This window comes from Pseudomonas sivasensis, assembly GCF_013778505.1.
In the GTDB taxonomy this organism is placed as follows: domain Bacteria; phylum Pseudomonadota; class Gammaproteobacteria; order Pseudomonadales; family Pseudomonadaceae; genus Aquipseudomonas; species Aquipseudomonas sivasensis.
In genome coordinates this window covers 113,370-169,383 of record NZ_JAAOWU010000001.1, presented here as the reverse complement: position 1 = coordinate 169,383, position 56,014 = coordinate 113,370, and the positions used below count along the sequence as shown (strand labels likewise).

Sequence of the window (56,014 nt, the reverse complement as noted above, 5' to 3'; positions counted from 1 at the left end):
AAACGGTGGGCGCGGCCTACATCGGCGGTCCATACGGACGACGCCAAGCCGTAGTCCGAATCATTGGCCCAGCCCACCACCTGTGCTTCGTCGGTGAACTTAGTCACCGACACCACTGGCCCAAACACCTCGCGGCGCACGATTTCATCGTCCTGCTGTGCATCGGCCAATACCGTCGGCTCAAAGAAGAACCCATTGCCGTCCACCGCCTTGCCACCGGTGATCAGGCGGATATGCGGCTGTGCCACCGCACGCTCGACAAACCCCGCGACACGGTCGCGGTGCTGTGCGGTGATCAGCGGGCCCAGTTCGGTGGCCGGGTCATCCTGCAAGCCGTATTTGATGCTGGCGACCGCCGCGCCGAGCTTCTCGACAAATGCGTCGTAGATATCCGCTTGGGCGTAAATGCGGCACGCGGCCGTGCAGTCCTGGCCGGCGTTATAGAAGCCAAAGGTGCGAATGCCTTCCACGGCGGCATCGATGTCCGCGTCGTTGAAGATGATCACCGGCGCTTTGCCGCCCAACTCCATGTGCATGCGCTTCACGCTGTCAGCGGTGCTGGAAATGATATTCGCGCCGGTGGCGATGGAGCCGGTCAGCGACACCATGCGCACTTTCGGGTGGTTCACCAGTGGGCTGCCCACGGTCGGCCCACGACCGAACACCAGGTTGAGTACGCCGGCCGGGAAAATCTCCGACGCCAGTTCAACCATGCGCAACGCGGTCAGCGGGGTTTGCTCCGACGGCTTGAGCACCACGGTATTACCGGCGGCCAGGGCCGGGGCGATTTTCCAGGCGACCATCATCAGCGGGTAGTTCCACGGCGCGATGGAGGCGATCACGCCCACCGGGTCGCGGCGGATCATCGAGGTGTGGCCCGGCAGGTATTCACCGCCGGCCGAGCCGCTCATGCAACGGCTGGCGCCGGCGAAGAAGCGGAACACATCGGCAATCGCCGGGATCTCGTCGTTCAGCGCAGCGCTGTAGGGCTTGCCGCAGTTGTCCGATTCCAGCTTTGCCAGCTCTTCGCCGTGGGCTTCGATCGCGTCGGCCAGTTTCAGCAGCAGCAGCGAGCGGTCCTTCGGTGCGGTTTGCGACCAACTTTCGAACGCCGCATCGGCTGCGCGCACAGCGGCGTCGACCTGGGCTTCGCTGGCTTCCTTGATTTCTACCAGTACGCGGCCGAGGGCTGGGTTGAATACGGCTTGAGCCGGGCCTTCGCCTTCGATCAGTTGGCCGTTGATCAGTAATTTGGTTTGCATGGTTCAGCTCTCCACAAACTATTGTTATTTCCTTGAAGCAACCGACTCTAAATGTGGGAGGGGGCTTGCCCCCGATGACAGTCTTTCAGTCACATCATCTACAACTGACCCACCGCTATCGGGAGCAAGCCCCCACCCACATTTGAGCTCGGTGCCTTCAATAAAAAAGTTATTTACCGCCACTCCCGGCCACGCTTTCACCACCGCGGGTCAGGTAATAGGCACCGAGAATCGGGAACATCGTCACCAGCATCACCAGCATCGCCACCACGTTGGTCACCGGCACATCCCTCGGGCGACTCAATTGGTTGAGCAACCACAGCGGCAAGGTGCGCTCGTGGCCGGCGGTGAAGGTGGTGACGATGATTTCGTCGAACGACAGCGCAAAGGCGAGCATGCCGCCGGCCAGCAGCGCCGAGCCCAGGTTGGGCATGATGATGTAGCGGAAGGTCTGCCAGCCGTCGGCGCCCAGGTCCATCGAGGCTTCGATCAGGCTGTGGGACGTGCGGCGCAAACGGGCGATGACGTTGTTGTAGACGATCACCACGCAGAAGGTCGCGTGGCCGACGATGATGGTGAACATCCCGGGCTCAATGCCCAACGTCTTGAACGTCGCCAGTAACGCGATACCGGTGATGATCCCCGGCAGCGCAATCGGCAGGATCAGCATCAGCGACACGCCTTGCTTGCCAAAGAATTCACGGCGATACAGCGCCGCCGAGGCCAATGTGCCGAGCACCATGGCGATCAGGGTGGCGATGGCGGCGATCTGCAGCGACAGCTTGATCGACTCCAGCACGTCCGGCCGGGCGAACGCCACGCTGAACCACTTCAACGTGAAGCCCTGTGGCGGAAAGCTGAACGCAGCTTCTTCGGTATTGAAGGCGTAGAGAAAGATGATCAGGATCGGGAAGTGTAAAAACACCAGGCCGCCCCAGGCTGCGATCTTTAGTCCCAGCGAAGATTTCTCAGAGTGCATCGAAGGCCCCCAGGCGTTTGACGATGGACAGGTAAACCGCAATCAGCACGATGGGCACCAGGGTGAACGCCGCTGCCATGGGCATGTTGCCGATGGCGCCTTGCTGCGCGTAGACCATGCCACCGACGAAGTAGCCCGGCGGGCCCACCAGTTGCGGCACGATGAAATCGCCCAGGGTCAGCGAGAAGGTGAAGATCGACCCGGCGGCAATCCCCGGAATCGACAGTGGCAGAATCACTTGCATAAAGGTCTGGCGCGGCTTGGCGCCCAGATCCGCCGAGGCTTGCAGCAACGACGGCGGCAAACGCTCCAGCGATGCCTGGATCGGCAGGATCATGAACGGCAGCCAGATATAGACGAACACCATGAACCGCCCCAGGTGTGAGGTGCTCAAGGTGCTGCCGCCCACACCGGGAATACCCAGCACGAACTGCAACACCGGCTCCAGGCCCAGGTGCTGCACGAACCACTGCGCCACGCCGCCCTTGGCCAGCAGCAGGGTCCAGGCGTAGGCCTTGACGATGTAGCTGGCCCACATCGGCATCATCACTGCGATGTAAAAGAATGCCTTGGTCTTGCCCGTGGTGTAGCGCGCCATGTAGTAGGCAATCGGGAAGGCCACGATGGCGCTGGCAATCGACACCACAATCGCCATGCTCAAGGTGCGAAGGATGATGTCGAAGTTCGACGGCTGGAACAGTGCGGCGAAGTTGGCCAGGGTCAGGTCCGGCGTGACCGCCATGGTGAAGTCGTCGAAGGTGTAGAAGCCTTGCCACAGCAAGGTCAGCAACGAGCCGAGGTAAATCGCGCCGAACCAGATCAGCGGCGGTATCAACAGCATCGCCAGATACAGGTTGGGCTTGCGGTACAGCAGGTTGGAAAACCTGCGCATCGGTGGTTGGGAGAGGGCCAGGCTCATGTCACACCTCGCCTGCAATGTCGGTCAGCGGTGTCATGGCTTCCCGCGCCCAGCGCGCGGTAATGGTCTGGCCGACCTGATGGCCGCTGCTGATATCCAGCCACTGGTTGTTGGCCTGGCTGATGTTCAACGCTTGGCCGTTTTCCAGTTTCAGCTCATAGCGGGTGGCGCTGCCCTGGTACTGGATGTCATGCAGCAGGCCGCTGACTTCCACTTCGCCGGCACCCCGTGGGCCGTCGGCAAACCGCACGTGTTCCGGGCGGATCGAAAATGGCTGCGCGCTGCCGCTGAGGCGCTGGGCCAGCTCGCCGCGAATCACGTTGGAGGTGCCGACGAATTCGGCGACGAATGAGGTAGCCGGTTTCATGTACAGGTTGCGCGGGGTGTCGACTTGTTCGATGCGGCCTTTGTTGAACACTGCCACGCGGTCGGACATCGACAACGCTTCGGTTTGATCGTGGGTCACGAAAATAAAGGTGATGCCCAACTGGCGTTGCAGCTTCTTCAGCTCGCTTTGCATCTGTTCGCGCAGCTTGAGGTCAAGGGCGCCCAAGGGTTCATCGAGCAGCAACACGCGGGGGCGATTGACCAGTGCGCGTGCCAGTGCCACACGCTGGCGCTGACCACCTGAAAGTTGCACCGGCTTACGGTCGCCGTAACCACCGAGGGCGACCATGCCCAAGGCTTCTTCGGCGCGGTTCAGGCGTTCGGCCTTGCCCACGCCTTTGACCTTGAGACCGTAGGCCACGTTGTCGCGCACATTCATATGGGGGAACAGTGCGTAATCCTGGAACACGGTGTTTACGTCACGCTGATACGGCGGCAAGCCGGCGGCTTCCTCGCCATGAATGCGGATCGAGCCAGCGCTCGGTTGCTCGAAACCGGCGATCAGGCGCAGGCAAGTGGTCTTGCCCGAGCCGGAAGGGCCGAGCATGGAAAAGAACTCGCCGTCCTGGATATCGATGGAAACCCGGTCGACGGCTTTCACTTCGCCGAACTGACGGGAAACGTGGGTGAATTGGACTGCAAGCGTCATGGTGCGGTGCTCCAAAAAGGCGCGGGTCGTCGCAGCGGCCCGGCCTGGACTTCTGAAAAAACAAAACATCTATTGAGTGCGGTCAATGTGGGAGGAGGCTTGCTCCCGATGACGGTGTGTCAGGCAACACAGGTTTGTCTGATGTACCGCTATCGTGAGCAAGCCCCCTCCCACAGGGGACCTAGGTCGTTTGGAAGGCCTTACCTGCCGCCCATGATCGCGATGTAATCCTGGGTCCAGCGGCTGTACGGTACGAACTTGCCGCCCTCAGCCTGTGGGGTTTTCCAGAAGGCGATCTTGTCGAACTGGTCGAACCCGTTGGTCTTGCAACCCTCGGCGCCGAGCAGTTCGCTTTCCTTACAAGCCGCAGGCACCGCTGGCAGCGAACCGAACCAGGCGGCGACATCGCCCTGGACCTTCGGCTGCAGCGACCAGTCCATCCACTTGTAGGCGCAGTTCGGGTGCTTGGCCTCGCTGTGCAACATGGTGGTGTCGGCCCAGCCGGTGGCGCCTTCTTTCGGAATGGTCGAGGCAATTGGCTGCTTTTCATTGACCAGCCCGTTGACCTGATACGGCCAGGCGCTGGAGGCCACCACGCCTTCGTTCTTGAAGTCACTCATTTGCACGGTGGTGTCGTGCCAGTAGCGGTGGATCAACGGTTGCTGGGCGCGCAACAGATCGAGCACGGCTTTGTACTGGGTTTCGGTCAGTTCGTATGGGCTCTGGATGCCCAGTTCCGGCTGAGTCGATTTGAGATACAGCGCTGCATCGGCGATGTAGATCGGGCCGTCATAGGCCTGCACGCGGCCTTTGTTCGGCTTGCCGTCCGGCAGGTTCTGGGCGTTGAACAGCACATCCCAGCTGGTGGGCGCGGTCTTGAACACGTTGGTGTTGTACATCAGCACATTCGGGCCCCATTGGTACGGGGTGCCGTAGGTCTGCTGGCCGACCACGTACCACGGCGCGTCTTTAAGGCGTGGGTCGATGTTTTTCCAGTTTGGGATCAGCGAGGTGTTGATCGGCTGCACACGCTTGCCGACGATCAACCGCAGCGACGCATCGCCCGACGCGGTGACCAGGTCATACCCGCCCTTGGCCATCAGGCTGACCATTTCGTCAGAAGTGGCGGCGGTTTTCACATTGACCTTGCAGCCGGTTTCCTTCTCGAAACCAGTGACCCAGTCGTAGGCCTTGTCGCTTTCGCCACGTTCGATATAGCCGGGCCAGGCGACGATATCCAGCTGGCCTTCGCCAGCGCCAATCGCCTTGAGCGGTTCGGCGGCCTGAATGCTGGCGCTGGCCAGCAGCGCGGTGGTCAAGGCACTGAGCAGTGCGGTCTTGTGCGCGGACATGGGGGTTCCCTCTTCTTTAATTATGGTCGGGGCAGTTGTGTGCAACCTGTGACGCAAAAGCTTAGTTGTTGTTTTAAAGATGTTGGCCGTGGCGGGCCATGATGTGGCGCACCACGCTGTAGTCCTGTAGCGAATCACTGGACAGATCTTTCCCATACCCCGAGCGCTTCAAGCCGCCGTGGGGCATTTCGCTGACCAGCATGAAATGGCTGTTGATCCAAGTGCAGCCGTATTGCAGGCGTGCGGCTACCTGCATGGCCTTGTCCAGATTCTGGGTCCACACAGAGGAGGCCAGTCCGTATTCGGAGTCATTGGCCCAGTCCACCGCCTGTTCCAGCTCATCGAAGCGGGTCACGGTGACCACTGGACCAAACACTTCGCGCTGCACAATTTCATCGCTCTGTTTACAGCCGGCGAGCAAGGTTGGCTGGTAATAGAAGCCCGCGCCGGAGTGCACGGCGGCGCCCGTGACCCGCTCGATATGCGGCTGGCCGAGGGCACGCTCGACAAAACTGGCCACGCGGTCGCGCTGGCGCGTACTGATCAGCGGGCCGAGTTCGTTGTCGGCGTCACGTTTGTCGGCAAAGCGCAGGCTGCTGACCGCCGCACCGAGGTCGGCGACCAATTTGTCGTGAATACCCGACTGGGCGTAGATGCGGCATGCGGCGGTGCAGTCCTGACCGGCGTTGTAATAACCGTAGGCGCGCACACCCTCGACCACGGCCTGCAGGTCGGCATCGTTACACACGATTACCGGCGCTTTGCCGCCCAATTCCAGGTGCGTGCGTTTGAGCGTCTTGGACGCGGCTTGCAGGATTTTCTGCCCGGTGACGATATCGCCGGTCAGGGAAACCATGCGCACTTTCGGGTGGCTGACCAGATGACTGCCCACACCTTCACCGCCGCCACAGAGAATGTTGATGACCCCGCGTGGTAACAAATCCTTCAGCACAGGGGCGAGCGCGAGGATCGACAGCGGCGTATGTTCCGACGGCTTGAACACCAAGGTATTACCGGCAGCCAGCGCCGGTGCGATCTTCCAGGCGGCCATCATCAACGGGTAGTTCCACGGTGCGATGGAGGCGACGACGCCAATTGGATCGCGCCGCACCATGCTGGTGTAGCCCGGCAGGTATTCGCCGCTCAGTTGCCCTGTCTGGCAGCGCACGGCCCCGGCGAAGAAGCGGAACACGTCGACGGTGGCGCTCAAGTCATCCTGACGTGCCAGGTGCAACGGCTTGCCGCAGTTCAGGGATTCCAGGCGGGCCAGGTAATCGGCTTGTTTTTCGATGGCATCAGCGATGCCCAGAAGAATGTTTGAACGCTGTTGCGGCGTGGTCCGCGACCAGCTGGCAAATGCGCGGTGGGCCGCGAGGATGGCTGATTCGACCTGCTCGGTGCTGGCTTCAGCAATTTGGGTAAGCACTTCACCGGTGGCCGGGTTGATGATCGGCTCGGCGAATCCCTGGCCCTGGACCAGTTCGCCGTCGATCAGCAACGCAGTAAGCAGCGGGGTGGGCGCGCCGGACATTTTTCGCGATCTCTTTTCTTGTGTGGTCATGGGCGTTCTCTTACAAGGCGCCGGACCTTCTCTTATGGATGAACTGAGAGTAGAGGTCAGGCGCGAGGTCAACAAATACTAAATACTGAATGCAGCATTCGATTAAATAGATGGCTTGCGTGGGTGCGGCTGTTCCCGGGCCACGGTGAGGAACGGGTCTACCAGCGCGGGACGCGCGGTGCCTCGGCGCCACGCCAGGCCCACATCGAGGGTCTGGCTGAGGTCGGCGATCGGCCGTGCCTCGATGATGTCGCCCTCCAGGGACCATGGGCGGTAGGTCATGTCTGGCTGAATCGACACGCCTAATCCTGCCGCCACCAGGCTACGCACTGCCTCCGTCGATGCTGTACGCAGCGTGACGCGGGGTTGCAGGCCTGCGCTGGTCCAAAGGCGCTGGGCGTTTTGGCCCATTTCATCGACATTCAGCTGGATCAACGGCTCGCGCGCGACATCGGCCAGGTTGATGCTGTCGTGCTCCAGCAGCGGGTGCTGCGCCGGCAGCCACAGGCGATGGGGCGAGTGGGTCAGGACTTCTGTCTGAAGGGCGTGGCGGTCTTCGAGGTTGGAGAGGATCAGCACGCCGACGTCGATTTCGCCGCTCACCAGCAAATGCTCGATATAGGGGCGTTCGTCCTCCATCACGCGGATTTCCACATTGGGGTAGGCGCGCTGGAAGCGGGTGAGCAGGTCGGCGAGGTAGTAGCCGGCCACCAGGCTGGTCACGCCGATGATCAATTGCCCGGCCACTTGGTCGGTGCTTTGTTGCAGGCTGCGCTTGGCGTTGTCGACGGTGGCGAGGATCAAGTGCGCCTGGCGCAGGAACTGGTGGCCCTGGTGGGTGAGGGTCATGCCCTTGGCGTGGCGGTTGAACAGGTTTACCCCGATTTCCTGCTCCAATTGCTGGATCGCCAGGGTCAGGGTCGACTGGGAAATAAACGCGGTCTGCGCGGCGGCGGAGATCGAGCCGGTCTCGGCCACGGCGATAAAGTGCCGGATTTGACGCAAGGTCATCATGCTGGAATTACCAGTGGGGTGTTTTTATAGATTTGTCCGAGTGTATATCGGTTTTAGCGAACGGCAGTGGCGTTACATCTGGAAGCACTCTTGATCGGGGCTTTTTGGCACTTAGTTTTACGCTGGGGGCCTATTGGTCCTATGAACCCAAGTGTCTGGAGGCTACGAATGAATACCCGTGGATTGCTCGATCAGTTGCTCAAGTCCGGCCAGGACATGCTGCAAAACAAGGCTGGCGGCCAACGCAAGCAGGACGACAAAGGCGCCTTGGGCGGACTGCTTGGCGGCGGAGGGTTGGGCAGCCTGCTTGGCGGTGCCGGTGGCGGCGCGCTGGCAGCCGGTGCCATGGGCTTGTTGATGGGCAACAAGAAGGCGCGCAAATTCGGCGGCAAAGCCCTGACCTACGGCGGGCTGGCCGCATTGGGCGTCATTGCCTACAAGGCCTACGGCAACTGGCAGGCCAATCAAGCCAATGCGCCCAAGGGCGAGCCGCAGACCATCGACCGCCTGCCACCGGCCCAAGTCGAGCAGCACAGCCAAGGCATTCTCAAGGCGCTGGTTGCAGCAGCCAAGGCCGACGGCCATGTGGATGAGCGCGAGCGAGAGCTGATCGAGGGGGAGTTCACCAAACTGGATAACGACCGCGAGCTGCAAAGCTGGCTGCACGCCGAGCTGAACAAGCCTCTGGACCCGGCCGATGTCGCCCGCGCGGCAAGCACCCCGGAAATGGCTGCCGAAATGTATATCGCCAGCGTGATGCTGGTCGACGAAGAAAACTTCATGGAAAAGGCCTATCTGGACGAATTGGCCCGCCAACTGAAACTGGAGCCTGGCTTGAAGCTGGAGCTGGAAAAGCAGGTGCGTCAAGCTACCCTCTGAGCATCTCTGTATAGATAAAGCACCCTGGCTGGCTGAATGCCCCAGGGTGTTTTTGCATTCCATGAGCGCTGCATCAAAACCCATTGATTAATGAGGCCTTCTGCTCAGCTATACTCCCCTCCATTTGAATGGCCCTTCGAGGAATTACTGTGAAGAACTGGACCTTGCGCCAACGCATCCTGGCAAGTTTTGCGGTCATTATCGCCATCATGCTGTTAATGGTTGTGGTCTCCTACTCACGGTTGCTGAAGATCGAAACCAGTCAGGAAGCCGTCCGCGACGATGCGGTACCGGGGGTTTATCTCAGTTCTATGATCCGCAGCGCGTGGGTCGACAGTTACCTTCAGACCATCGACATCATTGGTCTGCGTGAGGATAAAACCTTCACCAATACCGACAAGGCCGACTACAAGGCCTTCGAAGCGCGTATTGAGCAACAGATGGCCAATTACGAAAAAACCGTGCGCAGCCAGGCTGATCGCATGGAGTTCGATAACTTCAAAGCCGCACACATCAATTACAACAAGGTCCTTGAGCAGTTGCTGGACCGCGTCCAGAACAACGACCTGCCCGCTGCACGCGAGTTGCTTGAAGAGCAACTGACGCCGATCTGGATCGAAGGTCGCATGAAGCTCAATGACATTATTACGGAGAACAAAAACGTCTCTGATCGCGCCACCGCGGCGATTGACGATGCCGTTCTGTCGGCCAAGATCAGCATGGGCGTGTCGCTGATCATCGCCATCCTCGCCGCCGGCCTGTGCGGCCTGCTGCTGATGCGCGCGATCATGGCGCCGATGCAGCGCATCGTCGAAATCCTCGACACCATGCGCACTGGCGACCTGAGCAAGCGCCTGAATCTGGAGCGCAAGGACGAATTCAACGCGGTAGAAACCGGCTTCAACGACATGATGACCGAGCTCACCGCTCTGGTTTCCCAGGCGCAACGCTCTTCGGTTCAGGTCACCACCTCAGTGACGGAGATTGCGGCGACCTCCAAGCAGCAGCAGGCCACCGCTACCGAAACTGCCGCGACCACCACCGAGATCGGCGCCACTTCGCGGGAAATCGCCGCCACTTCCAAGGATCTGGTGCGCACCATGACCGAAGTCTCCACCGCTGCCGACCAGGCTTCGGTGGCCGCCGGTTCTGGCCAGCAGGGTTTGGCGCGCATGGAAGAGACGATGCACTCGGTGATGGGGGCCGCCGACTTGGTGAATGCCAAGCTGGCGATCCTCAATGAGAAGGCCGGCAACATCAACCAGGTGGTGGTGACCATCGTCAAAGTCGCCGACCAGACCAACCTGTTGTCCCTGAACGCCGCCATCGAAGCGGAAAAAGCCGGTGAATACGGCCGCGGGTTTGCCGTGGTCGCCACCGAAGTGCGTCGTCTCGCCGATCAGACCGCCGTGGCCACTTACGACATCGAGCAGATGGTGCGTGAGATTCAGTCGGCGGTGTCTGCTGGCGTGATGGGCATGGACAAGTTCTCCGAAGAAGTGCGCCGCGGCATGTTCGAAGTGCAGCAAGTGGGCGAGCAACTGTCTCAGATCATCCATCAGGTACAGGCCCTGGCGCCGCGGGTGTTGATGGTCAACGAGGGCATGCAGGCCCAGGCCACCGGCGCCGAGCAGATCAACCACGCGCTGGTGCAGCTGGGTGATGCCAGCAGTCAGACCGTCGAATCCCTGCGCCAAGCCAGCTTTGCCATTGATGAACTGAGCCAGGTTGCGGTGGGTCTGCGCAGCGGCGTGTCGCGTTTCAAAGTGTGATGAGCGACCTCGCGGCTAAACGCGGCGCCGTCCCGGCAGCGAAAAAGGCGTTGTTCCTGGTGTTTCACATCGGCAGTGAACGTTATGCCCTTAAGGCCACCGAAGTGGCTGAGGTGCTGCCGCGCCTGCCGCTCAAACCCATTGCCCATGCGCCCTCTTGGGTGGCGGGTATCTTTGCTCATCGCGGAGCGTTGGTGCCGGTCATCGACCTGAGTGCGCTGACCTTCGGTACGGCGGCCCAGGCGCGTACCAGCACGCGGTTGGTGTTGGTCAATTACCAGCCGCAACCCTGGGTCGAGTCTCGCCGGTTGGGGCTGATCCTTGAGCAGGCCACCGATACCCTGCGTTGCGATCCTGCGGAATTTCAGCCCTATGGCCTGGAGAACCCCCAGGCGCGCTATTTGGGGCCGGTGCGTGAGGATGCGTTGGGCCTGATGCAATGGATCGGCGTGAATGACGTGCTCACCGATGACGTGCGCGCCCTGTTGTTTTCTGCCGAGCTGAGCGTATGAGCAACGACCCGCGCTTCTTTGCCTTCCTCAAGGAACGTATCGGCCTGGACGTGGCGTCGGTCGGCGAGGCGATTATCGAGCGCGCCGTGCGCCAGCGCAGCCAGGCCGTGCAGGCGCAGACGCCAGGCGAATACTGGCAGCGCCTGCAAAGCTCCCACGACGAGCAGCAAGCACTGATCGAAGCGGTGATCGTTCCCGAGACGTGGTTTTTCCGTTACCCCGAATCCTTTGCGACTTTGGCCCGGTTGGCGATTGCACGCCTGGCCGAGATCAAGCAGATGCGCGCACTGCGCATCCTCAGCCTGCCGTGCTCCACCGGCGAAGAACCCTATTCGATTGCCATGGCCCTGCTCGATGCCGGCCTGGCGCCGCATCAGTTCAAGGTGCTCGGCCTGGACGTCAGCCCGCTGTCGGTGGAGCGTGCGCGGCGCGGGGTGTATGGCAAAAACTCGTTCCGCGGTAGCGATATTGCCTTTCGCGATCGCCACTTCACTGAACACAGCGACGGGTTCCACATCGCCGACCGCGTGCGCGAACAAGTGCGCCTGCAAGTCGGCAACTTACTGGACCCGACGCTGCTGGCGAACGAGGCGAGCTACGATTTCGTGTTTTGCCGCAACCTTTTGATCTATTTCGACCAGCCGACGCAGAAGCAAGTGTTCGATGTGCTCAAGGGCCTGACCCACGTAGACGGCGTACTGTTTATCGGCCCGGCCGAGGGCAGCCTGCTGGGCCGGCATGGCATGCGTTCGATCGGGGTGCCGCAGTCTTTCGCCTTTAGTCGGCACGCCGAACCTAACCTGCCGGCGCCGGTATTCGTGCCGATACCGAGCCCTCAGCGCAGCGCGGCGCCCATCCCCGTCAAGCCAAGGCCGTTCAGTACCGCGAGCGCCCAGGTTGTGCCGATCAAGCCTCCGCCGCCTTCTGACGCGGGTACCTTGCTCAGCCGCATCGCCACCTTGGCCAACGAAGGCAAGAGTGCCGAGGCCCGTGTCGCCTGCGAGCAGTATTTGAACAGCCACCCGCCAGCCGCCCAGGTGTTCTACTGGCTGGGGCTGCTCAGCGATGTGGCCGGCAGCGCCCTGGAGGCTCAGGGGTTTTATCGGAAAGCCTTGTACCTGGAACCTCAGCACCCGCAGGCCTTGATTCACCTGGCCGCGTTGCTCGAATCCCAGGGCGACAGCGCGGGGGCGCGCCGTTTGCAAGCGCGGGCCGCCCGTAGCGAGCGAGCAGACAGTGAGTCCAAACGATGAGTAGCCCCGACGCGCTCGACACCGCCGGCCTGGACCTGACTATGGCCGACACCCAGGCCATCGACGACTGCTGGAACCGGATCGGTATCCATGGCGACAAGTCCTGCCCGCTGCTGGTGGACCATATCCACTGCCGCAACTGTGCGGTGTACTCAGCGGCCGCCACGCGCCTGCTGGATCGCTACGCCCTGCAGCAGGACGACCATCGTCCGGCCGCTGCAGTTGAAGTCGACGAAGAAATCGTCACCCGCTCGTTGCTGATGTTCCGTCTCGGTGAAGAGTGGTTGGGCATCGCCACCCGCTGCCTGGTGGAGGTGGCTCCGTTGCAACCGATTCACTCGCTGCCGCACCAGCGTTCCCGCGCCTTGCTCGGCGTGGCGAACGTGCGGGGGGCGCTGGTGGCGTGCCTGTCTCTGGTGGAGCTGCTCGGCCTGGACAACACCGGTCACGGCGCCAGTGGCGGACGGATCATGCCGCGTATGTTGATCATCGCCGCGCAGGATGGCCCAGTGGTGGTACCGGTGGACGAAGTGGACGGCATCCATGCCATCGATGAGCGCACCTTGAACGCTGCGTCGGCGCCTGGCTCCCAGGCCAGCGCACGCTTCACTCAGGGCGTGTTGCAATGGAAGGGCCGCAGCCTGCGTTGGCTGGATGAGGCGCAATTGTTGTCCGCCGTGACCCGGAGCCTCACATGACCCCCGACCAGATGCGCGACGCCTCGCTGCTGGAACTGTTCAGCCTGGAAGCCGATGCACAGACCCAGGTACTGAGCGCGGGCCTGCTGGCCCTGGAGCGTAACCCGACCCAGGCCGACCAGCTTGAAGCCTGCATGCGCGCGGCCCATTCGCTCAAGGGCGCGGCGCGGATCGTGGGGGTGGATGCGGGTGTCAGCGTGTCCCACGTCATGGAGGATTGCCTGGTCAGCGCCCAGGAAAGTCGCCTGTACCTGCAACCTGAACACATTGACGCCTTGCTGCAAGGCACCGACCTGCTGATGCGCATCGCCACCCCGGGAAACACCGTGGGGCCAGCGGACATCGACGCTTATGTGGCGTTGATGGAGCGCCTGTTGGATCCGTCGCAGCCCACCGCTAAAGCTGCGCCACCGCCTGTCGTGTCCCAGCCTGCACCCGCGCCGGTCATCGAAGAATTGCCGCCGGAGCCCGAGCCCGCTCCCCCTGTTGCCAGCGATCCGCCGCGTCAGGGCAAGCGCATGACCGAAGGCGGCGAGCGCGTGTTGCGCGTGACCGCCGAGCGCTTGAACAGTCTGCTGGATCTGTCGAGCAAATCCCTGGTGGAAACCCAGCGGCTCAAGCCCTATCTGGCCAGCATGCAGCGCCTCAAACGTATTCAAAGCAATAGCGTGCGCGCCCTGGACACACTGGACGGTCATCTCAAGACTCTGGATCTGAACCTCGAAGCCCAGGAAGCCCTTGCTGATACCCGTCGCCTGCTGAGCGAAGCGCAGGCCTTACTGGCGGAAAAAACTGCCGAGCTGGATGAGTTCGGCTGGCAGGCCGGGCAGCGCGCTCAGGTGCTCTACGACACTGCGCTGGCCTGTCGCATGCGTCCGTTTGCCGATGTGCTGGCCGGGCAGGTGCGTATGGTGCGCGACCTCGGCCGCAGCCTCGGCAAGCAGGTGCGCCTGGAGATCGAGGGCGAAAAGACCCAGGTCGACCGTGATGTGCTGGAAAAGCTCGAAGCGCCACTCACCCATCTATTGCGCAATGCCGTCGACCACGGCATCGAAATGCCCGACCAGCGCCTGCTGGCCGGCAAACCCGCCGAAGGCTTGATCCGCCTGCGTGCCTCCCATCAGGCCGGTCTACTGGTGCTGGAACTGAGCGACGACGGCAACGGCGTTGACCTGGAGCGCCTGCGCGGGACCATTGTCGACCGTCATCTGTCGACCCTGGAGACTGTGTTGAACCTGAGCGAAGAGGAACTGCTGACGTTCCTGTTCCTGCCGGGTTTCAGCCTGCGCGACAAGGTTACCGAGGTGTCCGGGCGCGGCGTCGGACTGGATGCGGTGCAGCATATGGTCCGCCAGTTGCGCGGCGCGGTGGTGCTGGAGCAGACGGCGGGGCAGGGCAGTCGTTTTCACTTGGAGGTGCCGCTGACCCTTTCGGTGGTGCGCAGCCTGGTGGTGGAAGTTGGCGAAGAAGCCTATGCGTTCCCGCTGGCGCATATCGAACGTATGTGCGACCTGGCCCCCGACGACATTGTGCAACTCGAAGGCCGCCAGCATTTCTGGCACGAGGGCCGGCATGTTGGCCTGGTCGCCGCCAGCCAGCTGTTACAGCGCCCGCCGGGGCAGACCAATGACGAGACCTTGAAGGTGGTGGTGATCCGCGAGCGCGATGCGGTGTACGGTATCGCCGTGGAACGTTTCATCGGCGAGCGTACCCTGGTGGTGTTGCCGCTGGATGACCGCCTGGGCAAGGTCCAGGATATTTCCGCCGGCGCCTTGCTGGATGACGGCTCGGTGGTGTTGATCGTCGATGTTGAAGACATGCTGCGTTCGGTGGACAAGCTACTCAACACCGGGCGCCTGGAACGCATCGCCCGGCGCAGCCAGCAGGTCACCGAGGCGCCGCGCAAACGCGTACTGGTGGTGGATGACTCGCTCACCGTGCGTGAGTTGCAACGTAAATTGCTGCTTAATCGCGGGTACGAAGTGGCCGTTGCGGTCGACGGTATGGACGGCTGGAACGCCTTACGTTCCGAAGACTTCGACCTGCTGATCACTGACATTGATATGCCTCGCATGGACGGTATTGAATTGGTCACACTCTTGCGCCGTGATACTCGCCTGCAATCGTTGCCGGTGATGGTGGTGTCGTACAAAGACCGTGAAGAGGACCGTCGCCGTGGGTTGGATGCCGGCGCCGATTATTACTTGGCCAAGGCCAGCTTCCACGACGACGCGTTGCTGGACGCCGTCGTGGAGCTGATTGGGGGCGCGCGGTCATGAGGGTTGCGATCGTCAACGACATGCCCCTGGCCGTGGAGGCCTTGCGCCGCGCCTTGAGTTTCGAGCCCTCGCACGAGGTGGTGTGGGTGGCCGGCAATGGTCTGGAGGCAGTGCAGCGCTGCGCTGAGTTGACGCCTGACCTGATCCTGATGGATCTGATCATGCCGGTGATGGACGGCGTGGAGGCCACGCGGCAGATCATGGCCGAGACCCCGTGCGCGATCCTGTTGGTGACCGTCGACCGCCAGGCCAATATGAGCCGGGTGTTCGAAGCCATGGGCCACGGCGCCCTGGATGTGGTAGACACGCCCGCACTCGGCGTAGGCAATCCAAAGGATGCGGCGGCACCGCTGCTGCGCAAAATCCTCAACATCGGCTGGCTGATCGGCCAGCGCGGCAGCCGCGTGCGCACCGAAACCACGTCAGCGCGCACCTCCGGCAAACGCCAGAGTTTGGTGGCTATCGGCTCTTCAGCGGGTGGCCCGGCTGCCCTGGAAATCCTGCTCAAGGGTTTACCCCGTGACTTTCCCGCTGCCATTGTGCTGGTGCAGCATGTGGACCAGGTCTTTGCCGCCGGCATGGCCGAATGGCTCAGCAGTGCTTCCGGGCTGCCGGTGCGCCTGGCCCGCGAAGGCGAACCGCCGCAAAGCGGTGTGGTCTTGCTGGCCGGTACCAATCACCACATTCGTCTATTGAAGAACGGCACGCTAGCCTATACCGCAGAGCCGGTGAACGAGATTTACCGGCCTTCGATCGATGTGTTCTTCGAAAGCGTGGCCAGCCACTGGAATGGTGACGCCGTCGGCGTACTGCTGACCGGCATGGGTCGTGACGGGGCTCAGGGCCTTAAGTTATTGCGTGAACAAGGTTATTTGACCATCGCCCAGGATCAGCAGAGCTCGGCGGTGTATGGCATGCCCAAAGCGGCGGCGGCGATTGATGCCGCTGTTGAAATTCGCCCTCTGGACAGAATTGCGCCCCGATTACTGGAGGTCTTTGCACAATGAACATGACCTTGCGCGATGCTGGCTTGCAGGTAGTAATTCAGGTGACTGCAGATGAATGATTTACAGATCGACGACATCAAGACCGACGAAAATGCCGCCATGGTGTTGCTGGTCGACGACCAGGCCATGATCGGCGAAGCGGTCCGACGCGGCCTGGCCCATGAAGAAAACATCGATTTCCACTTCTGCGCCGATCCGCACCAGGCGATTGCTCAGGCTATCCGCATCAAGCCGACGGTGATCCTGCAGGACTTGGTGATGCCCGGCCTCGATGGCCTGACTCTGGTGCGCGATTACCGCAATCACCCGGCCACGCAGAACATCCCGATCATCGTGCTATCCACCAAGGAAGACCCGCTGATCAAGAGCGCGGCGTTCTCGGCGGGGGCCAACGACTACCTGGTCAAGCTGCCGGACAACATCGAACTGGTGGCACGCATCCGCTATCACTCGCGTTCCTACATGACGCTGCTGCAGCGCGATGCTGCTTACCGCGCGCTGCGGGTCAGCCAGCAACAGTTGCTGGACACCAACCTGGTGCTGCAACGCCTGATGAACTCCGATGGCCTTACCGGGCTGTCCAACCGCCGTCACTTCGACGAATACCTGGAACTGGAATGGCGCCGCGCCATGCGCGACCAGACCCAACTGTCGCTGCTGATGATCGACGTGGACTTTTTCAAGACCTATAACGACAGCTTCGGTCACGTCGAAGGCGACGAAGCCCTGCGCAAAGTTGCCGCCACCATCCGCGATGCCAGCAGTCGCCCTTCGGACCTGCCGGCGCGCTACGGTGGTGAAGAGTTTGCGTTGGTGCTGCCGAACACCTCACCGGGAGGCGCGCGACTGGTGGCCGAAAAGCTGCGCATGGCCGTCGCGGCGTTGAAAATCCCGCATATCGCTCCGGCAGAAGGCTCCAGCCTGACGATCAGCATCGGCCTGTCGACCACCACTCCGCAGCAGGGTACGGATTGTCGGCAGCTGATATTGGCGGCGGACAAGGGCTTGTATACGGCCAAGCACAATGGGCGTAATCAGGTCGGCATCGAGTGAATCGAGGCCGCAACCGATCAACATGTGGGAGGGGGCTTGCCCCCGATAGCGGAGGGTCAGTCACCTGATACACCGCCATCGGGAGCAGGCCCCCTCTCACATTTAACCCAGCGTAGTCTGCCTTTTCGCCAGGCGGGCTGCCGCTCCCCCCCGTTTGCCGTTATACTCGCCGGCTTTCAAAAGTTCGCCAACGAGTGCTGCCCGCCATGGAAATCAACCCGATCCTGAACACCATCAAGGACCTGTCCGAGCGCTCCGAAACTATTCGGGGGTATCTTTGACTACGATCAAAAGCATGAGCGTCTGACCGAAGTCAATCGTGAGCTTGAAGATCCGAGTGTCTGGAACAAACCTGAATACGCCCAAGAGTTGGGCCGCGAGCGCGCTGCGCTGGCGCAGATCGTCGACACCCTCGACGAACTGAACACCGGTCTGGCCGATTGCCGTGACCTGCTGGACATGGCCGTCGAAGAAAACGACGAAGGCGCAGTGGGCGATGTCATCGCCGAGCTGGCCCGTCTAGAGGAAAACCTCGCCAAGCTCGAATTCCGCCGCATGTTCAGCCATGAAATGGACCCGAACAACGCCTACCTGGACATCCAGGCCGGTTCCGGCGGCACCGAAGCCCAGGACTGGGCGAACATCCTGCTGCGCATGTACCTGCGCTGGGCCGACAAACGCGGCTTCGACGCCACCATCATGGAACTGTCGGCCGGTGAAGTGGCTGGCATCAAGGGCGCGACCGTGCACATCAAGGGTGAATACGCCTTTGGCTGGCTGCGTACCGAAATCGGCGTGCACCGCCTGGTGCGCAAGAGCCCGTTCGACTCCGGCAACCGTCGCCACACTTCGTTCTCCGCGGTGTTCGTCTCGCCAGAGATCGACGACAAGGTGGAAATCGAGATCAACCCGGCCGACCTGCGTATCGACACCTACCGTTCCTCCGGTGCCGGTGGTCAGCACGTAAACACCACCGACTCGGCCGTACGTATTACTCACGTACCGACCAACACCGTGGTCAGCTGCCAGAACGAACGTTCCCAGCACGCCAACAAGGACACCGCCATGAAAATGCTGCGGGCCAAGTTGTACGAGCAGGAAATGCAGAAGCGCAACGCCGCTTCCCAGGCGCTGGAAGACACCAAGTCGGATATCGGCTGGGGTCACCAGATCCGTTCGTATGTGCTCGATGCGTCGCGGATCAAGGATCTGCGCACTAACATCGAACGCAGCGACTGCGACAAGGTGCTCGACGGCGATATCGACGAATACCTGGAAGCCAGCCTGAAGTCCGGCTTGTAATAAAGATTGTAGGAGCCGGCTTGCCGGCGATCCCCGGCCGCAGGCCGGGGACAACGAACCTGATGGAAATTTTAAAGACATGAGCGACCAACAACTCGACCCGCAAGCCCTGCAACAGGAAGAAAACTCCCTGATCGCCCTGCGCAAGGAAAAGCTTGCTGCCGAGCGCGCGAAGGGCAATGCCTTCCCCAATGACTTCCGCCGCGAAAACTACTGCGATGCCTTGCAGAAACAGTACGCGGACAAGACCAAGGAAGAGCTGGCAGAGGCTGCGATCCCGGTCAAGGTGGCAGGTCGCATCATGCTCAACCGTGGCTCGTTCATGGTGATCCAGGACATGACCGGTCGCATCCAGGTCTACGTCAACCGCAAGACCTTGCCTGAAGAAACCCTGGCCTCGGTGAAAACCTGGGACATGGGCGACATCATTGCCGCCGAAGGCACCCTGGCCCGTTCCGGCAAGGGCGACCTGTACGTCGAGATGACCAGCGTGCGCCTGCTGACCAAGTCCCTGCGCCCGCTACCGGATAAGCACCACGGCCTGACCGACACCGAGCAGCGCTACCGCCAGCGCTACGTTGACCTGATCGTCAACGAAGACGTGCGCCAGACCTTCCGCGTGCGTTCGCAAGTCATCGCCCACATCCGCAGCTTCCTGATGGCGCGTGACTTCCTTGAAGTCGAAACCCCGATGCTGCAAACCATCCCCGGCGGTGCCGCAGCCAAGCCATTCGAAACCCACCACAACGCCCTGGACCTGGAAATGTTCCTGCGTATCGCGCCGGAGCTGTACCTGAAGCGTCTGGTGGTGGGTGGTTTTGAAAAGGTCTTCGAGATCAACCGCAACTTCCGTAACGAAGGTGTCTCGACCCGTCACAACCCAGAATTCACCATGTTGGAGTTCTACCAGGCCTACGCCGACTACGAAGACAACATGGACCTGACCGAAGAACTGTTCCGCGAACTGGCACAGCTGGTCCTGGGCAGCACCGACGTGCCGTACGGCGACAAGGTGTTCCACTTCGGCGAGCCGTTCGTGCGCCTGTCGGTGTTCGACTCGATCCTCAAGTACAACCCCGAGCTGACCGCTGACGACCTCAACGACATCGACAAAGCCCGCGCCATCGCCAAGAAAGCCGGCGCCAAGGTGCTGGGCTTCGAAGGCCTGGGCAAACTGCAGGTGATGATTTTCGAAGAGCTGGTCGAGCACAAGCTGGAACAGCCGCACTTCATTACCCAGTACCCGTTCGAAGTCTCGCCGCTGGCCCGTCGCAACGATGACAACCCGAACGTCACTGACCGTTTCGAGCTGTTCATTGGTGGCCGCGAAATCGCCAACGCCTACTCCGAGTTGAATGACGCGGAAGACCAGGCCGAGCGCTTCATGGCTCAGGTGGCCGATAAGGACGCCGGTGACGACGAAGCCATGCACTACGACGCAGACTTCGTACGCGCCCTGGAATACGGCATGCCGCCAACCGCCGGTGAAGGTATCGGCATCGACCGACTGGTGATGTTGTTGACCAACTCGCCGTCGATCCGCGATGTGATCTTGTTCCCGCACATGCGGCCGCAAGCGTAACCCTAGCGAAATCCGAAGCCGCCTTTTATAAGGCGGCTTTTTTATGGGGCGTTTTTAAGCGTCAAGCAAACAGCGCCAGGTTTTGATCTATTCAAGGATGTGTGTCGTGAACCGCGTAATCGCACAAGAAGGCGCCGCCGGCATTGCCGCTGCCGTGGCTGAAAGCGTCCAGTACCAGGGCCGTAAGGCCAGTCGTCGGGGCAGCGAGCAACGGCGGCAAGACATTCTCGATGCGGCCATGCGTATTGTGGTGCGTGAGGGCGTACGAGCCGTGCGCCATCGGGCGGTGGCGGCGGAAGCGGGCGTGCCGTTGTCGGCGACCACCTACTACTTCAAAGACATCGATGACCTGCTGACCGACACCTTCGCGCAGTACGTCGAACGCAGCGCTGCCTTCATGGGCAAGCTGTGGGTACGTAACGAAGGCCTGTTGCGCGAGATGGTTGCCTACGGCGATGGCAGTCCGGAGTCACGTTCGCAATTGGCCGATGACATCGCGCGACTGACCGCCGACTATGTGCTGCGCCAACTGACCAACCGTCGCGAACACCTCATGGCCGAACAGGCGTTTCGTCAGGAAGCGCTATTGAACCCGCGCCTGGCCGAACTGGTGCGCTCCCATCAGCAGATTTTATTGCAGGGCACCGGGCAGTTTTTCCAAGTGTTGGGCTCCCGCGAGCCGCAGCAGGACGCCAAGGTGTTGACGGCGATTATCAGTCGGATGGAATATCAGGGCCTGTTGGGCGGCGCAGAGCCTCTGACCGGTGAAGAGATGCTTGAGATCCTCAAGCGTTACATGCATTTGGTGTTGGCCTCGGTCTGACACCGGAGGGTGTCTGATGAAAACCTGGCGTATCGCGCTAATCGCCTTGTCGTTCCTGCTGCTCAGCGGTTGTTTGGTGACCTTCAAGGAGCCGCTGGCAAGCCGTGAAGCGGCGCCGAATGAGTTGCTGGGCCACTGGTCCAGCAAGAATGCCTGGGGTGAGCCGCTCAGCTTACACATCACTCGCGCCGGTGAGCACCGCTACAAAGCCTTGAGCTACCCTAAAGCGGCGCCGGGCCAGCGCGATGAGTACCTGTTTACTGTGTCGCGCCATGGCAATCGGTGGTACCTGTCGGCGCCGTTGCCTACAAAGTTCGGTGGGAATTTTATCCTGGCCGGCTTCGAATTCGACGAAAAGCACGAATTGGTGGTCTACAACCTGGATCTGGAGCAGATCCGCCAAGCCATCGGCCAACAGGCATTGGATGGAGGCACCGTAGAAACCGTCGAAGGCGACGGGGTGTTGGTGGACAGCCCCATGGACCGGGTATTCACCTACCTGGATGACCCGGCCAATGCCGATGTGTTCGTTGAAGCCGCGCGCTATCAGCGTGCGGGCAAATAACGTTTAAAGAAGGAAGCACCCGGTGGACGATTACCAGCAGACGATACGCACCTTGTCCGATCGCATTGTGCTGGCACAGACACCGATTCGCGTCCTCGACGCCGTCAAATGGGACGACACTATTCGCCAGGGATTCCTCAAGGCCAAGGGCAAGGCAATGCCTGCCGTAGACCGCGACTATTACCTGAACCGGCCGCTGTCGTTTGACTCCAGTGCGGTGAAGCTGGAATTCCAGAATATCGAGCGTGACATCACCCGACGCCTCGGCCAGTTCAGCCCGGTGGGGCAGATCATGCGTCGCATGTGCCGCGAGTACCGCATGGTGGTGCGGATGCTCGAAGCGCGCGGCACCGAGGACTTCGGCCTGATTTCCCAAGAGCTGTACGGCGCCGCCTCCGATGCGTTCCACGCCGGCGACCCAACCCTGGCCGACCTGGGCCTGATGCTCTCCGACTACCTGAATAACATCGACGGCCGTGGCGACCTCAAGGACGAAGCCAAGACCCTCACCGCCAAGGACGCCGTCGCCCTGCTGCAAACCCGCCTGAACAAGGTGTTCGGCGAGGCGGAAGAAACCATTCGCGTGTTCGAGTCCGACGGCATCGTTGCGGATGCAGCGGCGGGGGCCGACTACATCAAGATCCGCGCCGATGCGATGTTCAACAATCGCGACGTGCGCGCCCTGGAAGTCCATGAAGGCCTGGTGCACGTCGGCACTACCCTCAACGGCCAGAACCAGCCGATCTGCACTTTCCTGTCCAAAGGCCCGCCGTCTTCCACGGTGACCCAGGAGGGCTTGGCGATTCTGATGGAGATCATCACCTTCGCCTCCTACCCGAGTCGCCTGCGCAAGCTCACCAACCGCACGCGCGCTATTCACATGGTGGAGGAGGGCGCCGATTTCCTGCAGGTGTTCGAATTCTTCCGCGAGCAAGGCTTTGAAATCGCTGAAAGCTATGGCAACGCCAGTCGCGTATTCCGTGGCTCGGTGCCCAATGGACTGCCGTTTACCAAGGATTTGTCCTACCTCAAGGGCTTCATCATGGTCTACAACTACATCCAGTTGGCCGTGCGCAAAGGCAAGCTGGAACAGGTGCCTTTGCTGTTCTGCGGCAAGACCACTCTGGAAGACATGCGTACCCTGCGCCAACTGGTGGACGAAGGCCTGGTGGTGCCGCCCAAGTACCTGCCTGAACAGTTCCGCGACATGAACGCATTGGCGGCGTGGATGTGCTTCTCCAACTTCCTCAACCACTTGAGCCTGGATCGGATCGAGGCGGATTACTCCAATATCCTCTGAAGAAACCGGGTCTAAATGTGGGAGGGCGCAAACCACCTCCCACATTGAATCTTCAACAGACGGTCAATTTCATCTTAATCACGAGGCTTCAACGGATGAGAATCCTCGGCATTCTATGCCTGCTACTCACATTGAACGGTTGCAGCTCCCTGCTGTTCTACCCCGAACCCGGCCTGCCGTTCACGCCCGAAAAAGCGCACTTGCAATACCGCGACGTCACCCTCACCACCGCCGACGGCGTGAAGCTGCACGCGTGGTGGCTGCCGGCCAAGGCTGGCGTGCCCGTCAAAGGCACGGTGCTGCACTTGCACGGCAACGGCGGCAATCTGGCCTGGCACCTGGGTGGCAGTTGGTGGTTGCCGGAGCAGGGCTATCAGGTGCTGCTGGTGGACTATCGCGGATACGGGTTGTCCGAAGGCAAACCGTCCTTGCCGGCGATCTATCAGGATGTGGATGCAGCGTTCAGTTGGATCGACAAAGCCCCCGAAACCCAGGGCCAGCCGCTGATTGTTCTCGGCCAGAGCCTTGGCGGTGCGCTGGCCGTGCATTACCTGGCAGAGCATCCGGAGCGTCAGGCCAGGCTTAAGGCGCTGGTACTGGATGGTGTGCCAGCCAGTTATCGTGACGTAGGACAATTCGCCCTCAGTACCTCCTGGCTAACATGGCCGTTTCAAGTGCCCTTGTCCTGGCTGGTCCCCGACGCCGACAGTGCGATCAACGCCATGCCTCGGCTGACCGGCGTGCCGAAACTGCTGTTCCACAGCCTGGATGACCCGATCGTGCCGCTTTCCAATGGCATCCGTCTGTACCAGGCGGCGCCACCGCCCAGGGTGTTGCAATTGACCCGAGGCGGTCATGTGCAGACCTTTGCCGACAAGACCTGGCAAACCGTGATGCTGCGCTACCTGGATGACCCGCAGCACTTCAACGGCCTACGCCGCCTGGGCGAAATTCCGAACTACCCCATTCCTAAAGTTGACTGATCAGAGAGCCCGCAATGAGCGAAGAACGCAACATGATCCCGCTGATTCTCACCGGCATCGGCACCATCATCGGCACCGTCGGCTGCCTGTGGTACTACGGCTACCTGCACTTCGCCAAGCCGGAAGATGCGTTGTTGCTCAGTGACTTCACCATGCTCAAAACCGTGCCTGGCGAGGACTACAAAATTTCACTAACCCCGGCGGCCCAGGTGGCGCAGTGCGTCGATGGCGTTCTGGTGATGTTCGACACCGAGCAGAAAGGCCTCAGTGGCGTGCTGGTAAACAACAAGAAACAGGCAGTACGTTGTATGGGGCAGGAAACGCCACAACTGCAGCAGTAAGCCCTCTTAGAACCTCACGATTTACCACTCGCCCCCGTAGATCGTGCAGCTGCAGCCCCCGTACTGAACTGAAATATCTGGAACCGTATCGCGCCAGCAACCACTGAATGCGGTATGACTTACACAGATCGGGGCCGAAAACGTGGCGATCACTATTGCTGCAATACGCAACATGCTGGACATGGCGAGGGGGCATGAGTCGTTGCAACGGCTGGATGCTCAGGACCATGAACTCCAGCAAATGATGGACAAGCTGTCACACAATACTTATGGCGCGAAGATAGAGCTGCCCGCTGAGGATACGCATCGAACGGTCCAGTTCGATGAGCCCAAAAAAAACCCACCGTAAGGTGGGTTTTCTTATCCAGCGTTAATCAATCAGTTAGCGACGGAAGAGCGTGGCTTCACTGGTTGGTTATCGTTAGAGATGGTCACTTCAACACGACGGTTCATGGCACGGCCCGATACGCTGCCATTATCGGCAACCGGGTATTCCTTGCCGTAGCCGGTGGTCACGATGCGGCGTGGATCAACGCCCATCTTGATCAGCGCAACCTGAACCGAAGCGGCACGGCGCTCCGAGAGGCTCTGGTTGTAGGCGTCGGCGCCGGTGCTGTCGGTGTAACCCTCAATGATCACTTGGCGATCCGGGTTTTCCTGGAGGAACTGCGCCAGCTTGTTGATGTTTACCAGGCCGCTGGATTTCAGATCGGCCTTGTTGGTAGCAAACAGCACGTCACCAAAGGTCACCAGGGTGCCGCGATCGGTTTGCTTAGCGTTCAGGCTGTCTTGCAGTTGCTTGATCTGAGCGTCACGAGCGTCGAGCAGGGCGCGGGCGCGTTCGTCACCAGCATTTTTCAGCTTGGCCTCGGACTCGCGCAGCGCGATGGTGTCTTTAGCCACTTCAACGCGCTGATTGGTCAGGTAGGCCAGTTGGTCGACTTTCTTCTGGTCTTCCTTGTCGCGATAGGCTTTGTCAGCCTTGTCCAGCCAGTCCTGAGCGTCCTTGGTTTCCAGAGCCGCTACTTTGGTGGCGTTCGGGTTGGCCTGCAGGGCCGAGAAGTTGGTCCGTGCATTTTCCAGGTTCGCGTTTGGCGGGGTGGAGCAAGCCGCCAGTGCAACGCTCATCGCCAGCAGGGCAGGGATCATCAATTGTTTACGCATAGTCATGTCGTCCTTTCAATTCGATATCGGGTGCAATGCAATCAGGGGCAGCAGCTTATTTCTGCTGGATAGCAGCCGGGCGCATGCCTTCCTGACGCAGCTCCTGAACAGCTTTCTGGGAGTCCTTCACAGCCTGGTCGGCTTTGGCGGCCTGGGCTTTGCGCTCTGCAACGCGAGCGTCCCACTCGGCTTGCTCGGACAGGCGACGGGCTTCGTCGTAGTTCTTGTCATGCATGGCGATTTCGGCTTGCTTGAGCTTGTCCTGGGCCGACTTCATTTCTACGGCCGCGTACTCGGTGCCGCCGGCGCTGACAGCGCTGTTCACCGCGGACTGGGTTACTGCGTATTGCTCAGTCGGAGGGTTGCCGGCGCAGCCCGCCAGAACGAAGCTGGTGCCGATTGCCAGCGCGGCCAATTTAAGCCCGCGCAGGTGGTTAAACGAGGATTTGGCAGTGCTGGTCTTCATCGTCTTCAACTCCATTGGATAACTCCTGAAAAACTTCAAAACCCATCGCAGGTGGTCAGCGGTTGTGGGCCTGGCGGTTAAGCGCGGGGCACCTATTCAAACGGCTGTTCCAAGTGATGGCTTACTGGCTGTGACCGGAGGCTTTTTTGAATAGTTCAGAGAAGATGGCGATTTGCCTAAAAAAATAACTGACTGAACGGTCAGCGTAAAAAAATGGAACTTTTGCTGCGCGCAGAAGTACGCCGGGCCTCTTGGAGGCCCGGAATACAAGGGGTAGATAGACGGGGGTTAGTGCTTGGATTCGTCGACGCTGGTCGACAAGTCATGCAGATAGCGCCGCGACAAGGTGAGAAAACGCGGCGTAGGGCCGACGTCTTCATAAAGCGGATCGCCCTCTTCATCGGTGGCGATGACGTGTTGCCCTTTGATGTAGGGGAAGCTGGCTTCCAGCTCTTCAAGGGCCGCGCCGATCAGCTCACCGAGCAGTTCTTCGGTACTGCGCTTGGGGTACATCTCGGCGATGGCCGCCAACCGTGCGGCGGCCTCTACATCAAGATGGATGGCGTACTCGGTCTTGGTCAAACGACCCTTAGCGTTCTCTTCCCAATGCTGGGCCAGTTCTCGAATTTTCATGGCAACCTCAATAAAGCCCGCGATGGCAGGCGGTGATGAGTGACCAGTCGCTCGCGTGGATAATGCGGCGGCTCACAGTTGAGACTAGCTGCAAGCCGCAAGGTTTAAAGTCTTGTCATAAAACGATGCTGACGGCACTCTGGCAGGCCTGCGCGTCCCGGATTTCTGGCTGGAGATTGGCTGATGAGTGATATCGATGCACGCTTGCGTGAGGATGTTCACCTGCTGGGTGAACTGCTGGGCAACACCATTCGAGAGCAGTATGGCGATGATTTTCTCGACAAGATCGAGCAGATCCGCAAAGGCGCCAAGGCTGACCGCCGGGGTGCCGGTGATGAGCTGAGCACCAGCCTCAACCAGTTGCAGGAGGACGAGCTGCTGCCCGTGGCCCGGGCGTTCAACCAGTTCTTGAACCTCGCCAATATCGCCGAGCAGTACCAGTTGATTCACCGGCGTGACGAGTCGCAGCCGGCACCGTTCGAATCCCGTGTGTTGCCTGAATTGCTGGCGCGTTTGCAAAGCGAAGGCCATAGCAATGAATCCCTGGCCCGCCAGTTGGGGCGCCTGGAGATCGAGTTGGTTCTCACCGCCCACCCCACCGAAGTGGCGCGCCGCACCCTGATCCAGAAATACGATGCCATCGCCGCGCAACTGGCGCTGCAAGATCACCGCGACCTCACCACGGCTGAGCGCGAACAGATCCGCCAACGCCTGCAACGGTTGATCGCCGAAGCCTGGCACACCGAAGAAATCCGCCGCACCCGACCCACTCCGGTGGACGAAGCCAAATGGGGCTTTGCGGTGATTGAGCATTCGCTGTGGCACGCCATCCCCAATTATTTGCGCAAGGCTGACCAGGCCCTGCATGCCGCCACTGGCCTGCGTCTGCCTTTGGAAGCCGCGCCGATTCGTTTTGCGTCGTGGATGGGCGGCGACCGCGACGGCAACCCGAATGTGACCGCGCCGGTCACCCGTGAAGTGTTGCTGCTCGCACGGTGGATGGCCGCTGACTTATACCTGCGCGATATCGACCACTTGGCGTCCGAACTGTCGATGCAAAAGGCCAGCCCGGCGTTGCAGGCCAAGGTTGGCGACAGCGTCGAGCCCTACCGCGCCGTGCTCAAGCAACTGCGCGAACGTCTGCGAGCCACACGCCAATGGGCGCACACCGCATTGAGCAGCAGCACGCCGGCACCGGCCGAGGTGTTGCAGAACAACCGCGACCTGCTGGAACCGCTGGAGCTGTGCTACCAGTCGCTGCATGAGTGCGGTATGGGTGTGATCGCCGACGGTCCGTTGCTTGATTGCCTGCGCCGTGCTGTGACCTTCGGCCTGTTCCTGGTGCGGCTGGATGTGCGCCAGGATTCCAGTCGCCATTCGGCGGCCATGACCGAAATCACCGATTACCTGGGCCTCGGTCGTTACGACGAGTGGGACGAAGACGCACGCATCAGCTTCCTGATGAAGGAATTGGCCAACCGGCGACCGCTGCTGCCGGGCTATTTCAAACCGTCGGCGGACACAGCCGAAGTACTCAACACCTGTAAGGAAGTGGCTGCCGCGTCGGCTGCCTCGTTGGGTTCTTATGTCATCTCCATGGCCGGCGCCGCGTCGGATGTGCTCGCCGTGCAATTGCTGCTTAAAGAGTCGGGCGTACAACGGCCGATGCGCGTGGTGCCGCTGTTCGAAACCCTGGCCGACCTGGATAACGCCGGTCCCGTGATCGAACAGCTGTTGCTGCTGCCGGGCTACCGTGCGCGTTTGCAGGGCCCGCAGGAAGTGATGATCGGCTACTCCGACTCAGCCAAGGACGCCGGCACCACCGCTGCTGCGTGGGCGCAATACCGCGCGCAGGAACGGTTGGTGGATATCTGCCGCGAGCAACAGGTGGAACTGCTGTTGTTCCATGGTCGCGGTGGCACCGTCGGCCGTGGCGGCGGCCCGGCACACGCCGCGATCCTGTCGCAGCCGCCGGGCTCGGTGGCAGGGCGTTTCCGTACCACTGAGCAGGGCGAGATGATCCGCTTCAAGTTCGGCCTGCCGGATATCGCCGAGCAGAACCTCAATCTTTACCTGGCCGCCGTTTTGGAAGCGACGCTGCTGCCACCGCCTCCACCCGAGCCAGCCTGGCGCCACTTGATGGACGAATTGGCCGCCGATGGTGTCAGCGCCTACCGTGCGGTGGTGCGGGAAAATCCGCAGTTCGTTGAATATTTTCGCCAGTCCACCCCCGAGCAGGAGCTCGGCCGTTTGCCGTTGGGCAGTCGTCCAGCCAAGCGCCGTGCTGGTGGTATAGAAAGTCTGCGCGCCATCCCGTGGATCTTCGGGTGGACACAGACTCGGCTGATGCTGCCTGCCTGGCTGGGCTGGGAAGCGGCGTTGAGCAAGGCGTTAGAACGCGGCGAAGGTGAACTGCTGGGGCAGATGCGTGAGCAGTGGCCGTTCTTCCGTACCCGTATCGATATGCTGGAAATGGTCCTGGCCAAGGCGGATGCCGATATCGCGCGTCTCTATGACGAGCGCCTGGTGCAGCCGGATCTGTTGCCATTGGGTGTGCACTTACGCGACCTATTGTCGCAGGCGTGTGACGTGGTGCTTGGCCTGACTGGCCAGTCGCAACTGCTGGCCCACAGCCCTGACACCCTGGAGTTCATTCGCCTGCGCAACACCTACCTTGATCCCTTGCACTTGTTGCAGGCTGAGTTGCTGGCACGTTCGCGCCAGCAGGAAGCGGCGCAGGACAGCCCTCTGGAACAGGCGCTGCTGGTGTCCGTGGCCGGTATTGCCGCCGGGTTGCGCAACACCGGCTGAGGTTTTTTGCGTGTTCTCAAGGGCTTGCAGATAAACCACGACGACCGTCCGGAAAAGGGCGGTCGGCGTTTATAGCGTCGGGTTGCACTCAGGCACACCCTACCTATGGCGCATGCCGGGCGCGGTTCCTGCGACTTTTGGCGGCTTGTGTGGTTAAGGCCTGCTGTGTATCTTGATCAGCCTTTGGCCGTTTGGGCGGCCGGAATCCTATTTTTACGAGCCATACTTCTACGAGATTTGCCCCCACGCGGTGAATCCGAGCGTCATCTCTATATAAAAAATTGAGGAGCACATCGATGCGCGTCATTCTGCTGGGAGCTCCCGGGGCCGGTAAAGGTACTCAGGCAAAGTTCATCACTGAAAAATTCGGCATTCCACAAATCTCCACCGGCGACATGCTGCGTGCGGCCGTCAAGGCTGGCACCGAGCTGGGCCTGATCGCCAAGAGCGTGATGGACAGCGGCGGCCTGGTCTCCGATGACCTGATCATCAACCTGGTCAAGGAACGCATCAGCCAGGAAGACTGCAAGAACGGTTTCCTGTTCGACGGCTTCCCACGCACCATTCCCCAGGCTGAAGCCCTGGTGAAGGCCGGCGTTGAGCTGGATGCTGTGGTCGAGATCGCCGTTGAAGACGAAGAAATCGTCCAGCGCATTGCCGGTCGTCGCGTTCACGAGGGCTCGGGCCGCGTGTACCACGTCGTCTACAACCCGCCGAAGGTTGAAGGCAAGGACGATGTCACCGGTGAAGACCTGGTGCAGCGTAAAGACGACACTGAAGAAACCGTGCGTCATCGCCTGTCGGTCTACCACTCGCAGACCAAGCCATTGGTAGATTTCTACCAGAAGCTGTCCGCTGCCCAGGGCAAGCCGAAGTACAGCCACATCCCTGGCGTTGGCTCGGTAGAAGCCATCACTGCCAAGGTGCTGCAAGCACTGAGCTGATCCTACGATCGGCTCGCTCAACAACGGCCCGCTTGCGGGCCGTTGTTGTTTATACTGGCGCACTTTTTTTCGATTTGGACACCCACACCGATGAGCACCCTGCTGGCCCTGGACACCGCGACTGAAGCTTGCTCCGTTGCCTTGCTGCACGATGGCATCGTTACGAGCCACTACGAGGTGATCCCGCGCCTGCACGCGCAGAAGCTGTTGCCGATGATCAAGCAACTGCTGGAAGAGGCGGGCACCACCCTGGCTGCTGTCGATGCCATCGGTTTTGGCCGTGGTCCGGGGGCGTTTACCGGTGTGCGGATCGCCATTGGCGTAGTCCAGGGCCTGGCATTTGCCCTGGAGCGCCCGGTATTACCGGTCTCCAACCTTGCGGTGCTGGCCCAACGCGCATTGCGTGAGCATGGCGCTTCGCAAGTCGCAGCTGCCATTGATGCGCGGATGGATGAGGTCTATTGGGGGTGCTACCGCGAAACCGCTGGCGAGATGCGTCTGGTGGGCGTGGAAGCTGTGCAGTCACCGGAATCGTCCGTATTGCCGGACGATGCTAGCGGCGACTGGTTTGGTGCTGGCACTGGCTGGGGCTACGGCGAGCGTATCGGCGTTCAACGGGTTGGCCAGGACGCCGCCATGTTGCCTCACGCGGAAGATCTGCTGACCCTGGCGCGCTTCGCGTTTGAGCGTGGCGAGGCGATTCCTGCGGATCAGGCTGCGCCGGTTTATCTACGCGATAAAGTGGCTCAAACCAAAGCCGAACGCGGGATTATTTGACGCCAAAAATGATGGCAATGTGAGGCAAAAGTCGCCAATCGTCAGAATTTGCCACGGGTTTTAAACCTTTTTCAAATTATGTGTTCTAGTTATCACCAGAGCATTTGCGCGCTACGGATTGCGCCACTAAAATGCCATCACCGATACCGAGTTCGCATCGATGCGTATAGACGGCTTTTCCTCACAGTCCTACCCAATCAAACGTAAGCCACGTAAGGCGAACGTCACGGTAGACGAGTCCGTCGAAGACTCACCGGACTTCATCGAAGTCCAGCCCGATGCGCAGTCCAACGCTCAAGCACGAATCAGCGGTCTTCCCGCCCGTCAACAAGACATGGTTTTCCCGCGCTCGATGAGCAAAAGCGTTGCCACTGCCCTGGCCAGCTACCTGACCACCGCCGGCTTTGTCGAATGGGATATGGAAGTGTTGGGCCTCGACATCCACATCTGATGCGCCTGCCTTACTACCTCGGTTGCCCGTCCTGGAGCGAAAACGCCTGGCGCGAGTACCTGTATCCCGCCGATGCACGCTCCAGCGACTACCTTGCCCTCTATTCCCAAGTCTTTAATGCGGTTGAAGGCAATACCACGTTCTACGCCCGCCCTTCGGCCGCCACCGTGCAGCGCTGGGCCGACATCATGCCCGACGATTTTCGTTTCACAGCCAAGTTTCCAGGTGATATCAGCCATGGCGGCGACTTGCGTGAGCAATTGCCAGCGGCAGAAAGCTTTGTCAGTTTGATGAGCCCGCTCGGTGAGCGGGTTTCGCCGTTGTGGCTGCAACTGTCGGCGAGTTTCTCGCCGCAGCGCCTGGCGGAACTGGCCGGTTTTATTGATGGCCTGGAGCGCCCGCTGGCAGTGGAAGTGCGCCACCCGGAGTTCTTCGCCAAGGGCGATGCCGAGCGCATGCTCAACCGTCTGCTGCGCGACCGTGGCGTCGAACGTATCTGCCTCGACCCGCGCGCATTGTTCAGTTGCACGTCCACATCGGCAGCGGTGCTGCATGCCCAATCAAAAAAGCCCAAGGTGCCCACACGCCCGGCCGCGCTGACCCAGTTTCCCCAAGTGCGATTTATCGGCCATCCCGAGCTTGAGGCTAACGACCCGTTCCTGATCCCATGGGTGGAGAAAATTGCCGGCTGGATCGAAGAGGGCCGCACGCCCTATGTGTTCCTGCACACCTCGGATAACCGGCTCGCCGCGCAGCTGGCACTGCGCTTCCACGCCCAGCTGATGGCGCGTCTGCCTGGCTTGCCCGCGTTGCCGACATTGGATCGGCAACCCGAAGTCGAACAACTGGGGTTACTCTAAGGCTCCTTTTTTCGCCAGGATTCAGTCATGGATGCCCAAACCCGACGCGCCGAAACCTTCAAGGCCTTGCATGAGCGCGACCGCGCCTTCGTGATGCCCAATCCTTGGGACGCAGGCTCCGCAGTAATGCTCGCCAGCCTCGGCTTTGAAGCTCTCGCCACGACCAGTGCGGGTTACGCGTTCAGCCTGGGGCGCCCGGATGCGGAAGGGGCGTTGTCCCTGGAAGACACCTTGCTCAATGCCGCCATGATCGCCAAGGCCACCGCACTGCCGGTGGCAGCCGACCTGGAAAACGGCTTCAGTGATACCCCCGAAGGCTGTGCCCAAACCATCCTGCGCGCTGCTGCCAGCGGCATTGTCGGCGGCTCCATCGAAGATGCCACAGGTATCAGCGCCGACCCGATCTACCCCTTTGACCTCTCAGTGGAACGTGTGGAAGCCGCCGTCGCCGCCGCTCGCAGTCTGCCATTCCCCTTCACCCTGACGGCCCGTGCGGAAAACCTCCTGCATGGTCGCCTGGATTTACCTGACACCATTCGCCGTCTGCAGGCCTACGCCGAAGCGGGTGCCGACGTGCTGTATGCGCCGGCCTTGCGCAGCGCCGATGAGGTGTTGGCGGTGGTCAAGGCCGTGGCGCCAAAGCCTGTGAATGTGTTGATGTCCGGTGGGCTGAAACTCAGCGTGGCGCAATTGAGCGCGATGGGAGTGAAGCGCATCAGCGTGGGATCGGCCATGGCGCTGGCGGCTTATGGTGAATTCTACCGGGCGGCCCAGGAAGTCTATGAACTGGGCACGTTCAGCTTTACTGAACGCTCGATGCCCTTCAGCACGGCCAATCAGTTCTTCAAGGGCTAAGCGGTGCGTTTTTTCAAAATATTGGGCGCGTTGCTGCTGCTCGGCGGTGCTGTTGCCGTGGGCGTATGGCGAGGCTGGGTGCCGCTGCCCGCTGAGTGGAACCCGTGGGCACCGCTGGACGTGCGTGCCAGTCCGAACCTGTTGACCCGCTACAAACTGGGTCGCCTGCAGGAGGATCCGGCGTTGTGCGATGAGGTGCTGAAAACGTCCGGTCTGCGTGTCAGTCATCAGGCGGACACGCCCGCAGACGCCGCCTGCCCTTTGCGCAATACCTTGCGCGTGCAGGGCGCAGAAGTGGCATTAAGCAGCAGCTTTCTCGCCAGTTGCCCGTTGGCGGTGGCGTTCGCACTGTTTGAGCGCCACAGCCTGCAACCGGCGGCGCAGGCGGTGTTCGGCCAGGCGGTCACGCGGGTCGATCACCTGGGCAGCTTTGCCTGCCGCAATATCTATGGTCGGGCCGAGGGGCGGCTCAGCCAGCATGCTTCGGCCAATGCCCTGGATATCGCCGGGTTTCGGCTGGCGGATGGACGCAGTATCAGCGTGCTCAAGGATTGGCCGGGGGAGGGCGCCAGCGCACGGTTTTTACGTCAGGTGCGCGATGGTGCCTGTGATGATTTCAACGTGGTGTTGAGCCCGGATTACAACGCCGCGCACCGCAACCATTTCCATCTGGACATGGGGCGTTGGTGGGTGTGTCGCTAAGGCTCAGGCCGCCAGGCGCAGGTTGTTGGCGATCAGTGGGCGTGCCCAGTGGTAGTCGAAGTCCAAGGCCTTTTGTTGGGCCACCAGCTCTTCGATCGGGTACGGCGTGGCGGGCGGCGGCAGCAAGTCCAGTTCGAACTCCGCGATCGGCAGGTGCAGAGGGCGAGGTTGCGGCGCGGGGCTAGGCTCAGGCAGCGGTTGGCCTGCGGTGAGGACGATGGGGCGTACCCAACTGCTTTCGAAGTTCTGTTGGCGCTGCTGGGCGACGATTTCTTCGTCCGGGAACGGAGTTGCAGCCGGAGGCAGCAATTCGGTTTCGAATTCGGCGATCGGCAGGAAAAGTGGCTCAGGCGGAGCGATTTCAGTGTCTTTCACGTCGCACTCACGCTGCGTGAGAATCTGCGACAGCAGGTCGGCGCCTTCGTGGGGTTCTACCGCAGGGTCCACCGGCGCCGGCGCCTGGGCGGCCAGCGCGCCCGGCGTATCGCCGAGCTGCTCGGCCAGCGCTCGGGCGAAGAAGTCTTGCCACACATGACTCACCCCGGCCAGCGCTTGAGTATTGCGCAGGCCGTAGTGGTTATGGGTCGGCAGTACACCGATGGTTAGGGGGAGAATGTCTGACATTTTTCTCGGTCGACGCTCAGCTCTGGCAAAATACCTGACTGTTATTTTTATCGGCCGCTGTTTGCCGATCCTTAATATTTTTGAGCGTAGTGATTCATGAGCGAACAACCAGCGGCCAGCCGCATCCAGGTCGAGGCTTTGGGCGAAGGTTTTAAGGACCGCGCCGAGCAGTGGGCATCTCTGCTTGGCTTGCCTTTACAGCTCGCGGACGCGGACTTTTCCCTGCAAGTTGGCGAGCATGGCCTACAGCTGCAACAGCTAGGTCCTGACGCGCCGGGCCCGGTGCGGGTGGACTTTGTTGAGGGAGGTGCAGCTCATCGTCGACTCTATGGTGGCGGCAGCGGGCAGATGATCGCTAAAGCCGTAGGCATCGCCCAAGGCGTGCGCCCTCGGGTGCTGGACGCCACGGCAGGCCTGGGCAAGGACGCGTTTGTGCTGGCCAGCCTGGGCTGTGAGATGAGCCTGATCGAGCGCCAGCCGTTGATCGGCGCTTTGCTCGAAGACGGCCTGGCGCGTGGTGCAGATGACTTTGAAGTGGCGCCAATCGTGGCGCGCATGAAGCTGCTCAAGGGCAACTCCATCGACGTGATGCTGAACTGGGAAGGCGAGCCGCCCCAGGTGATCTACCTCGACCCAATGTTCCCTCACCGTGAGAAAACCGCCTTGGTGAAGAAGGAAATGCGCCTGTTTCGGCCGCTGGTGGGTGATGATCCGGATGCGCCAGCCTTGTTGGCCGCCGCCCTGGCCCTGGCCAGCCATCGCGTGGTGGTCAAGCGCCCCCGCAAGGCGCCGTGCATCGAGGGACCAAAGCCGAGCCATGCGCTGGACGGCAAGTCCAGCCGGTATGACATCTATCCCAAAAAAGCGCTCAAAGCCTGATGTTCAAGGCCTGTACGCCCGCATAAACAACCCTACTACCTCCTGCACATGGGCTTCGGCGGCGTGTTCACTCAGATGCCCGCCGCAGCCATACAGCAGGCAGAAATTTGCCGTGCCCTTGAGCAGGCAGAAGAAGTGCTCGGCCGCAGTGAAAGGTTTGTCGATGCTCAGGGCACCGCTCTGGTCGATCTTACTGAGCAGGCGCTCCATACCCTGGAGCATGCGCATGGGCCCGGCTTCGAAAAAGATCTTTGAGAGTTTCACGTCCTGATTGCCGGTGGTCATCATCAAACGATGCAGGTTCACCGACTCCTCGCTGTTGATCAGCCGATGAAAACCGCGCGCGATATTCAGCAACACCGTCTCGACTGGCATGCCCTCAGGCAGCTCGAAGTACATCACCGGTAGCTGCTCTTCGCATGTCGCCACCACGGCGGCGGTGAACAAGGTCTCTTTGTCGGTGAAGTGGCTGTAGACGGTCAGTTTCGACACGCCTGCCTCAAGGGCTACGGCATCCATGCTGGTGCTGGCATAACCATTCCCCAAAAACAGAGTTTTCGCTGCCTGAAGAATTGCCTGGCGTTTTGCCATGTCCTTGGGACGCCCGGGGCTATTGGTGTTAACGCGATTGTCGGACATTTTCACCTTTAATACTGGACTGGTGAGTTTGGTATTAATAACATACTGGCCAGTATAATTATTCCTAGCTTCATTTGCGAAAGGTCCTTCAGCATGCGCAGCACTTTCCTGCCCTTTGCGTTGCCTGTCAGCCTGGTCTTAATGTTGGCCGCCTGCGGCCATGAAGAACCGGCCCAGATCACCGTCCGCCCTGCCATGGTGGTGCAACCGCAACCGTCGGCACAGTCGATGGACAGCTACCCCGGAGAAGTGCGGGCTCGCTATGAGCCGGACCTGGCCTTTCGCATCGGTGGCAAAGTCAGCAAACGCCTGGTTGAAGAGGGTGAACGCGTCAAGGCCAACCAACCGTTGGCGGAACTCGACCCCCAGGACGTGCGCCTGCAATTGGAGGCTACCCGCGCCCAAGTCGCCGCTGCCCAAGCTAACCTGAGCCTGGTCCGCGCCGAGCGCGATCGCTATAAGACCCTGATGGACCGTCAGATGGTCAGCCGTTCTCAGTACGACAATTCCGAAAACCTCTACCGATCCGGCGAAGCGCGCCTCAAGCAGATCAAGGCCGAATTCGACGTGGCCAGCAACCAAGCCGGTTACGCCGTGCTCCGTGCCCCGCAGGATGGAGTCGTCGCCAAGCGCGCCGTGGAGGTCGGCCAAGTGGTGTCGGCTGGCCAAACCGTGTTCACCCTGGCCACCGATGGCGAGCGCGAAGTGCTCATTAGCCTGCCCGAACAAGGCTTTGGTCGCTTCAAGATCGGTCAGCCGGTAGCCGTGGAGTTGTGGAGCCAGCCGGACCAGCGTTTTACCGGACGCATCCGTGAACTGTCTCCCGCAGCCGATCCAAAATCGCGCACCTTTGCCGCCCGAGTGGCGTTTACCGGCGGTAAAGTCCCGGCGGAATTGGGCCAAAGCGCTCGCGTATTCATACAGACCGAGGGTGTCGTTCCGCTGTCGGTGCCGCTGTCTGCCCTCAGCGCGGAGAATGGCGCGTCTTACGTCTGGCGTGTGGAAACGGACAATACCCTCAAGCGCGTACCGGTGCGCATTGGCGCCTTCGGCGAAAATACCGTTCCGGTGCTGGAAGGCTTGAAGCCCACCGATTGGGTGGTCGCCGCGGGCGTGCATGTGCTCCACGAGGGCCAGCAAGTGCGCCCGGTGGATCGCTCCAACCGTGTCGTGAATCTGGCGGCCAAGGAGTAGTCCCCGATGGGTTTCAATCTTTCCGAATGGGCGTTGCGTAATCGCCAGATCGTACTGTTCCTGATGATCCTGCTGGCCGTGGTTGGCACCTTGTCCTACACCAAGCTGGGACAAAGTGAAGACCCGCCATTCACCTTCAAAGCCATGGTGATCAAGACCAACTGGCCCGGTGCTACGGCCCAGGAAGTCTCGCGTCAAGTCACCGAGCGCATCGAGAAGAAACTGATGGAAACCGGCGAGTACGAGCGCATTGTCTCGTTCTCGCGCCCTGGCGAGTCCACGGTTACCTTCATTGCCCGCGACTCCATGCACTCGGCGCAGATTCCTGAGCTGTGGTACCAGGTGCGCAAGAAGATCAGCGACATCCGTCAGACCTTGCCGCCGGATATCCAGGGTCCGTTTTTCAATGATGAATTCGGCACCACCTTCGGCAATATCTATGCGCTGACCGGCAACGGTTTCGACTATGCCGTGCTCAAGGATTACGCCGACCGCATCCAGATTCAGCTGCAACGGGTAGCGGATGTGGGCAAGGTGGAATTACTCGGCCTACAGGATGAGAAAATCTGGATCGAGCTGTCCAACCTCAAGCTCGCCACCCTCGGCCTGCCATTGGCAGCGGTTCAGCAGGCGTTGCAGGAACAGAACGCGGTGTCCACGGCCGGCTTCTTTGAAACCCCGAGCGAGCGCGTGCAACTGCGTGTGTCGGGCAACTTCAAGACAGTGGAGGAGATCCGCGACTTTCCGATTCGAGTGGGCGACCGGACCTTTCGTATCGGCGATGTAGCTGACATTCACCGTGGCTTCAACGATCCGCCGGCACCGCGCATGCGTTACATGGGCGCCGATGCAATCGGCCTGGCCGTGGCCATGCGCGACGGCGGCGATATCCTGATATTGGGCAAGGCGCTAGAAGGCGAATTCGCACGTTTGCAGAAGAACCTTCCGGCAGGCATGGAGTTGCGCAAGGTGTCGGACCAACCGGCAGCGGTGAAAACCAGTGTCGGGGAATTTGTGCAGGTGTTGGCTGAGGCATTGGCGATCGTATTGCTGGTGAGCTTCTTCTCTCTCGGCCTACGCACCGGCATGGTGGTGGCCCTGGCGATTCCGTTGGTGCTGGCGATGACCTTCGCCACCATGTATTACCTCGGCATTGGCCTGCACAAGATTTCCCTCGGCGCACTGGTACTCGCCCTCGGTTTGCTGGTGGATGACGCGATCATCGCCGTGGAAATGATGGCAATCAAAATGGAGCAGGGCTACGACCGGCTCAAGGCCGCCAGTTTCGCCTGGACCAGCACCGCCTTCCCGATGCTCACCGGCACGCTGATTACGGCGGCAGGTTTCCTGCCGATTGCCACTGCGCAATCGAGCACCGGCGAATACACCCGTTCGATTTTCCAGGTGGTGACCATCGCGTTGCTGGCCTCGTGGGTCGCCGCGGTGGTGTTCGTGCCATACCTGGGGGAAAAGCTCCTGCCGGACCTGGCGAAAATTCACGCAGCCAAACATGGCGCTGAGGGCCCGGATCCCTACGGAACGCCGTTCTACCAGCGCGTAAGGCGTTTGGTGGAGTGGTGTGTCACTCGACGTAAAACCGTGATCGTACTGACACTGCTGCTGTTTATCGGCTCAGTGGCGCTATTTCGCTTTGTGCCACAGCAGTTCTTTCCGGCCTCGGGGCGCCAGGAACTGATGGTCGACCTGAAACTGGCCGAAGGCGCGTCCCTGAGCAACACTGCCGATCAGGTCAAGCGCCTGGAAGCCTTGCTCAAGGACCATGCCGGCATCGAGAACTACGTGGCTTACGTCGGCACCGGTTCGCCGCGTTTCTACTTGCCGTTGGATCAGCAACTGCCCGCCGCGAGCTTTGCGCAATTTGTGGTGCTGGCCAAAACCATCGAAGAGCGCGAAAGCCTGCGCACCTGGCTGATCGCAACCCTCAACGAACAATTTCCCGACCTGCGTTCGCGCGTCACCCGCCTGGAAAACGGCCCACCCGTGGGTTATCCGGTGCAGTTTCGCGTGACCGGCGAACACATCGAGGAAGTTCGCGCCCTTGCACGGAAAGTTGCCGCCAAGGTTCGCGAAAATACCCACGTGGTCAACGTTCACTTGGACTGGGAAGAGCCGAGCAAAATTGTCTACCTGAACATCGACCAGGACCGCGCCCGCGCCCTTGGTGTGAGCACTGCCAACCTGTCGAAATTCCTGCAGAGTTCACTCACCGGCTCAAGCGTCAGCCAATACCGGGAGGACAACGAATTGATCGAGATCCTCCTGCGCGGCACGGTCCACGAACGCACCGAACTGTCGCTGCTGCCTAGCCTGGCGGTGCCGACCGACAACGGCAAAAGCGTGGCCCTGTCGCAGATCGCCACCCTCGAATACGGATTCGAGGAAGGCATCATCTGGCACCGTAATCGCCTGCCGACGGTCACCGTGCGCGCCGACATCTATGGCAAGGAACAACCGGCGACGCTGGTGCAGCAGATCCTGCCGACCCTCGAAGGCGTGCGGGCCGAACTGCCGGATGGCTACCTGCTGGACGTCGGCGGTACCGTCGAGGACTCCGCCCGCGGGCAGAACTCGGTGAAGGCCGGCGTGCCGCTGTTTATTGTGGTGGTGCTGACCTTGCTGATGCTGCAACTGCGCAGCTTCTCACGCACGGCAATGGTGTTTCTCACGGCGCCGCTGGGTTTGATCGGCGTCACGCTGTTCCTGCTGGTGTTTCGTCAGCCCTTTGGCTTCGTAGCCATGTTAGGGACCATCGCCTTGTCGGGCATGATCATGCGCAACTCGGTGATCTTGGTGGACCAGATCGAGCAAGACATCAAGGCTGGCCTGGCGCCGTGGCAGGCGATTATCGAAGCCACCGTCCGACGCTTCCGCCCGATTGTGCTGACGGCACTCGCGGCGGTATTGGCGATGATCCCGCTGTCTCGCAGTGTGTTCTTCGGACCGATGGCGGTGGCGATCATGGGCGGGCTGATTGTGGCGACGGCGTTGACGCTATTGTTCCTGCCGGCACTGTATGCTGCGTGGTTCAAAGTGAGGAAGGACGTCGCGTAACCATGTTGGCCACTGTTTCAGCCCTGATATTGCTACTGCTTGCCCCTGGCCCTACCAACACCCTGCTGTTTCGCGCAGGTGTGTTGTTCGGGTTTCGGGCATCCTGCAAGCTCGTGCTAATCGAGTGCCTGGCGTATTTGCTGCAAGTGTCGGCATGGGGTGTGGCGCTTCTCTATCTCGCGGCGTTTTCACCGTGGGCGTTGAAGGCGACGCAACTGGCGGCGGCGTGCTACCTGCTGTATGTGTCGTGCAAATTGTGGCAGCGCAAGAACAGCGAGATCAGCCCTGGCAAAGATCGCTTCACCGGGTTGTACTTCTTTTTGTTGACGGTCATGAATCCCAAGGGCTTGCTGATCGTTTCCTTTATCGCTCCGTCCAATACGTTCACCGCCGCGCAAGGTTATGCCGAGTTCATGGGGTTATTGGCGTTGGTGGTTGTGCCGGTAGGGGCCGCTTGGGTGTTGTTGGGGAGTCGCTTCGAAGGGATGCAGAAGAGTTGGCTCACGCCCTTGAAGATCAATCGAATCACGTCGATTGCCATTGGCTGCTTCGCAACCTTGATGATGGGCCGACTGGCCGATTCAGTTTTTCACTAGAATCGCTCCCCGTTGCAGGGAGCGATCCTCGCGCAGCTTATAGTGCTCCAAACACCTTCTTCGCCAAACTCGTCGCTGCAGCGGCCGGGTTCTTGCGAATCGTCTCTTCCTGCTGCGCAATCATCTTGAACAAACCATCCAGCGCCTGTTCGGTCACGTAGTTTTCGACGTTGGCGCTCTTGGCATCCACCGCACCAAAGGCTGCCGCTTTGCCCGCCAGGGCGTTGTACTGCTGGGCCACGCCGACCTTATCCGTAGCGGCCTTGACGATCGGCAGGAACTTGGCGCGGATTGCATCGCGCGAGCTTTTGTTCAGGTATTGGGTGGCCGAATCCTGGCCGCCGCTGAGAATGCCTTTAGCGTCGGTCACGCTCATGTTTTTCACGGCGTTGACCAGGATCGGCTGTGCCTGGGTCACAGCGGTTTCAGCCGCTTTGTTCATGCTGGTTTCCAGTTGCGTAACCTGGTCGCCCATGCCGAACATTTTCAACTTCTCGGCAACTTTGCCCAGTTTGCCCGGCAGGCCGATCTTCACTTCAGGGTTGTCGCTGAAACCGCCGGGTTTGCCCAGTTGTTTCACTGCGATCTGTGCGCCTTGGGTCAGGGCATCCTTAAGGCCGCCGCTGGCGTCGCCTTGGGACAGGCTACTCAGGTCCAGGGCCATGGCGTTGGCGCCGAGCAGCAGGCCGGCACACAGAGCAGTGAGGCGAAGGGAGTTACGGAGCATTTGCGCTTCCTTATGATCTGGAAAATATCAGTGTGCGACCGCATCAACCCGCAGGCGCAGCGGCTGCGGATCCTGGCCGTTGAGCTGCACGGCGTGACGTTCGGTAGTGATAAACAGTAGCTTGCCATCCTGTTCGATGCGAGCACTCACCGAATAACTGTGGCCCGGTTTAATCTGTGCCGGGTCGTAATTCAGGTGAAACGGCAGCGGTACCTGGCCTTTGATCGGGCCTTTCTGTTCCGCAAGGATCACGGCCGGGGCGTCCATAAGGGACACGTCCTGCAGGCTGACACTCAAGGTTGCTGTTGGCGGCAGGGCGATGCGTTGCAGGTAAAACACTTCGCCATCGAGGCTGGCCTTGGGGGCAGGGGTCATGGATTGGCAAGCTCCCAGCAGGGCGGTCAGGCTCAGGAGGATGATCTTTTTCATGGTGCGGCTCCTTGTCAGCGACGCCAGCTTCCCGCTGGCGCCTTATTCAATCTAGCGGGTTTCTTCAGGCTCATCCGGTTGTTCGGCTGCGCCATCAACACGATGCAGGGCCACCTGGCGAATCGACAGGCGAATCTCAGCCGGCAACACCCGTTTGGCCGCGCCTTCTGCCAGTTCGCCGAGCAGATCGTGATAACTCAGTTTGCCGGCCTCATCGCGACGCAGCACATCTTGTTCCAGCAGTGTCTGGATGAAGTGTCGGAAAAGGCTCTTGTCGAAGAACTCCGGGGCATTGAGGCCGTGCAGGATCGACAGGCGCTGGGCCATGATCGTGCACAGGTCCTCCAGCTCTTCGGCGCTGATGGTGTTCTGGCCGCTGTTGAGCAGCAGCGAGATTGCCATGTAGAAGCGTTGCAGGGTCTGGGCGATGCTCTTGGACAGCAGCGTCAGCAGTACGAATTGCCGCGAGCTTGGCGCCGGGCGCAAGTACACGTTGTTTTCGAAGCGCAGCAGACCTTGTTCGACAAAGGCTTCCAGCCACTGGTCGACGACAGTGTCCAACTCCTCCAGCGACCAGCGGATAAACAGCTCCGATTGCAGGTATGGGTACAGCGCGTGGGTGTAGCGCAGAATTTGTTCGCGGCTCATCCGCGAACTGCTCTGGAAAAAACTCGCCAGCAGCGCCGGCAGGGCAAAGATGTGCAGCACGTTGTTGCGGTAGTAGGTCATCAGGACGGCGTGCTGCTCGTCCAGGTAGACAATCTTGCCGAGGGCGTCGCTCTGTTCTGACAGCAGGTCCATGTCCTTGACGTGCTTGATCAGCGCCAGGCCATCCCCCTCGGGCAGAGTGGTGTGGGGTGAGTAAGGCACGCGGCGCAGCAGCGCGAGGTACAGGTCCAATTGGCGGGCCATGGCCTGTTCGTCCAACGCCAGGCGTGTGGTGGACAGCAGCGCCAGGGCCACTAGGTTCACCGGGTTCACCGCCGCCGCTTCGTTCAAGTGGCGGGCCACCCGCTCGCTGAGGCGGTTGGTGGTTTCGTTGAGCCACGCCGGCTTGTAGTTCGGGGACAGTTCCTGTGTGCGCCAGTCGGGTTGTTCGCTGTCGAGGAATTCCGCCAGCTTGATCGGCTCGCCGAAGTTGACCGCGACCTGGCCAAAGCGCTGCTTGAGCGCGCCGACCACTTTGAAAATGTCGAAAATCGACTCCTTCTTCTTGCTCGCGCCGCGTAGTTCTCCGAGGTAGGTCCGGCCTTCCAGCACGCGTTCATAGCCGATATACACCGGCACAAACACAATTGGCATACGCGAGGAGCGCAGGAAACTTCGCAGCGTGATCGCCAGCATCCCGGTCTTCGGTTGCAGCATGCGCCCGGTACGCGAGCGTCCGCCTTCGACGAAGTACTCAACCGGGAAACCCTTGGTGAACAGGGTGTGCAGGTATTCGTTGAACACCGAGGTGTACAGCGGGTTGCCCTTGAAGGTGCGGCGCATGAAAAACGCCCCGCCACGGCGCAGCAAACTGCCGATCACCGGCATGTTCAGGTTGATGCCCGCGGCGATATGCGGCGGGGTCAGGCCATTCTTGAACAGCAGGTAGGACAGCAGCAGGTAGTCGATATGGCTGCGGTGGCAAGGCACGTAAATCACCTCGTAGCCTTGGGCAACCTTTTGCACGCCCTCGATGTTATTGACCTTGATGCCGTCGTAGATTTTGTTCCAGAACCAACTCAGCACCACTTCGAGGAAGCGGATCGCGGTGTAGGTGTAGTCCGAGGCGATTTCGTTGCCATAGCGCAGGGCCTGGGCCTTGGCTTTTTCGGGGCTGATTTTTTCCCGTTCGGCTTCATCCAGGATCGCCTGACGCACCAGCGGCATATTCACCAGGCCTTTGACCAGGTTGCGGCGGTGAGACAGGTCGGGGCCGATTACGGCTGTCTTCAGGTTACGAAAGTGCACACGCAGGATGCGCTGGGCCATGCGCACAGTGCGTTCGTGCCCTTTATTGTGCTCGATCAATTCACGCAGGTTGATGGGCGCGGAGAATTGCACACGGGTCTTGCGACCAAGAATCAGGATGCTCAACAGACGGCGTAGACGGCCGGTGACGGCCCAACTGTCGGCAAACAGCAGTTTCCACGGGCTGGACTCGCTCGCCGGGGTTTGGCCCCAGAACACACTGACCGGAATGATTTGTGCATTCTCTTCGGCGTGTTCGCTCAGGGTGTTGACCAGGCGAGTCAGGGTGGGCGGCGCGCCGCGCTTGTCCTGACGGCCGAGCCAGTCCGGTTCAGGCGTGAGGTAGAAGAACGCCGCCGGCTCCATCAACGGGCCAACCGATACTGGCAGCACCGGGCGCGGCAGGCCGGCCTTGGTGCACTCGGCATCGACCACCGCCAATTCGGTGAGGGAGGGCGATTGCAGGACGTAGAACACCGGCCGGCTGCGGTCCAGGTTGAGGGTAAGGGACGACTGGTTGATCGTTTCCGAGCGAACCCAGAGGTACAACAGTCGGCGCAAGGTGCCAAACACCAGACGGCGGAACGGGGAGCGGGTCATAGGCGAGCTGCTTCAAGTGGAAAAAACCGAGCAGGCGCTCGGGCGCGTAGTGTGCCGTATTCGCCGAAAATCGGCAAAAAAGCAGCGATGTAAACTTGAGTTGATCGTTTTTGAGCCTGTCTTATACTCGGCAGTTCAACGCGACTGACTCAACAATAAAAAAACGTACGTGGGAGTAAGACAGATGGCAACGCGCGAAACCGGTAATGTGAAGTGGTTCAACGATGCAAAGGGCTATGGCTTTATTCAGCGTGAAGATGGCAAGGATGTGTTCGTGCACTACCGCGCTATTCGCGGTGATGGCCACCGTTCCCTGGCCGAGGGCCAGCAGGTGGAATACGCCGTGGTGACCGGCGAGAAGGGCTTGCAGGCGGAGGATGTGGTCGGTTTGTAATACGGGTTTTTGTTACACACCGCAGAACCCATGTGGGAGGGGGCTTGCCCCCGATTGCAGAGTGTCAGTCACTGAACACATTGGCTGATACACCGCTATCGGGGGCAAGCCCCCTCCCACATGTTGATTGTGGTTTACCGCTCAGGCTCAGGCAGTTTTCCAGGTGATCTGCTCTTCACCGTCTGCGCTGATGCGAATCCAGGTGTCGGCACTTTCCTCACCTTCTTCCTCGACCCACGTCCCCGGCGCGCAGCGCACTTCAACGTTCAGTGCAGCAAACGCGGCGCGGGCGCAGGCGATGTCGTCGTCCCACGGGGTTTGGTCACTTTCCAGGTACAGGCTGTTCCATTTGCCTACAGCCTTGGGCAGCCAGGTGACCGGCACGTCACCGGCCTTGCACTTGTAGGTCTGGCCACGCTGGACCCAGTCGGTGCACGGGCCCAGGGCGGCGCCCAGCCAGGCGGCGATGGCCTTGTAGTCGACGTCGGCGTCCTTCAGGTAAATCTCGATATCGGGTTGGCGCATGGATATTCCTCGTTGCGGGATTCGAAAATCCATTCGCGGATACTTAAAGTCGGTTATTGAAGCACGAAATAGTCGTAACGCATCGACACGGTGACCAGCAACGGCTCGGCAGCCTCGATCACTTCGGCACGGCGCTCGGCGCTGGCGCGCCAGCCGTGGGGTGTCATGGCCAGCAGGTTGGCGCGGTCTTTGGGGGCGGCCAGGCTCAGGGTGAACTCCAGGGTTTCACTGTGCGCCAGGCTCATGCCGTCTGGCACCAGAGCCAGGTGTTTGTCGTCGGTGTACTCGCGCACTTCATCGTACAGACGCTCGCGCAGCTCCATCAGGTGGCCACTCGTAGGACCGACTTTCATCAGGCCGCCGCCGGGGCTGAGCAGGCGTTTGGCTTCCTGCCAGTCCAACGGGCTGAACACGCTGGCGAGGAACTGGCAGCTGGCATCGGCCAACGGCACGCGTGCCATGCTGGCGATCAACCAGGTCAGCTTCGGGTTGCGCTTGCACGCACGCTTGACCGCTTCCTTGGAAATATCCAGCGCATAGCCGTCGGCGTGGGGCAAGGCATCGGCGATCTGCGCGGTGTAGTAACCCTCACCACAGCCAATGTCGACCCAGCGCTGCGGTGCGCGTTCAGCCGCCAGTTCGGCGAGGCGCTTGGCCACCGGGGCGTAATGCCCGGCGTTGAGGAAGTCACGGCGTGCTTCGACCATGGCCAGGTTGTCGCCCGGATCGCGGCTGTTCTTGTGCTGCACCGGCAACAGGTTCAGGTAACCCTGGCGAGCCCGGTCGAACCGGTGCCCCACCGGGCAGGCTACGCCGTTTTCGACCGCGTTTAGCGGGGCACTGCAAATGGGACAAGCGAGCATCAGGCGAGCAACTTGATCAGGGTCTGGTAATAGATTTCGGTCAGTACATCGAGGTCGCTGGCGAGGATGCGCTCGTTTACCTGATGGATCGTCGCGTTGACCGGGCCCAGCTCGACCACTTGGGTGCCGAGGGTGGCGATGAAGCGGCCATCCGACGTACCGCCGCTGGTGGACGCCTGGGTCTCGCGACCGGTGATCGCCTTGATGCTGGCAGACACGGCGTCGAGCAAAGCGCCCGGTTCGGTGAGGAACGGCAGGCCCGACAGCGCCCATTCCACATGCCAGTCCAGGCCATGTTTGTCGAGGATGGCTGCAACGCGTTGCTGCAGGCCTTCGACGGTGGATTCGGTGGAGAAACGGAAGTTGAACACCGCCGTCAGGTCACCGGGGATCACGTTGGTGGCGCCAGTGCCGGAATTGAGGTTGGAGATCTGGAAGCTGGTCGGCGGGAAAAAGGTGTTGCCGTTGTCCCAATGCTCGGCGGCCAATTCCGCCAGGGCCGGTGCGGCCAGGTGGATCGGGTTCTTCGCCAGGTGCGGGTAGGCCACATGGCCCTGCACGCCGCGTACGGTCAGCGTAGCGCCGAGGGAGCCGCGACGGCCGTTCTTGACCACATCACCTACCAGGGTGGTGCTCGACGGTTCGCCGACGATGCACCAGTCAAGGCGCTCTTTACGCGCGGCCAGGCGCTCGATCACGGCTTTGGTGCCGTGGTGCGCCGGGCCTTCTTCATCGCTGGTAATCAGGAAGGCAACCGAGCCCTTATGGTCCGGGTAGTCGGCGACAAAACGTTCCGAAGCCACCAGCATCGCGGCGAGGCTGCCTTTCATGTCGGCTGCGCCACGCCCGCAGAGCATGCCGTTTTCGTCGATCAGCGCGTCAAACGGGTCGTTCTGCCAGGCCTGTACCGGGCCGGTCGGCACTACGTCAGTGTGACCGGCGAAGCACAGCACCGGACCTTCGTGCTTACCGTGGGTAGCCCAAAAGTTGTCCACGTCTTCGATGCGCATCGGCTCCAGCGCAAAACCAGCGTCGCCCAGGCGCTGCATCATCAGCTTCTGGCAATCGGCGTCGATCGGCGTGACCGAGGGGCGACGGATCAGGTCGATGGCAAGTTGAAGGGTCGGCGAAAGGTCGGCATGGGCCGTCATGGGAAAACTCCGGAAAGCATGTTTGGAAGAGCAGGGCGGGCGGACAAAACGGCCGTTATCTTATAGCAAAACGGCGACCAGAGGCCGCCGTTTAGTGCATTGCGCAAGTTTTTACGCGGCCGGCGCTGGCTCAGGTGCGGCTGCCGGTTTTGGCAGCGACGACAGGAACGCCATAATCAACGCCGCCACATACGGCAGCGATTGCACCAGCAGCATTACCACCCAGAAACGTATGTCATTGCTTGGCAGGCCTTGCACCAGGTAGATCCCCAGCGCAGCGCCCCACAGCAGCAGCATGATGAACATTTCTTCGCGGGCTTCGGAAATCGCGACCCAGAAGCCGTGGTTATCCGCGTTTTTCGGCGTACGAAAGAACGGAATACTGGTGGTGAAGAAACCATACAGCACCGCCTTGGCGATGGTGTGGGACAGCGCCAGGCCAGCCAGCGCGGCGCAGAACGCATCCTTGAGGTTCACGCCCACGGCACGGCGGTACAGGAAGATGATCTTGCCCACCTTGAACACGAACAACGCCAACGGCGGGATCGCGAAAATCAGCAGCGGCGGATCGACCCGCGTCGGCACGATGATCATCGCCGCCGACCACAACAACGCGCCGACGGTGAAGAAGATGTTCATACCGTCCGCCACCCACGGCAACCAGCCCGCGAGGAAGTGGTAGCGCTGGCCACGGGTCAGCTCCGTGTCCTTGCCGCGCAGCAGGCTGGCGGTATGACGCTTGATGATCTGGATCGCGCCATAGGCCCAGCGGAAACGCTGTTTCTTGAAGTCGATAAAGGTATCGGGCATCAGGCCCTTGCCGTAGCTGTCGTGGTAATACGCCGCCGACAGGCCTTTCTCGAACACCCGCAAGCCCAGTTCAGCGTCTTCACAGATGCACCAGTCGGCCCAGCCGAGTTCTTCGAGCACCGAGCGACGGGTCATGGTCATGGTGCCGTGCTGGATGATCGCGTCGCGGTCGTTACGGGTAACCATGCCGATGTGGAAGAAGCCTTTGTATTCTGCGTAGCAGAGCTTCTTGAAGGTACTTTCGTTCTGGTCGCGGTAGTCCTGCGGCGACTGCACCACAGCGATTTTCGGGTCGGCGAAGTGCGGCACCATGTGCTTGAGCCAGTTCGGCGACACGCAATAGTCCGAGTCGATCACCGCGATCACTTCAGCATCCTTGGCGGTGTGCGGGATTAAGTAGTTCAGCGCGCCGCCCTTGAAACCGGCCAGGGGCGCGACGTGGAAGAACTTGAAGCGCGGGCCGAGGGTTTCGCAGTAGTCGCGCACCGGTTCCCAAACAGCCGGGTCTTTGGTGTTGTTGTCGATAATCAGGACTTCGTAGTCCGGGTAATCCAGCGCGGCCAGGGCGTCGAGGGTCTGTTTGACCATCTCCGGCGGCTCGTTGTAGCACGGCACGTGGATCGACACTTTCGGGCGGTAGTCCGAATCCCCTTCAACCGGCAGGAATTCACGGCGACGCTTGTGAGTCCAGACTGCTTCCGCCAGTTCGTGGGCCTCGGTCAGCAACACAATAAATACGCCGAGGGCGCCGAGTGCCAGGAGGATACCCACGGTGACACTGAACCAAGTGCTGTATTGCTGGCTGTAGTCGTAGCCGATCCACACCAGTACCGAGCCGCAAAGGAATGCGATAAAGGTCAGGAACGTCCGGCCACGCTGGCGCAGGGCCGAGCCGTCGATCATCAGCAGCGTCAGGGACAGCAGGGCAAGCACCACCGAGCCGATGGCCAGTACGCGCCATTGCGGGATGGCGACAATAGGACCTTCAAAGTTGAATTTTTGCTGGCGCGCGGCGTTGTAAACGCCCCAGTAGGCGCCGGCCGAGCCTTCATCGCTGACTTTCCACGGCTGGTCGAAGGCCTCAATCACAAAGTAGTTGTAGCCCTGGCGATTGAGCTTGTTTACCAGGGTGCGCAAGTACACCGCCTGGTCTGCCGGGGACGTTTCGTTGCCACCGCGCATGCGGCCGTTGCTCGGCCAGCCAACTTCCGATAGCAGCAGTGGCTTTTTCGGGAACAATTTCTTCAGGTCCCTGGCGCGATCGAGTACGTATTGGCCGGCCTTGTCCATCGGAATGTATTCCCAGAACGGCAAAATGTGCGCGGCGATCAGGTCGACGTGCTTGGCCAGTTGCGGGTTCTTTTCCCAGATGTGCCATTGCTCGGAGGTGGTCACCGGTACCTTCACCGCGGCGCGCACCCGGTCCAGCAGCACGATCAGTGCCTCGGGGGTGATTTCTTCGCGGAACAAGGCTTCGTTGCCGACCACCACGCGCACGACACTGCGCGAGCTGTTGGCGATCTCAATGGCGCGCTGGATCTCGCGTTCGTTGCGCTCCAGGTCTGGGCTGATCCAGATCCCCAGGGTGACGCGCAAGCCGAACTCTTCCGCCAGCTTGGGGATATCCCCCAGTGTGCCGTCGACCGAGTAGGTGCGGATGTTGTCCGTCAGCTTGCTCATGATCGCAAGGTCCTGACGCATCTGTTCGTCAGTGGGGTATTGGTCTTTCTGCGGGAACTGGCCTTGCTGGAACGGCGAGTAGGAAAAACCGGAGATTTGCTCAGGCCAGTTGGGAGCAGTGACCGGGCGGTTGACCAGCGCCCAGAAGCCGGTGAATAGCGCTGCAATTGCCAGCACGATCACCAGGTTGAGTCCAAATTTACGCGATGCCATGGTTATGTCGGGTTCCAAAGGGTGTGGAACGAAAAGAGGTGTCGGCCTGCACCGAACGGCGCGCATCCTACACCGGCCTTTCCCCGAGCGTACAGCAGACAGAGAAAAGCCGGACGTTAGTCAGCGAAAGGCCATCTAAGTTCTTTACTTGTAGCTTGTTGCTTCGTACTTGTCGCTCGGTAGTCCATAATGCGCGCCGGTTTTTGGGGTAATGGTCATGAGTACAGAAGATCCGCGGTTTGCAGGCGTCGCCCGCTTGTATGGCATTGAAGGCCTGGAACGCTTGAAGGCGGCCCATGTGGCGATCGTCGGCGTCGGCGGTGTGGGCTCTTGGGCGGCGGAAGCCATGGCCCGTTGTGGGGTCGGCGAGATTTCGCTGTTTGACCTGGACGATGTCTGCGTCAGCAACAGCAACCGGCAGTTGCACGCCCTGGACAGCACTGTGGGCAAGCCCAAGGTCGAGGTGATGGCCGAGCGCCTGCGCGGTATCAACCCGGATTGCACTGTGCACGCGGTGGCGGATTTCGTGACCCGCGACACCATGGCCGAATACATAACGCCGAACATCGATTGCGTGATCGACTGTATCGACGCCGTCAACGCCAAGGCCGCGCTGATTGCGTGGTGCAAACGCCGCAAGATCCAAATCATCACCACCGGCGGCGCCGGTGGGCAGATTGATCCGACGCTGATCCAGGTGTGCGACCTTAACCGCACCTTCAACGATCCCTTGGCCTCAAAGGTGCGCTCCACCTTGCGTCGTGACTACGGCTTCTCTCGCACCGTGACCCGTCATTACAGCGTGCCGTGCGTGTTTTCCACCGAGCAACTGCGTTATCCCAAGCCGGACGGCAGCATTTGTCTGCAAAAAAGTTTTGTGGGGGATGGGGTGAAGCTGGACTGCGCGGGCGGGTTTGGCGCGGTGATGATGGTGACGGCGACCTTTGGCATGGTGGCGGCGACCAAGGCGGTGGACAAGATTGTGGCAGGGGTGCGTAGGCCTTCCGAGCGTGTCAAACCCGCCTGAATCTCAGAACTTTACACAGTTCAAAGGTGGGAGGGGGCTTGCCCCCGGTTGCAGAGTGTCAGCCACTGAATAAGCTGACTGATCCACCGCTATCGGGGGCAAGCCCCCTCCCACATTTAGTCCTGTGTATGGCTTAGCGTTCGCATACGCTGCAGGACTGCATTCAAGCCATTGCTGCGCGACGGCGACAGTTGGCGGGAAAGCCCGAGTTGATTGAACCAGTCAGGCAAGTCGACTGCCTGCAACTCGTCCGCCGACAACCCATTGACCCGCGCCAGCAGCAATGCCACCAAACCACGGATCATCCGCGCATCGCTGCTCGCGGCAAATTGCCAATGACCTTGGTCTAAGTGCCCCACCAACCACACCAGGCTTTCGCAGCCCTGTACCAGGTTGGCGTCGACCTTTTCATCATCCGCTAAAGGCGGCACACGCTCACCCCACTGCATCAGCAAGCGAGCACGTTGCTCCCAACTTCCTACGGCCTGGAAGGCTTCCAGCGCAGCCACCGCATCCACCGGCAAGCTCATCGCAACATATCCAGCGCCTGGTCCAGCGCTTCAAAAAAGCGCTCGAGGTCGTCGGAGTCGTTATACAGCGCCAGGGAAACGCGGATCGCCCCCGACAGCTGCATCGCCTTGAGCAGCGGCATCGCGCAATGATGGCCTGCGCGTACAGCAATGCCCTGCTCGGTCAGCAGGTGCGCAACGTCGGCGTTATGCACGCCCTCGACCACAAAGCTGACCAGCGCCACCTGCGGCGAACCCAGCACACGCACGCCATTGCGCGCCTTCAGGCCGCGTAACAGGTAGTCATGCAGGGCCGCCTCGTGGGCGGTTACTGCTTGCTGATCCAGCGAGCTCAGATAATCCAGGCTTGCCCCCAAGCCAATCACGCTGGCTATCGGCGGAGTACCTGCCTCGAACCCCAGTGGTGCTGGACGGAAGCTGGCGCTGTGGTAATCCGCCTGTTGCACCATCTCACCGCCAAACTGCCAGTGGCGCAGGTGATGCAGAGCCTCGTTGCGGCCAAAGAGCACGCCGACACCGTCCGGGCCGTAGAGCTTGTGGCTGGAGAAAACGTAGAAGTCGCATCCCAGCGCTTGCACGTCGTGACGACCGTGGACGATGCCCTGGGCGCCGTCGACCACGGTTAGGGCACCGTGTGGCTTGGCCAAATCCAGTAAGGCTTGCAGCGGTTGCCAGGCACCAAGCACGTTGGACAGCTGGCTCACCGCCAGCAGGCGGGTGCGCGGACCGATCAACTCGGCGGCGGCTTGCAGGTCGATCACGCCGTCATCACCGAGTGGCAATACCACCAGTGTGAGCGCGCGACGTTTGGCCAGTTGCTGCCAGGGCAGCAGGTTGGCGTGGTGTTCCAGGGCGCTGATGACAAGCTCATCGCCCGCATTGAATAAGTGTTCGAGGCCGTAGGCCAGGAGGTTCAGCGCAGAGGTCGCGCCGTGGGTAAACACGATGTGCCCGGTGTCACCTGCATTCAACCACTGCGCCACCTTGCTGCGACTGTCCTCGAAGGCCTGTGTCGCATGGGCCCCGGGCAAATGCTGGGCCCGGTGCACATTGGCTGCGCCATTGGCGTAGTAATGGCTGATGGCATCCAACAGAGCTTGGGGTTTTTGTGTAGTGGCGGCGTTGTCCAGATAGGTCTGGCCTTGCCGTTGCAGGGCGGCGATGGCCGGAAAGTCGGCGCGCCAGGGGGAGGGCACTAGCATGGTGTTCAAAACTCGTATAAGCGAGCCCCAGGGTCGGGGCCCGCTAGTGGCATCGAGTGGCTGCTTAGTTGTGAGCGTGCAGCGCTTCGTTCAGTTCGATGGCCGATTTGTGGGTTTTGCACTCCACTGCACCGGTCTCGGAGTTACGGCGGAACAGCAGGTCCGGTTGGCCGGCCAGCTCGCGCGCCTTGACCACTTTGACCAGTTGGTTCTGCTCATCCAGCAGCGCAACCTTGGTCCCGGCGGTGACGTACAGACCCGATTCCACGGTGTTGCGGTCGCCCAGCGGGATACCGATACCGGCATTGGCGCCGATCAGGCAGCCTTCGCCGACCTTGATCACGATGTTGCCGCCGCCCGACAGGGTGCCCATGGTGGAGCAGCCGCCGCCCAGGTCCGAGCCCTTGCCAACGAATACGCCAGCCGATACACGACCTTCGATCATGCCCGGGCCTTCAGTGCCAGCGTTGAAGTTGACGAAACCTTCGTGCATCACCGTTGTGCCTTCGCCTACGTAGGCGCCCAGGCGGATACGTGCCGCGTCAGCAATACGCACGCCGGCCGGGACGACGTAGTCGGTCATTTTCGGGAACTTGTCTACCGAGAACACTTCCAGTAACTCGCCACGCAGGCGTGCTTCCAGCTGGCGTTCGGCCAGTTCGCTGATGTCGATCGCGCCCTGGCTGGTCCAGGCCACGTTCGGCAGTTGCGGGAACACGCCAGCCAGGCTCAGGCCGTGAGGCTTGACCAGGCGGTGGGACAGCAGGTGCAGCTTGAGGTAGGCCTCAGGCGTGGAGGTCAGCGCGGCGTCTTCGGCCAGCAGGGTGGCGACCAGAGGCGTGTGGCTTTCTGCCAGGCGGCTCAGCAGGGCGGCTTGTGTGGCGTCGACGCCTTTGAGCGCGTCGGCCAGTTGCAGGGCCTGGGTCACGGTGAAGGTGATCGCCTGGTTACCCTCGGAGTAACCGAGGATCGGCGCGATGGCCGCGACGATTTCAGCCGATGGGTTGAGCAGCGGTTGTGCGTAAAAAACTTCCAGCCAAGCACCTTGGCGGTTCTGAGTGCCGACGCCGAAGCCCAGGCTGAACAGGGAATGGGACATGCTATTACCTCTACAAAAATGGAAGGGCTGGCCTACTTGAGGGCCGCCGAATAACTTTCTGGCTTGAAGCCAATCAGGGTTCTGTCACCGAGATCAAGCACCGGGCGCTTGATCATCGAAGGTTGCGCGAGCATCAATTCAATGGCTTTCGACTGATCGAGATCGGCTTTGCGTTCGTCTTCGAGTTTGCGAAAGGTGGTGCCCGCACGGTTCAAAACCACCTGCCAACCGTGCTCGTTGCACCATTGGGTCAAGTGTTCGCGGTCGATACCGACCGTTTTGTAGTCGTGGAACTCATAGCTCACAGCATGCTCATCGAGCCAGGTGCGCGCTTTTTTCATGGTGTCGCAGGCTTTGATGCCGAAAAGGTGCAACGTTTTGCTTGAAGCGGTCAAGGAATTGCCCCCTTTTAGGATGCTCAAAACGAAAGGTCCGGGATTATGCCACGACCAGCGGGTTTGGGTGCCGCTCGTCAGCAGGACCCACGGCTTTGTGCGACTTATGTGCAAAAGCCAGTGCGTGGCATAGCCGCGTAACATAGCTGGGTAATATGGCACTTCAACTGCCAGTTGTTGCCTGATGTGTGTCGTTGCAAGTCGATCGTCCGGGAAACCCGCGTTATGCAAACCGCCTACACCGTTCTTATCCTGCTGATGCTGGTCAGCGTTTCGCGTCTGGTCGGACGTGTCATTCCTCTGCCGTTACCGCTGGTGCAGATCGCCGCCGGAGCCTTGTTGGCTTGGCCAACGCTGGGCCTGCATGTGGCGCTGGACCCTGAACTGTTCCTGTTCCTGTTCTTGCCACCTTTGTTGTTTTCTGACGGTTGGCGCATGCCCAAACGCGAATTGTGGCGTCTGCGGGGCCCGATTCTGACGCTGGCCGTGGGCCTTGTGCTGTTCACGGTAGTCGGCGCCGGATACTTCATTCACTGGATTTTGCCTACGATCCCGTTACCGGTGGCCTTCGCCCTGGCGGCCGTATTGTCGCCGACGGATGCGGTGGCAGTGTCGGCCATTTCCCAGAATCGTTTGCCCACGCCATTGATGCATATGCTCCAGGGCGAAGCCTTGATGAATGATGCGTCGGGCCTTGTGACCTTCAAGTTTGCCTTGGCAGCGGCACTGACCGGCGTGTTCTCCCTGGCCGATGCGAGCTTGACCTTCGTGTTGGTGGCCGTCGGTGGCCTGGCGATCGGTGTGGCGTTGAGTTGGCTGGTCGGCCGCCTGCGCGCATGGATGATTGCGCGGGGCTGGGACGATCCGGCGACTCATGTGGTGTTTATGTTGCTGTTGCCGTTTGCCGCTTATGTATTGGCTGAACGGTTGGGCGCCTCAGGGATTTTGTCGGCAGTGGCGGCGGGCATGATGCAAAGCTGGCTGGACCTGCTGCCACGCCAGACCAGCACAAGGCTGCTTAACCGCAGCGTCTGGTCGTTGCTGGAGTTTGCCTTCAATGGCTTGATCTTCCTGCTGTTGGGATTGCAACTGCCGGACATCATCAAAGCCGTGGTGAGCCATGAAGCCACGCTATGGCCGACGCTGTTTTACCGCTGCCTGGATGTGATTGCGATTTTCCTGGTGCTGGTGGTGCTGCGTTTTATCTGGGTGCAGAGCATCTGGAGGCTGTCGGGGTTATTGCGGCGCCTGCGAGGTAAAAGTGATCTGACGTT

53 protein-coding genes (2 of these 53 only partly in view) are annotated in these 56,014 nt (G+C 60.7%); 30 read left to right on the top strand and 23 right to left on the bottom strand.

Going from position 1 to position 56,014, the window contains the following annotated elements:
- From G9Q84_RS00780 to G9Q84_RS00750, 7 genes are all read right to left on the bottom strand, one after another.
- Window positions 1–1,262, bottom strand: partial view of a gamma-aminobutyraldehyde dehydrogenase gene (locus tag G9Q84_RS00780; RefSeq protein WP_181642745.1) — the 5' portion only. It extends 163 nt beyond the left edge of the window; 1,262 of the gene's 1,425 nt are visible here — the first part of the coding sequence; its start codon is at window positions 1,260–1,262; its stop codon lies beyond the left edge, outside the window.
- A 169-nt stretch (window positions 1,263–1,431) separates the two neighbouring features.
- Window positions 1,432–2,241: an ABC transporter permease gene (locus G9Q84_RS00775; RefSeq protein ID WP_032891735.1), complete on the bottom strand. Its 810-nt coding sequence runs from the start codon at window positions 2,239–2,241 to the stop codon at window positions 1,432–1,434.
- A complete protein-coding gene (locus G9Q84_RS00770) occupies window positions 2,231–3,160 on the bottom strand; it encodes an ABC transporter permease (RefSeq protein WP_032891733.1) in 930 nt (309 codons plus the stop codon). Before G9Q84_RS00770 ends, G9Q84_RS00775 begins: the two co-directional genes overlap by 11 nt.
- A 1-nt stretch (window position 3,161) precedes the next feature.
- Window positions 3,162–4,196: an ABC transporter ATP-binding protein gene (locus G9Q84_RS00765; RefSeq protein ID WP_181642744.1), complete on the bottom strand. Its 1,035-nt coding sequence runs from the start codon at window positions 4,194–4,196 to the stop codon at window positions 3,162–3,164.
- A gap of 200 nt (window positions 4,197–4,396) precedes the next feature.
- The gene (gene ydcS / locus G9Q84_RS00760; protein WP_181642743.1) at window positions 4,397–5,548 is read right to left on the bottom strand and encodes a putative ABC transporter substrate-binding protein YdcS; all 1,152 of its coding nucleotides are present in this window, start codon (window positions 5,546–5,548) and stop codon (window positions 4,397–4,399) included.
- A 73-nt stretch (window positions 5,549–5,621) separates the two neighbouring features.
- On the bottom strand, window positions 5,622–7,079 hold the full coding sequence (locus G9Q84_RS00755) for a gamma-aminobutyraldehyde dehydrogenase (protein ID WP_181642897.1): 1,458 nt from the start codon (window positions 7,077–7,079) through the stop codon (window positions 5,622–5,624).
- 132 nt (window positions 7,080–7,211) lie between these two features.
- Complete coding sequence (locus tag G9Q84_RS00750; protein WP_032891728.1) at window positions 7,212–8,123, bottom strand: LysR family transcriptional regulator; 912 nt, start codon at window positions 8,121–8,123, stop codon at window positions 7,212–7,214.
- Between the two features lie 168 nt (window positions 8,124–8,291).
- Between G9Q84_RS00750 and G9Q84_RS00745 the strand changes: the two genes are divergently transcribed.
- From G9Q84_RS00745 to G9Q84_RS00670, 16 genes are all read left to right on the top strand, one after another.
- Window positions 8,292–9,002, top strand: coding sequence for a tellurite resistance TerB family protein (locus G9Q84_RS00745; RefSeq protein WP_122752562.1), 711 nt, complete (start codon window positions 8,292–8,294; stop codon window positions 9,000–9,002).
- A gap of 149 nt (window positions 9,003–9,151) precedes the next feature.
- Window positions 9,152–10,774 (top strand): methyl-accepting chemotaxis protein, encoded by a 1,623-nt coding sequence (locus tag G9Q84_RS00740; RefSeq protein ID WP_032891725.1) that lies wholly within the window; start codon window positions 9,152–9,154, stop codon window positions 10,772–10,774.
- Window positions 10,774–11,286: a chemotaxis protein CheW gene (locus G9Q84_RS00735; protein ID WP_032891724.1), complete on the top strand. Its 513-nt coding sequence runs from the start codon at window positions 10,774–10,776 to the stop codon at window positions 11,284–11,286. Before G9Q84_RS00740 ends, G9Q84_RS00735 begins: the two co-directional genes overlap by 1 nt.
- Window positions 11,283–12,539: a CheR family methyltransferase gene (locus G9Q84_RS00730; RefSeq protein ID WP_032891723.1), complete on the top strand. Its 1,257-nt coding sequence runs from the start codon at window positions 11,283–11,285 to the stop codon at window positions 12,537–12,539. Before G9Q84_RS00735 ends, G9Q84_RS00730 begins: the two co-directional genes overlap by 4 nt.
- Window positions 12,536–13,237 carry a chemotaxis protein CheW gene (locus tag G9Q84_RS00725; RefSeq protein WP_032891722.1) on the top strand — a complete coding sequence of 234 codons (702 nt, stop codon included), beginning with the start codon at window positions 12,536–12,538 and terminating at the stop codon, window positions 13,235–13,237. The genes G9Q84_RS00730 and G9Q84_RS00725 overlap by 4 nt, the downstream gene beginning before the upstream one ends.
- The gene (locus G9Q84_RS00720) at window positions 13,234–15,516 is read left to right on the top strand and encodes a hybrid sensor histidine kinase/response regulator (protein ID WP_122680275.1); all 2,283 of its coding nucleotides are present in this window, start codon (window positions 13,234–13,236) and stop codon (window positions 15,514–15,516) included. Before G9Q84_RS00725 ends, G9Q84_RS00720 begins: the two co-directional genes overlap by 4 nt.
- Entirely contained in the window at window positions 15,513–16,523 is a 1,011-nt protein-coding gene (gene cheB / locus G9Q84_RS00715) for a chemotaxis response regulator protein-glutamate methylesterase (RefSeq protein ID WP_181642742.1), read from the top strand. The genes G9Q84_RS00720 and cheB overlap by 4 nt, the downstream gene beginning before the upstream one ends.
- A 51-nt stretch (window positions 16,524–16,574) precedes the next feature.
- Window positions 16,575–17,576, top strand: coding sequence for a diguanylate cyclase (locus tag G9Q84_RS00710; protein ID WP_032891719.1), 1,002 nt, complete (start codon window positions 16,575–16,577; stop codon window positions 17,574–17,576).
- Window positions 17,577–17,782: 206 nt separating this feature from the next.
- A protein-coding gene (gene prfB / locus G9Q84_RS00705; RefSeq protein WP_099601257.1) for a peptide chain release factor 2 occupies window positions 17,783–18,878 on the top strand; the annotation gives its coding sequence in 2 pieces (ribosomal slippage) (window positions 17,783–17,854 and window positions 17,856–18,878; 1,095 coding nt in all).
- A 79-nt stretch (window positions 18,879–18,957) separates the two neighbouring features.
- On the top strand, window positions 18,958–20,460 hold the full coding sequence (lysS, locus tag G9Q84_RS00700) for a lysine--tRNA ligase (protein ID WP_032891718.1): 1,503 nt from the start codon (window positions 18,958–18,960) through the stop codon (window positions 20,458–20,460).
- A 106-nt stretch (window positions 20,461–20,566) separates the two neighbouring features.
- On the top strand, window positions 20,567–21,283 hold the full coding sequence (locus tag G9Q84_RS00695) for a TetR/AcrR family transcriptional regulator (RefSeq protein ID WP_032891717.1): 717 nt from the start codon (window positions 20,567–20,569) through the stop codon (window positions 21,281–21,283).
- Window positions 21,284–21,299: 16 nt separating this feature from the next.
- Window positions 21,300–21,848, top strand: a complete 549-nt coding sequence (locus G9Q84_RS00690) for a hypothetical protein (protein ID WP_181642741.1) — start codon at window positions 21,300–21,302, stop codon at window positions 21,846–21,848.
- Between the two features lie 22 nt (window positions 21,849–21,870).
- Window positions 21,871–23,148, top strand: coding sequence for a flavohemoglobin expression-modulating QEGLA motif protein (locus G9Q84_RS00685; protein WP_032891715.1), 1,278 nt, complete (start codon window positions 21,871–21,873; stop codon window positions 23,146–23,148).
- A 95-nt stretch (window positions 23,149–23,243) separates the two neighbouring features.
- Window positions 23,244–24,131, top strand: coding sequence for an alpha/beta hydrolase (locus tag G9Q84_RS00680; protein ID WP_095183989.1), 888 nt, complete (start codon window positions 23,244–23,246; stop codon window positions 24,129–24,131).
- Window positions 24,132–24,145: 14 nt separating this feature from the next.
- Entirely contained in the window at window positions 24,146–24,472 is a 327-nt protein-coding gene (locus G9Q84_RS00675; RefSeq protein ID WP_003172217.1) for a PA3694 family proteiin, read from the top strand.
- Window positions 24,473–24,614: 142 nt separating this feature from the next.
- Complete coding sequence (locus G9Q84_RS00670) at window positions 24,615–24,821, top strand: hypothetical protein (RefSeq protein ID WP_032891713.1); 207 nt, start codon at window positions 24,615–24,617, stop codon at window positions 24,819–24,821.
- 29 nt (window positions 24,822–24,850) lie between these two features.
- Here the strand turns inward: G9Q84_RS00670 and lptF are convergent, their stop codons facing one another.
- From lptF to G9Q84_RS00655, 3 genes are all read right to left on the bottom strand, one after another.
- A complete protein-coding gene (gene lptF / locus G9Q84_RS00665; RefSeq protein ID WP_032891712.1) occupies window positions 24,851–25,636 on the bottom strand; it encodes a lipotoxin F family OmpA-related lipoprotein LptF in 786 nt (261 codons plus the stop codon).
- A gap of 55 nt (window positions 25,637–25,691) precedes the next feature.
- The gene (locus G9Q84_RS00660) at window positions 25,692–26,117 is read right to left on the bottom strand and encodes a DUF4398 domain-containing protein (protein WP_032891711.1); all 426 of its coding nucleotides are present in this window, start codon (window positions 26,115–26,117) and stop codon (window positions 25,692–25,694) included.
- A gap of 273 nt (window positions 26,118–26,390) precedes the next feature.
- On the bottom strand, window positions 26,391–26,735 hold the full coding sequence (locus tag G9Q84_RS00655; RefSeq protein WP_032891710.1) for a hypothetical protein: 345 nt from the start codon (window positions 26,733–26,735) through the stop codon (window positions 26,391–26,393).
- A 183-nt stretch (window positions 26,736–26,918) separates the two neighbouring features.
- Between G9Q84_RS00655 and ppc the strand changes: the two genes are divergently transcribed.
- The 7 genes from ppc (at window position 26,919) to G9Q84_RS00620 (ending at window position 34,135) form a co-directional block, all read left to right on the top strand.
- A complete protein-coding gene (gene ppc, locus G9Q84_RS00650) occupies window positions 26,919–29,546 on the top strand; it encodes a phosphoenolpyruvate carboxylase (protein ID WP_181642740.1) in 2,628 nt (875 codons plus the stop codon).
- A gap of 296 nt (window positions 29,547–29,842) precedes the next feature.
- A complete protein-coding gene (gene adk, locus G9Q84_RS00645; RefSeq protein ID WP_003172225.1) occupies window positions 29,843–30,490 on the top strand; it encodes an adenylate kinase in 648 nt (215 codons plus the stop codon).
- Window positions 30,491–30,580: 90 nt separating this feature from the next.
- Window positions 30,581–31,267, top strand: coding sequence for a tRNA (adenosine(37)-N6)-threonylcarbamoyltransferase complex dimerization subunit type 1 TsaB (gene tsaB / locus G9Q84_RS00640; RefSeq protein WP_181642739.1), 687 nt, complete (start codon window positions 30,581–30,583; stop codon window positions 31,265–31,267).
- Between the two features lie 160 nt (window positions 31,268–31,427).
- Complete coding sequence (locus G9Q84_RS00635; protein ID WP_095183991.1) at window positions 31,428–31,718, top strand: hypothetical protein; 291 nt, start codon at window positions 31,428–31,430, stop codon at window positions 31,716–31,718.
- On the top strand, window positions 31,718–32,578 hold the full coding sequence (locus G9Q84_RS00630) for a DUF72 domain-containing protein (protein ID WP_095183992.1): 861 nt from the start codon (window positions 31,718–31,720) through the stop codon (window positions 32,576–32,578). Before G9Q84_RS00635 ends, G9Q84_RS00630 begins: the two co-directional genes overlap by 1 nt.
- A gap of 27 nt (window positions 32,579–32,605) precedes the next feature.
- Window positions 32,606–33,433 (top strand): isocitrate lyase/PEP mutase family protein, encoded by an 828-nt coding sequence (locus tag G9Q84_RS00625; protein WP_032891704.1) that lies wholly within the window; start codon window positions 32,606–32,608, stop codon window positions 33,431–33,433.
- A gap of 3 nt (window positions 33,434–33,436) precedes the next feature.
- The gene (locus G9Q84_RS00620) at window positions 33,437–34,135 is read left to right on the top strand and encodes an extensin-like domain-containing protein (RefSeq protein WP_181642738.1); all 699 of its coding nucleotides are present in this window, start codon (window positions 33,437–33,439) and stop codon (window positions 34,133–34,135) included.
- 3 nt (window positions 34,136–34,138) lie between these two features.
- Here G9Q84_RS00620 and G9Q84_RS00615 read toward each other — a convergent pair whose 3' ends face one another.
- Window positions 34,139–34,759 carry an energy transducer TonB gene (locus G9Q84_RS00615; RefSeq protein ID WP_122680270.1) on the bottom strand — a complete coding sequence of 207 codons (621 nt, stop codon included), beginning with the start codon at window positions 34,757–34,759 and terminating at the stop codon, window positions 34,139–34,141.
- Window positions 34,760–34,855: 96 nt separating this feature from the next.
- Between G9Q84_RS00615 and G9Q84_RS00610 the strand changes: the two genes are divergently transcribed.
- Window positions 34,856–35,638 carry a class I SAM-dependent methyltransferase gene (locus G9Q84_RS00610; protein WP_095183995.1) on the top strand — a complete coding sequence of 261 codons (783 nt, stop codon included), beginning with the start codon at window positions 34,856–34,858 and terminating at the stop codon, window positions 35,636–35,638.
- Between the two features lie 3 nt (window positions 35,639–35,641).
- Here the strand turns inward: G9Q84_RS00610 and G9Q84_RS00605 are convergent, their stop codons facing one another.
- A complete protein-coding gene (locus G9Q84_RS00605) occupies window positions 35,642–36,277 on the bottom strand; it encodes a TetR/AcrR family transcriptional regulator (protein WP_181642737.1) in 636 nt (211 codons plus the stop codon).
- 93 nt (window positions 36,278–36,370) lie between these two features.
- Here G9Q84_RS00605 and G9Q84_RS00600 point away from each other — a divergent pair, with 93 nt between their 5' ends.
- From G9Q84_RS00600 to G9Q84_RS00590, 3 genes are read left to right on the top strand one after another with little or no spacing between them, the layout of a single operon-like run.
- A complete protein-coding gene (locus G9Q84_RS00600; RefSeq protein ID WP_181642736.1) occupies window positions 36,371–37,471 on the top strand; it encodes an efflux RND transporter periplasmic adaptor subunit in 1,101 nt (366 codons plus the stop codon).
- A gap of 6 nt (window positions 37,472–37,477) precedes the next feature.
- Window positions 37,478–40,543 (top strand): efflux RND transporter permease subunit, encoded by a 3,066-nt coding sequence (locus G9Q84_RS00595; protein WP_181642735.1) that lies wholly within the window; start codon window positions 37,478–37,480, stop codon window positions 40,541–40,543.
- Between the two features lie 2 nt (window positions 40,544–40,545).
- Entirely contained in the window at window positions 40,546–41,139 is a 594-nt protein-coding gene (locus tag G9Q84_RS00590; protein ID WP_099601265.1) for a LysE family translocator, read from the top strand.
- 37 nt (window positions 41,140–41,176) lie between these two features.
- Here G9Q84_RS00590 and G9Q84_RS00585 read toward each other — a convergent pair whose 3' ends face one another.
- From G9Q84_RS00585 to plsB, 3 genes are read right to left on the bottom strand one after another with little or no spacing between them, the layout of a single operon-like run.
- Complete coding sequence (locus G9Q84_RS00585) at window positions 41,177–41,866, bottom strand: DUF4197 domain-containing protein (protein WP_032891686.1); 690 nt, start codon at window positions 41,864–41,866, stop codon at window positions 41,177–41,179.
- Window positions 41,867–41,893: 27 nt separating this feature from the next.
- Window positions 41,894–42,295, bottom strand: a complete 402-nt coding sequence (locus G9Q84_RS00580) for a YbaY family lipoprotein (RefSeq protein WP_032891684.1) — start codon at window positions 42,293–42,295, stop codon at window positions 41,894–41,896.
- 51 nt (window positions 42,296–42,346) lie between these two features.
- Entirely contained in the window at window positions 42,347–44,851 is a 2,505-nt protein-coding gene (plsB, locus tag G9Q84_RS00575; protein WP_032891682.1) for a glycerol-3-phosphate 1-O-acyltransferase PlsB, read from the bottom strand.
- A gap of 184 nt (window positions 44,852–45,035) precedes the next feature.
- On the opposite strand from plsB, the gene G9Q84_RS00570 reads away from it, so the two are divergent.
- The gene (locus G9Q84_RS00570) at window positions 45,036–45,245 is read left to right on the top strand and encodes a cold-shock protein (protein WP_032891681.1); all 210 of its coding nucleotides are present in this window, start codon (window positions 45,036–45,038) and stop codon (window positions 45,243–45,245) included.
- 147 nt (window positions 45,246–45,392) lie between these two features.
- Here the strand turns inward: G9Q84_RS00570 and G9Q84_RS00565 are convergent, their stop codons facing one another.
- From G9Q84_RS00565 to G9Q84_RS00550, 4 genes are all read right to left on the bottom strand, one after another.
- Window positions 45,393–45,770: a hypothetical protein gene (locus G9Q84_RS00565; protein ID WP_032891679.1), complete on the bottom strand. Its 378-nt coding sequence runs from the start codon at window positions 45,768–45,770 to the stop codon at window positions 45,393–45,395.
- A 53-nt stretch (window positions 45,771–45,823) separates the two neighbouring features.
- On the bottom strand, window positions 45,824–46,633 hold the full coding sequence (locus G9Q84_RS00560; RefSeq protein ID WP_181642734.1) for a putative RNA methyltransferase: 810 nt from the start codon (window positions 46,631–46,633) through the stop codon (window positions 45,824–45,826).
- Window positions 46,633–47,784, bottom strand: coding sequence for a succinyl-diaminopimelate desuccinylase (gene dapE / locus G9Q84_RS00555; protein ID WP_099601269.1), 1,152 nt, complete (start codon window positions 47,782–47,784; stop codon window positions 46,633–46,635). Before dapE ends, G9Q84_RS00560 begins: the two co-directional genes overlap by 1 nt.
- 111 nt (window positions 47,785–47,895) lie before the next feature.
- Window positions 47,896–50,487 carry a glycosyltransferase gene (locus G9Q84_RS00550; protein WP_122680267.1) on the bottom strand — a complete coding sequence of 864 codons (2,592 nt, stop codon included), beginning with the start codon at window positions 50,485–50,487 and terminating at the stop codon, window positions 47,896–47,898.
- 217 nt (window positions 50,488–50,704) lie between these two features.
- Between G9Q84_RS00550 and tcdA the strand changes: the two genes are divergently transcribed.
- Complete coding sequence (tcdA, locus tag G9Q84_RS00545) at window positions 50,705–51,514, top strand: tRNA cyclic N6-threonylcarbamoyladenosine(37) synthase TcdA (protein ID WP_065877359.1); 810 nt, start codon at window positions 50,705–50,707, stop codon at window positions 51,512–51,514.
- Window positions 51,515–51,630: 116 nt separating this feature from the next.
- Here the strand turns inward: tcdA and G9Q84_RS00540 are convergent, their stop codons facing one another.
- The 4 genes from G9Q84_RS00540 to G9Q84_RS00525 all read right to left on the bottom strand — a co-directional run bounded on the left by G9Q84_RS00540 (window position 51,631) and on the right by G9Q84_RS00525 (window position 54,740).
- Window positions 51,631–52,044, bottom strand: coding sequence for a SufE family protein (locus G9Q84_RS00540; protein ID WP_181642733.1), 414 nt, complete (start codon window positions 52,042–52,044; stop codon window positions 51,631–51,633).
- A complete protein-coding gene (locus G9Q84_RS00535; protein WP_122755688.1) occupies window positions 52,041–53,246 on the bottom strand; it encodes an aminotransferase class V-fold PLP-dependent enzyme in 1,206 nt (401 codons plus the stop codon). Before G9Q84_RS00535 ends, G9Q84_RS00540 begins: the two co-directional genes overlap by 4 nt.
- Before the next feature lie 64 nt (window positions 53,247–53,310).
- Complete coding sequence (dapD, locus tag G9Q84_RS00530; protein WP_032891666.1) at window positions 53,311–54,345, bottom strand: 2,3,4,5-tetrahydropyridine-2,6-dicarboxylate N-succinyltransferase; 1,035 nt, start codon at window positions 54,343–54,345, stop codon at window positions 53,311–53,313.
- 32 nt (window positions 54,346–54,377) lie between these two features.
- Window positions 54,378–54,740 carry an ArsC family reductase gene (locus G9Q84_RS00525; RefSeq protein WP_032891665.1) on the bottom strand — a complete coding sequence of 121 codons (363 nt, stop codon included), beginning with the start codon at window positions 54,738–54,740 and terminating at the stop codon, window positions 54,378–54,380.
- Between the two features lie 225 nt (window positions 54,741–54,965).
- On the opposite strand from G9Q84_RS00525, the gene G9Q84_RS00520 reads away from it, so the two are divergent.
- Window positions 54,966–56,014, top strand: the 5' portion of a protein-coding gene (locus G9Q84_RS00520) for a Na+/H+ antiporter (RefSeq protein WP_181642732.1). 595 nt of this gene lie beyond the right edge of the window; the window shows 1,049 of its 1,644 coding nt (coding positions 1–1,049); it begins with the start codon at window positions 54,966–54,968; its stop codon lies off the right edge, out of view.

Excerpts from the sequence above, each read along its gene's own strand:
- G9Q84_RS00565 (WP_032891679.1), bottom strand. The coding sequence starts at position 45,770 with ATGCGCCAACCCGATATCGAGATTTACCTGAAGGACGCCGACGTCGAC.
- G9Q84_RS00610 (WP_095183995.1), top strand. The coding sequence starts at position 34,856 with ATGAGCGAACAACCAGCGGCCAGCCGCATCCAGGTCGAGGCTTTGGGC.
- G9Q84_RS00630 (WP_095183992.1), top strand. The coding sequence starts at position 31,718 with ATGCGCCTGCCTTACTACCTCGGTTGCCCGTCCTGGAGCGAAAACGCC.
- dapE (WP_099601269.1), bottom strand. The coding sequence starts at position 47,784 with ATGACGGCCCATGCCGACCTTTCGCCGACCCTTCAACTTGCCATCGAC.
- G9Q84_RS00615 (WP_122680270.1), bottom strand. The coding sequence starts at position 34,759 with ATGTCAGACATTCTCCCCCTAACCATCGGTGTACTGCCGACCCATAAC.
- G9Q84_RS00600 (WP_181642736.1), top strand. The coding sequence starts at position 36,371 with ATGCGCAGCACTTTCCTGCCCTTTGCGTTGCCTGTCAGCCTGGTCTTA.
- G9Q84_RS00605 (WP_181642737.1), bottom strand. The coding sequence starts at position 36,277 with ATGTCCGACAATCGCGTTAACACCAATAGCCCCGGGCGTCCCAAGGAC.
- G9Q84_RS00730 (WP_032891723.1), top strand. The coding sequence starts at position 11,283 with ATGAGCAACGACCCGCGCTTCTTTGCCTTCCTCAAGGAACGTATCGGC.
- G9Q84_RS00540 (WP_181642733.1), bottom strand. The coding sequence starts at position 52,044 with ATGAGCTTGCCGGTGGATGCGGTGGCTGCGCTGGAAGCCTTCCAGGCC.
- dapD (WP_032891666.1), bottom strand. The coding sequence starts at position 54,345 with ATGTCCCATTCCCTGTTCAGCCTGGGCTTCGGCGTCGGCACTCAGAAC.
- lysS (WP_032891718.1), top strand. The coding sequence starts at position 18,958 with ATGAGCGACCAACAACTCGACCCGCAAGCCCTGCAACAGGAAGAAAAC.
- G9Q84_RS00595 (WP_181642735.1), top strand. The coding sequence starts at position 37,478 with ATGGGTTTCAATCTTTCCGAATGGGCGTTGCGTAATCGCCAGATCGTA.
- G9Q84_RS00535 (WP_122755688.1), bottom strand. The coding sequence starts at position 53,246 with ATGCTAGTGCCCTCCCCCTGGCGCGCCGACTTTCCGGCCATCGCCGCC.
- G9Q84_RS00755 (WP_181642897.1), bottom strand. The coding sequence starts at position 7,079 with ATGTCCGGCGCGCCCACCCCGCTGCTTACTGCGTTGCTGATCGACGGC.
- G9Q84_RS00585 (WP_032891686.1), bottom strand. The coding sequence starts at position 41,866 with ATGCTCCGTAACTCCCTTCGCCTCACTGCTCTGTGTGCCGGCCTGCTG.
- ppc (WP_181642740.1), top strand. The coding sequence starts at position 26,919 with ATGAGTGATATCGATGCACGCTTGCGTGAGGATGTTCACCTGCTGGGT.
- G9Q84_RS00590 (WP_099601265.1), top strand. The coding sequence starts at position 40,546 with ATGTTGGCCACTGTTTCAGCCCTGATATTGCTACTGCTTGCCCCTGGC.
- G9Q84_RS00775 (WP_032891735.1), bottom strand. The coding sequence starts at position 2,241 with ATGCACTCTGAGAAATCTTCGCTGGGACTAAAGATCGCAGCCTGGGGC.
- cheB (WP_181642742.1), top strand. The coding sequence starts at position 15,513 with ATGAGGGTTGCGATCGTCAACGACATGCCCCTGGCCGTGGAGGCCTTG.
- adk (WP_003172225.1), top strand. The coding sequence starts at position 29,843 with ATGCGCGTCATTCTGCTGGGAGCTCCCGGGGCCGGTAAAGGTACTCAG.
- G9Q84_RS00580 (WP_032891684.1), bottom strand. The coding sequence starts at position 42,295 with ATGAAAAAGATCATCCTCCTGAGCCTGACCGCCCTGCTGGGAGCTTGC.
- G9Q84_RS00745 (WP_122752562.1), top strand. The coding sequence starts at position 8,292 with ATGAATACCCGTGGATTGCTCGATCAGTTGCTCAAGTCCGGCCAGGAC.
- G9Q84_RS00635 (WP_095183991.1), top strand. The coding sequence starts at position 31,428 with ATGCGTATAGACGGCTTTTCCTCACAGTCCTACCCAATCAAACGTAAG.
- G9Q84_RS00655 (WP_032891710.1), bottom strand. The coding sequence starts at position 26,735 with ATGAAAATTCGAGAACTGGCCCAGCATTGGGAAGAGAACGCTAAGGGT.
- G9Q84_RS00770 (WP_032891733.1), bottom strand. The coding sequence starts at position 3,160 with ATGAGCCTGGCCCTCTCCCAACCACCGATGCGCAGGTTTTCCAACCTG.
- G9Q84_RS00735 (WP_032891724.1), top strand. The coding sequence starts at position 10,774 with ATGAGCGACCTCGCGGCTAAACGCGGCGCCGTCCCGGCAGCGAAAAAG.
- G9Q84_RS00560 (WP_181642734.1), bottom strand. The coding sequence starts at position 46,633 with ATGCTCGCTTGTCCCATTTGCAGTGCCCCGCTAAACGCGGTCGAAAAC.
- plsB (WP_032891682.1), bottom strand. The coding sequence starts at position 44,851 with ATGACCCGCTCCCCGTTCCGCCGTCTGGTGTTTGGCACCTTGCGCCGA.
- G9Q84_RS00725 (WP_032891722.1), top strand. The coding sequence starts at position 12,536 with ATGAGTAGCCCCGACGCGCTCGACACCGCCGGCCTGGACCTGACTATG.
- ydcS (WP_181642743.1), bottom strand. The coding sequence starts at position 5,548 with ATGTCCGCGCACAAGACCGCACTGCTCAGTGCCTTGACCACCGCGCTG.
- G9Q84_RS00675 (WP_003172217.1), top strand. The coding sequence starts at position 24,146 with ATGAGCGAAGAACGCAACATGATCCCGCTGATTCTCACCGGCATCGGC.
- G9Q84_RS00550 (WP_122680267.1), bottom strand. The coding sequence starts at position 50,487 with ATGGCATCGCGTAAATTTGGACTCAACCTGGTGATCGTGCTGGCAATT.
- tsaB (WP_181642739.1), top strand. The coding sequence starts at position 30,581 with ATGAGCACCCTGCTGGCCCTGGACACCGCGACTGAAGCTTGCTCCGTT.
- G9Q84_RS00625 (WP_032891704.1), top strand. The coding sequence starts at position 32,606 with ATGGATGCCCAAACCCGACGCGCCGAAACCTTCAAGGCCTTGCATGAG.
- G9Q84_RS00720 (WP_122680275.1), top strand. The coding sequence starts at position 13,234 with ATGACCCCCGACCAGATGCGCGACGCCTCGCTGCTGGAACTGTTCAGC.
- G9Q84_RS00710 (WP_032891719.1), top strand. The coding sequence starts at position 16,575 with ATGAATGATTTACAGATCGACGACATCAAGACCGACGAAAATGCCGCC.
- G9Q84_RS00570 (WP_032891681.1), top strand. The coding sequence starts at position 45,036 with ATGGCAACGCGCGAAACCGGTAATGTGAAGTGGTTCAACGATGCAAAG.
- G9Q84_RS00765 (WP_181642744.1), bottom strand. The coding sequence starts at position 4,196 with ATGACGCTTGCAGTCCAATTCACCCACGTTTCCCGTCAGTTCGGCGAA.
- G9Q84_RS00690 (WP_181642741.1), top strand. The coding sequence starts at position 21,300 with ATGAAAACCTGGCGTATCGCGCTAATCGCCTTGTCGTTCCTGCTGCTC.
- G9Q84_RS00660 (WP_032891711.1), bottom strand. The coding sequence starts at position 26,117 with ATGGAGTTGAAGACGATGAAGACCAGCACTGCCAAATCCTCGTTTAAC.
- G9Q84_RS00680 (WP_095183989.1), top strand. The coding sequence starts at position 23,244 with ATGAGAATCCTCGGCATTCTATGCCTGCTACTCACATTGAACGGTTGC.
- tcdA (WP_065877359.1), top strand. The coding sequence starts at position 50,705 with ATGAGTACAGAAGATCCGCGGTTTGCAGGCGTCGCCCGCTTGTATGGC.
- G9Q84_RS00750 (WP_032891728.1), bottom strand. The coding sequence starts at position 8,123 with ATGATGACCTTGCGTCAAATCCGGCACTTTATCGCCGTGGCCGAGACC.
- lptF (WP_032891712.1), bottom strand. The coding sequence starts at position 25,636 with ATGCGTAAACAATTGATGATCCCTGCCCTGCTGGCGATGAGCGTTGCA.